Annotated in this window: 49 protein-coding genes and 1 tRNA gene (1 of these 50 running past the window's edge); 13 read left to right on the top strand and 37 right to left on the bottom strand. The window is 71.6% G+C overall.

Annotated features, from left to right (window positions below; translation table 11 throughout):
- The 3 genes from ACFVS6_RS22005 to ACFVS6_RS21995 all read left to right on the top strand — a co-directional run.
- Positions 1-852, top strand: the 3' portion of a protein-coding gene (locus ACFVS6_RS22005; protein ID WP_389706084.1) for a sensor histidine kinase. The gene continues 336 nt to the left of window position 1, outside the view; 852 of the gene's 1,188 nt are visible here — the last part of the coding sequence; its start codon lies beyond the left edge, outside the window; it ends in the stop codon at positions 850-852.
- A complete protein-coding gene (locus ACFVS6_RS22000) occupies positions 849-1,529 on the top strand; it encodes a response regulator (protein ID WP_389706082.1) in 681 nt (226 codons plus the stop codon). Before ACFVS6_RS22005 ends, ACFVS6_RS22000 begins: the two co-directional genes overlap by 4 nt.
- Positions 1,530-1,697: 168 nt before the next feature.
- Complete coding sequence (locus tag ACFVS6_RS21995) at positions 1,698-3,545, top strand: glycosyl hydrolase family 18 protein (protein WP_389706080.1); 1,848 nt, start codon at positions 1,698-1,700, stop codon at positions 3,543-3,545.
- A 176-nt stretch (positions 3,546-3,721) separates the two neighbouring features.
- Here the strand turns inward: ACFVS6_RS21995 and ACFVS6_RS21990 are convergent, their stop codons facing one another.
- From ACFVS6_RS21990 to ACFVS6_RS21870, 25 genes are all read right to left on the bottom strand, one after another.
- The gene (locus ACFVS6_RS21990; protein WP_281209076.1) at positions 3,722-4,168 is read right to left on the bottom strand and encodes a DUF2550 domain-containing protein; all 447 of its coding nucleotides are present in this window, start codon (positions 4,166-4,168) and stop codon (positions 3,722-3,724) included.
- Positions 4,169-4,356: 188 nt separating this feature from the next.
- A complete protein-coding gene (locus ACFVS6_RS21985) occupies positions 4,357-4,728 on the bottom strand; it encodes a F0F1 ATP synthase subunit epsilon (protein ID WP_281209075.1) in 372 nt (123 codons plus the stop codon).
- 138 nt (positions 4,729-4,866) lie between these two features.
- Entirely contained in the window at positions 4,867-6,309 is a 1,443-nt protein-coding gene (atpD, locus tag ACFVS6_RS21980) for a F0F1 ATP synthase subunit beta (RefSeq protein WP_385572381.1), read from the bottom strand.
- On the bottom strand, positions 6,309-7,226 hold the full coding sequence (locus tag ACFVS6_RS21975) for a F0F1 ATP synthase subunit gamma (protein ID WP_389706078.1): 918 nt from the start codon (positions 7,224-7,226) through the stop codon (positions 6,309-6,311). Before ACFVS6_RS21975 ends, atpD begins: the two co-directional genes overlap by 1 nt.
- Positions 7,227-7,246: 20 nt before the next feature.
- The gene (atpA, locus tag ACFVS6_RS21970; protein WP_389706076.1) at positions 7,247-8,842 is read right to left on the bottom strand and encodes a F0F1 ATP synthase subunit alpha; all 1,596 of its coding nucleotides are present in this window, start codon (positions 8,840-8,842) and stop codon (positions 7,247-7,249) included.
- 129 nt (positions 8,843-8,971) lie between these two features.
- Positions 8,972-9,787 (bottom strand): F0F1 ATP synthase subunit delta, encoded by an 816-nt coding sequence (locus tag ACFVS6_RS21965; protein ID WP_389706074.1) that lies wholly within the window; start codon positions 9,785-9,787, stop codon positions 8,972-8,974.
- The gene (locus ACFVS6_RS21960; protein ID WP_389706072.1) at positions 9,784-10,338 is read right to left on the bottom strand and encodes a F0F1 ATP synthase subunit B; all 555 of its coding nucleotides are present in this window, start codon (positions 10,336-10,338) and stop codon (positions 9,784-9,786) included. The genes ACFVS6_RS21965 and ACFVS6_RS21960 overlap by 4 nt, the downstream gene beginning before the upstream one ends.
- Positions 10,339-10,378: 40 nt before the next feature.
- The gene (locus tag ACFVS6_RS21955; protein WP_030008695.1) at positions 10,379-10,627 is read right to left on the bottom strand and encodes an ATP synthase subunit C; all 249 of its coding nucleotides are present in this window, start codon (positions 10,625-10,627) and stop codon (positions 10,379-10,381) included.
- Between the two features lie 74 nt (positions 10,628-10,701).
- On the bottom strand, positions 10,702-11,538 hold the full coding sequence (atpB, locus tag ACFVS6_RS21950; RefSeq protein WP_281209087.1) for a F0F1 ATP synthase subunit A: 837 nt from the start codon (positions 11,536-11,538) through the stop codon (positions 10,702-10,704).
- 210 nt (positions 11,539-11,748) lie between these two features.
- A complete protein-coding gene (locus ACFVS6_RS21945; protein WP_385572379.1) occupies positions 11,749-12,195 on the bottom strand; it encodes a hypothetical protein in 447 nt (148 codons plus the stop codon).
- Positions 12,196-12,470: 275 nt separating this feature from the next.
- Positions 12,471-13,817, bottom strand: coding sequence for an MraY family glycosyltransferase (locus ACFVS6_RS21940; protein ID WP_385572613.1), 1,347 nt, complete (start codon positions 13,815-13,817; stop codon positions 12,471-12,473).
- Positions 13,818-13,921: 104 nt separating this feature from the next.
- A complete protein-coding gene (gene glyA, locus ACFVS6_RS21935) occupies positions 13,922-15,151 on the bottom strand; it encodes a serine hydroxymethyltransferase (RefSeq protein ID WP_389706070.1) in 1,230 nt (409 codons plus the stop codon).
- 191 nt (positions 15,152-15,342) lie between these two features.
- Positions 15,343-15,999 carry a protein-tyrosine-phosphatase gene (locus ACFVS6_RS21930; protein ID WP_388901073.1) on the bottom strand — a complete coding sequence of 219 codons (657 nt, stop codon included), beginning with the start codon at positions 15,997-15,999 and terminating at the stop codon, positions 15,343-15,345.
- Entirely contained in the window at positions 15,996-16,643 is a 648-nt protein-coding gene (locus ACFVS6_RS21925; protein ID WP_079429782.1) for an L-threonylcarbamoyladenylate synthase, read from the bottom strand. Before ACFVS6_RS21925 ends, ACFVS6_RS21930 begins: the two co-directional genes overlap by 4 nt.
- Positions 16,644-16,695: 52 nt before the next feature.
- On the bottom strand, positions 16,696-17,541 hold the full coding sequence (prmC, locus tag ACFVS6_RS21920) for a peptide chain release factor N(5)-glutamine methyltransferase (protein ID WP_389706067.1): 846 nt from the start codon (positions 17,539-17,541) through the stop codon (positions 16,696-16,698).
- A 54-nt stretch (positions 17,542-17,595) separates the two neighbouring features.
- Positions 17,596-18,675 carry a peptide chain release factor 1 gene (gene prfA / locus ACFVS6_RS21915; protein WP_389706065.1) on the bottom strand — a complete coding sequence of 360 codons (1,080 nt, stop codon included), beginning with the start codon at positions 18,673-18,675 and terminating at the stop codon, positions 17,596-17,598.
- 118 nt (positions 18,676-18,793) lie between these two features.
- Positions 18,794-19,012: a 50S ribosomal protein L31 gene (rpmE, locus tag ACFVS6_RS21910; RefSeq protein ID WP_388901079.1), complete on the bottom strand. Its 219-nt coding sequence runs from the start codon at positions 19,010-19,012 to the stop codon at positions 18,794-18,796.
- 194 nt (positions 19,013-19,206) lie between these two features.
- Positions 19,207-20,301, bottom strand: a complete 1,095-nt coding sequence (locus ACFVS6_RS21905) for an LCP family protein (RefSeq protein WP_389706063.1) — start codon at positions 20,299-20,301, stop codon at positions 19,207-19,209.
- 358 nt (positions 20,302-20,659) lie between these two features.
- The gene (rho, locus tag ACFVS6_RS21900) at positions 20,660-22,777 is read right to left on the bottom strand and encodes a transcription termination factor Rho (protein ID WP_389706061.1); all 2,118 of its coding nucleotides are present in this window, start codon (positions 22,775-22,777) and stop codon (positions 20,660-20,662) included.
- A 427-nt stretch (positions 22,778-23,204) separates the two neighbouring features.
- Positions 23,205-24,152 (bottom strand): homoserine kinase, encoded by a 948-nt coding sequence (gene thrB / locus ACFVS6_RS21895; RefSeq protein WP_389706059.1) that lies wholly within the window; start codon positions 24,150-24,152, stop codon positions 23,205-23,207.
- A gap of 307 nt (positions 24,153-24,459) precedes the next feature.
- Positions 24,460-25,530, bottom strand: a complete 1,071-nt coding sequence (gene thrC, locus ACFVS6_RS21890) for a threonine synthase (RefSeq protein ID WP_389706057.1) — start codon at positions 25,528-25,530, stop codon at positions 24,460-24,462.
- A gap of 6 nt (positions 25,531-25,536) precedes the next feature.
- Complete coding sequence (locus ACFVS6_RS21885; RefSeq protein ID WP_389706055.1) at positions 25,537-26,841, bottom strand: homoserine dehydrogenase; 1,305 nt, start codon at positions 26,839-26,841, stop codon at positions 25,537-25,539.
- A gap of 156 nt (positions 26,842-26,997) precedes the next feature.
- The gene (lysA, locus tag ACFVS6_RS21880) at positions 26,998-28,389 is read right to left on the bottom strand and encodes a diaminopimelate decarboxylase (RefSeq protein WP_389706053.1); all 1,392 of its coding nucleotides are present in this window, start codon (positions 28,387-28,389) and stop codon (positions 26,998-27,000) included.
- Positions 28,390-28,408: 19 nt separating this feature from the next.
- Entirely contained in the window at positions 28,409-29,368 is a 960-nt protein-coding gene (nrtL, locus tag ACFVS6_RS21875; protein ID WP_389706051.1) for an ArgS-related anticodon-binding protein NrtL, read from the bottom strand.
- 357 nt (positions 29,369-29,725) lie between these two features.
- Positions 29,726-30,202, bottom strand: a complete 477-nt coding sequence (locus ACFVS6_RS21870; protein ID WP_389706186.1) for a response regulator — start codon at positions 30,200-30,202, stop codon at positions 29,726-29,728.
- 100 nt (positions 30,203-30,302) lie between these two features.
- On the opposite strand from ACFVS6_RS21870, the gene ACFVS6_RS21865 reads away from it, so the two are divergent.
- Positions 30,303-30,374 (top strand) — tRNA-Arg (locus ACFVS6_RS21865).
- A 439-nt stretch (positions 30,375-30,813) separates the two neighbouring features.
- Here ACFVS6_RS21865 and ACFVS6_RS21860 read toward each other — a convergent pair.
- From ACFVS6_RS21860 to ACFVS6_RS21845, 4 genes are all read right to left on the bottom strand, one after another.
- Positions 30,814-33,291: a helicase-associated domain-containing protein gene (locus tag ACFVS6_RS21860; RefSeq protein WP_389706049.1), complete on the bottom strand. Its 2,478-nt coding sequence runs from the start codon at positions 33,289-33,291 to the stop codon at positions 30,814-30,816.
- Positions 33,292-33,692: 401 nt separating this feature from the next.
- A complete protein-coding gene (locus ACFVS6_RS21855) occupies positions 33,693-35,474 on the bottom strand; it encodes an HNH endonuclease (protein WP_389706047.1) in 1,782 nt (593 codons plus the stop codon).
- A 135-nt stretch (positions 35,475-35,609) separates the two neighbouring features.
- Positions 35,610-37,349 (bottom strand): PP2C family protein-serine/threonine phosphatase, encoded by a 1,740-nt coding sequence (locus ACFVS6_RS21850; RefSeq protein WP_389706045.1) that lies wholly within the window; start codon positions 37,347-37,349, stop codon positions 35,610-35,612.
- A gap of 373 nt (positions 37,350-37,722) precedes the next feature.
- A complete protein-coding gene (locus tag ACFVS6_RS21845; RefSeq protein WP_389706043.1) occupies positions 37,723-38,775 on the bottom strand; it encodes a nuclease-related domain-containing protein in 1,053 nt (350 codons plus the stop codon).
- Positions 38,776-39,230: 455 nt separating this feature from the next.
- Here ACFVS6_RS21845 and ACFVS6_RS21840 point away from each other — a divergent pair, with 455 nt between their 5' ends.
- Together ACFVS6_RS21840 and ACFVS6_RS21835 are read left to right on the top strand one after the other, a co-directional pair.
- A complete protein-coding gene (locus ACFVS6_RS21840; RefSeq protein ID WP_389706041.1) occupies positions 39,231-40,211 on the top strand; it encodes an XdhC family protein in 981 nt (326 codons plus the stop codon).
- Positions 40,212-41,272: 1,061 nt separating this feature from the next.
- Positions 41,273-41,677, top strand: a complete 405-nt coding sequence (locus ACFVS6_RS21835; protein ID WP_389706039.1) for a DUF6479 family protein — start codon at positions 41,273-41,275, stop codon at positions 41,675-41,677.
- A gap of 92 nt (positions 41,678-41,769) precedes the next feature.
- Here ACFVS6_RS21835 and ACFVS6_RS21830 read toward each other — a convergent pair whose 3' ends face one another.
- Positions 41,770-42,681, bottom strand: coding sequence for an ATP-dependent DNA ligase (locus ACFVS6_RS21830; protein WP_389706037.1), 912 nt, complete (start codon positions 42,679-42,681; stop codon positions 41,770-41,772).
- The gene (gene ligD, locus ACFVS6_RS21825) at positions 42,678-43,562 is read right to left on the bottom strand and encodes a non-homologous end-joining DNA ligase (protein ID WP_389706036.1); all 885 of its coding nucleotides are present in this window, start codon (positions 43,560-43,562) and stop codon (positions 42,678-42,680) included. Before ligD ends, ACFVS6_RS21830 begins: the two co-directional genes overlap by 4 nt.
- A 31-nt stretch (positions 43,563-43,593) precedes the next feature.
- On the opposite strand from ligD, the gene ACFVS6_RS21820 reads away from it, so the two are divergent.
- Complete coding sequence (locus ACFVS6_RS21820; protein ID WP_389706034.1) at positions 43,594-44,841, top strand: Ku protein; 1,248 nt, start codon at positions 43,594-43,596, stop codon at positions 44,839-44,841.
- Between the two features lie 99 nt (positions 44,842-44,940).
- On the opposite strand, the gene ACFVS6_RS21815 is transcribed toward ACFVS6_RS21820, so the two are convergent.
- Positions 44,941-45,750, bottom strand: coding sequence for a nuclease-related domain-containing protein (locus tag ACFVS6_RS21815; RefSeq protein WP_389706032.1), 810 nt, complete (start codon positions 45,748-45,750; stop codon positions 44,941-44,943).
- A gap of 202 nt (positions 45,751-45,952) precedes the next feature.
- On the opposite strand from ACFVS6_RS21815, the gene ACFVS6_RS21810 reads away from it, so the two are divergent.
- From ACFVS6_RS21810 to ACFVS6_RS21800, 3 genes are all read left to right on the top strand, one after another.
- Entirely contained in the window at positions 45,953-46,594 is a 642-nt protein-coding gene (locus tag ACFVS6_RS21810) for a hypothetical protein (protein WP_389706030.1), read from the top strand.
- A gap of 184 nt (positions 46,595-46,778) precedes the next feature.
- Entirely contained in the window at positions 46,779-47,600 is an 822-nt protein-coding gene (locus ACFVS6_RS21805; protein ID WP_389706028.1) for a hypothetical protein, read from the top strand.
- A 62-nt stretch (positions 47,601-47,662) separates the two neighbouring features.
- On the top strand, positions 47,663-48,835 hold the full coding sequence (locus ACFVS6_RS21800; RefSeq protein ID WP_389706184.1) for an ATP-binding protein: 1,173 nt from the start codon (positions 47,663-47,665) through the stop codon (positions 48,833-48,835).
- Positions 48,836-49,220: 385 nt separating this feature from the next.
- On the opposite strand, the gene ACFVS6_RS21795 is transcribed toward ACFVS6_RS21800, so the two are convergent.
- The 3 genes from ACFVS6_RS21795 to ACFVS6_RS21785 are packed head-to-tail and all read right to left on the bottom strand — an operon-like array spanning position 49,221 to position 51,167.
- Entirely contained in the window at positions 49,221-49,490 is a 270-nt protein-coding gene (locus ACFVS6_RS21795; RefSeq protein WP_389706026.1) for a hypothetical protein, read from the bottom strand.
- A gap of 10 nt (positions 49,491-49,500) precedes the next feature.
- Complete coding sequence (locus ACFVS6_RS21790; RefSeq protein ID WP_389706024.1) at positions 49,501-50,214, bottom strand: TetR/AcrR family transcriptional regulator; 714 nt, start codon at positions 50,212-50,214, stop codon at positions 49,501-49,503.
- A gap of 23 nt (positions 50,215-50,237) precedes the next feature.
- The gene (locus ACFVS6_RS21785) at positions 50,238-51,167 is read right to left on the bottom strand and encodes a diiron oxygenase (protein ID WP_281207199.1); all 930 of its coding nucleotides are present in this window, start codon (positions 51,165-51,167) and stop codon (positions 50,238-50,240) included.
- Between the two features lie 170 nt (positions 51,168-51,337).
- On the opposite strand from ACFVS6_RS21785, the gene ACFVS6_RS21780 reads away from it, so the two are divergent.
- Positions 51,338-52,444, top strand: a complete 1,107-nt coding sequence (locus ACFVS6_RS21780; RefSeq protein WP_389706022.1) for a ferritin-like domain-containing protein — start codon at positions 51,338-51,340, stop codon at positions 52,442-52,444.
- Positions 52,445-52,492: 48 nt separating this feature from the next.
- Here ACFVS6_RS21780 and ACFVS6_RS21775 read toward each other — a convergent pair whose 3' ends face one another.
- Positions 52,493-53,962, bottom strand: coding sequence for a penicillin-binding transpeptidase domain-containing protein (locus tag ACFVS6_RS21775; RefSeq protein ID WP_389706020.1), 1,470 nt, complete (start codon positions 53,960-53,962; stop codon positions 52,493-52,495).
- Positions 53,959-55,326, bottom strand: a complete 1,368-nt coding sequence (locus ACFVS6_RS21770; RefSeq protein WP_389706018.1) for an FtsW/RodA/SpoVE family cell cycle protein — start codon at positions 55,324-55,326, stop codon at positions 53,959-53,961. The genes ACFVS6_RS21775 and ACFVS6_RS21770 overlap by 4 nt, the downstream gene beginning before the upstream one ends.
- Positions 55,327-55,438: 112 nt before the next feature.
- Between ACFVS6_RS21770 and ACFVS6_RS21765 the strand changes: the two genes are divergently transcribed.
- Entirely contained in the window at positions 55,439-55,864 is a 426-nt protein-coding gene (locus tag ACFVS6_RS21765) for a DUF6325 family protein (protein ID WP_389706016.1), read from the top strand.
- The gene (locus tag ACFVS6_RS21760) at positions 55,861-56,415 is read left to right on the top strand and encodes a hypothetical protein (protein ID WP_389706014.1); all 555 of its coding nucleotides are present in this window, start codon (positions 55,861-55,863) and stop codon (positions 56,413-56,415) included. Before ACFVS6_RS21765 ends, ACFVS6_RS21760 begins: the two co-directional genes overlap by 4 nt.
- Positions 56,416-57,671 lie beyond the last annotated feature (1,256 nt).

Raw genomic sequence — 57,671 nt, 5'->3', positions numbered from 1 at the left:
ACCGGCCTCGCCACCGTCGCCATCACCATCGGCTCCGTGGCCTGGCTGCGCACCCCGCAGGCCCTGCTGATCGGTGTGGTCGCGGGCATCATCACCTTCGGCCCGGCCATGACCGGCGCCACCCTGCGCAACCACCGCGACGCGGCGATCGCCGCCCGCCTGCGCGCCGAGCAGACGGCCCTGTTGGCCGAAATGGACCGTTCCCAGGCGGTCGCCGCCGAGCGGGCCCGGATGGCCCGCGAACTCCACGACATGGTGGCCAACCACCTCTCGGCGATCGCCATCCACTCGACGGCCGCGCTGTCCATCGACTCCCCCGCGACGAGCCGCGAGGCCCTCGGGGTGATCCGTGAGAACAGCGTGCAGGGCCTGGCCGAAATGCGTCGGCTCATCGGGCTGCTGCGGGACGCGGGCGCCGGGGGCGACGCCGTCGCGGTGCCCACCCTCGACGGGTTGGAGGCGCTGCTGGGTCGGGCCCGGGCCAACGGCGCCGCCAGCGGGCTGGACTTCGTCCTGCACGACGGCCGCCCGCAGGCCGGACCGGCGGTACCGACCCCGGTGGAGCTGGCGGCGTACCGGATCGTGCAGGAGTCGCTGACCAACGCCCTCAAACACGCCGGCCCGGGCACCGTCACCATCCGGGTGACCTGTGAGGACGGCCTGCTGTCGGTGGGGGTGGACTCCCCCTACGAGGTCCGGCACGGCCCTCGGGCACCCGGCTCCGGGGCGGGGCTGATCGGCATGCGCGAGCGGGCGGACCTGCTCGGCGGAACGTTCACCGCGGGCCCCGTCGGGTCCGTGTGGCAGGTGCGGGCGACACTGCCCGCCGAGGAAGGGGCCGTACGGGCATGAACCAGCGGAACATCAGGGTGCTGGTCGCCGAGGACCAGAGCGCGGTGCGCGCGGGCCTGGTGATGATCCTGCGCAGCGCGGGCGACGTCGAGGTGGTGGGCGAGGCCGCCGACGGGGAGGAGGCCGTGCGCCTCGCCCGGGATCTTCGGCCGGATCTGGTCCTCATGGACGTGCAGATGCCCCGACTGGACGGGGTCGCGGCCACCCGGCAGGTCGTCGCCGAGGGTTTGGCGGACGTCCTCGTGCTGACGACCTTCGACCTCGACGAGTACGTCTTCGGCGCGCTGCGCGCCGGAGCCTCCGGGTTCCTGCTGAAGGACGCCGACGCCGCGGAACTCATCGAGGCGGTCCGCACGGTGGCGCGCGGCGAGGGGCTGATCGCCCCCGCGGTCACCCGGCGCCTGATCGCCGAGTTCGCCGCGCCCCGCGCGCAGCGGCCCTCGGTGGCGCCGGAGACGGCTGCGGCCGTCGATTCGCTGACGCGGCGCGAACGGGAGGTGCTCGGCGCGCTGGGCGAGGGGTTGTCGAACGCGGAGATCGCCGTACGCCTGGACATGGCGGAGGCGACGGTGAAGACGCACGTCAGTCGCCTGCTCGGGAAGCTGGGGCTGCGCAGTCGGGTCCAAGCTGCGGTACTGGCACAGGAGTTGGGGGATCTGGACGAGCACTGGAGGTAAGGTCTGGACCTCTTGACGGTTGGTCCAGACCTTTCTAGTCTCACCGAAACACTGTGGTGAGCGTGCCATGACGAGCGTCATGACGAGGCGTGCTCACGGGCGGCGCAGGTCCCACCCCCATGTGCCCGGTCGGCCCCACGACCGGCACGGACCTACGGAGGAGCACCCTTGAGCACAGCACCCCCGCTACGTACCCGTCTGTTCAGAAGGTTGGCCGCCACGGTGGCCGTCTTCGCCCTGCCCATCGCCGGCCTCGTCGGCCTGGCCGGACCCGCACAGGCGGCCACCTCCGCGACGGCGACCTACACCAAGGCCTCCGACTGGGGCTCCGGCTTCGAGGGCAGGTGGACGGTCAAGAACACCGGCACCACCGCGCTGACCAGCTGGACCGTGGAGTGGGACTACCCCGCGGGCACCAGGGTCAGCTCCGCCTGGGACGCCACCGTCACCAGCTCGGGCAACCACTGGACCGCGAAGAACGTCGGCTGGAACGGCGCCCTCTCCCCCGGCCAGAGCGTCACCTTCGGGTTCAACGGCACCGGCACCGGAGCCCCCTCCGGCTGCAAGATCAACGGCGGCTCCTGTGACGGCGGCACCCAGCCCGGCGACGCCCCGCCCTCGGCCCCCGGCACCCCCACGGCCTCCGGCGTCACCGAGACGGCTCTGACCCTGTCCTGGTCCGCGGCCACCGACGACAAGGGCGTCAAGAACTACGACGTGTACCGCAACGGCGCCAAGGTCACCACGGTCACCGGCACCTCCTACGGCGACTCCGGCCTGACCAAGGGCACCTCGTACACGTACTCCGTCGTCGCCCGCGACACCGCGGACCAGACCGGCCCCTCCTCCGGCGAGCTCGCGCTCACCACCCCGGGCGGCGGCGGCACGGACCCGGGCGCCGGAACCAAGGTCAAGCTGGGCTACTTCACCAACTGGGGCGTCTACGGGCGCAACTACCACGTGAAGAACCTGGTCACCTCCGGCACGGCGTCGAAGATCACCCACATCAACTACGCCTTCGGCAACGTCCAGGGCGGCAAGTGCACCATCGGTGACGCCTACGCGGACTACGACAAGGCCTACACCGCCGACCAGAGCGTCGACGGCAAGGCCGACAACTGGGACCAGCCGCTGCGCGGCAACTTCAACCAGCTCCGCAAGCTGAAGGCCCAGTACCCCCACATCAAGATCCTGTGGTCCTTCGGCGGCTGGACCTGGTCCGGCGGCTTCGGCCAGGCCGTCGGCAACCCCGCCGCCTTCGCCCAGTCCTGCTACGACCTGGTCGAGGACCCGCGCTGGGCCGACGTCTTCGACGGCATCGACCTCGACTGGGAGTACCCGAACGCCTGCGGCCTCACCTGCGACACCAGTGGCGCCGCCTCCCTGAAGAACATGATGCAGGCCATGCGCGCCAAGTTCGGCACGAACAACCTGGTCACCGCGGCCATCTCCGCCGACGGCTCCAACGGCGGCAAGCTGGACGCGGCGGACTACGGCGGCGCGGCCCAGTACGTCGACTTCTACAACGTCATGACGTACGACTTCTTCGGCGCCTGGGCGGCGCAGGGCCCGACGGCCCCGCACTCCCCGCTCACCGCCTACCCGGGCATCCCGCAGGACGGCTTCAACTCCGAGGCCGCCATCACGAAGCTCAAGGGCAAGGGCGTCCCCGGCTCCAAGCTCACCCTGGGCATCGGCTTCTACGGCCGCGGCTGGACCGGCGTCACCCAGGCCACCCCCGGCGGCACCGCCACCGGCCCGGCCCAGGGCACCTACGAGCCGGGCATCGAGGACTACAAGGTCCTCAAGGCCACCTGCCCCTCCACCGGCACCATCGCCGGCACGGCCTACGCCAAGTGCGGCAGCAACTGGTGGAGCTACGACACCCCCGCCACGGTCACCTCGAAGATGACCTGGGCCAAGCAGCAGGGCCTCCGGGGCGCCTTCTACTGGGAGTTCAGCGGCGACACCGCCAACGGTGAACTCGCCAACGCGGTCCACACCGGGCTCCAGTAACCCCCGCTGAACGAACCCGGTGACAGACGAAGCCGGGGAGACGGGTCCGTCCCCCGTCTCCCCGGCTTCTCCACGTCCGATCGCGGCCACGGCCGCGCCCACGGCCGCGGCTCGGGCCACATTCGCCCTCCCCCGAACTCCGTCCGAGGGCGGACCTCCTGCCAACGGGCAGGGAACTAAGCCACGTTCACCCGCTGGCCGGGAGGCGCGGCCTCCAGCCAGGCCAGGAATCCGGTCAGCGCGTCGTCGCTCATCGCCAGCTCCAGGCGGGTTCCCCGGTGGGAACAGCCGAGCACGACGGCATCGGAGAGCAGGGCCAGCTCCTCCTCGCCCTCGGGCGCGCGCCGGGCGAGCACCTCGATGGAGGAGCGCTCCAGCAGCCGGCGCGGGCGCGGGGAGTACGAGAACACCCGGAACCACTCGATCCGGTCACCGCTGTAGCGGGCGACGCCGTACACCCAACCCTTGCCGGAGACGTCCGGCTCGTCGGCCACGTCCCAGCGCAGGCTGCAGTCGAAGGTACCGCCGGAACGCTGGATCAGTCTGCGACGCAGCCCGAACACAAACAGCCCGATCACCACCAGGGCTACGACCAGGCCGCTCACAAGCAGAGCGAGGAGCATCTTCACCGACCTCCTCGCTCATCGAAACACCGCACACGACCGTGCCCATCACCGGACAGGTCCGAGGACGGACGTACATCGCCTCAGCCGCGACCCGGTCTGGAAAATTCCAGAACGGACCGCGGCTGAGGTCTGCCGGCCCCGGAAGGTCACCCTCCGGGGCCGGCGGTTGGAACTCCGACGGGCTATCAGCCCGTTACGGCGCGCAGCCGGACATCGGCGCGACGTTCGGCGGCCGCGTCGGCCTCCGACTTCGCGCGCTCCAGTGCCCGCTCCGCCCGCTGGACGTCGATCTCGTCCGCGAGCTCGGCGATCTCGGCCAGCAGGGACAGCTTGTTGTCCGCGAACGAGATGAAACCGCCGTGCACCGCGGCGACGACAGTGCCGCCCTCGCTGGTACGGATGGTCACAGGGCCCGATTCCAGCACACCGAGAAGCGGCTGGTGACCGGGCATGACGCCGATGTCGCCGGACGTGGTGCGGGCGACAACAAGGGTGGCCTCGCCGGACCAGACATTGCGGTCCGCCGCGACCAGCTCGACGTGCAGCTCAGCAGCCAAGGTGGCTCCTCGGGTCACCACCCGGCGGGTCAGCCGGGTGTTGGGTCAAATTCTAATGGGCGTGGGGAGAGGGACGGGACGTACCCCGCCCCTCTCCTTCGTTCTTCGACGATTCGCGCTCCGGAGAACGCGGACCGACTAGGAGACGCCCAGCTCCTTGGCGTTGGCCTTCAGGTCCTCGATGCCACCGCACAGGAAGAACGCCTGCTCGGGGAAGTGGTCGTAGTCACCGTCGCAGATCGCGTTGAACGCGGTGATCGACTCCTCCAGCGGAACGTCCGAACCGTCGACACCGGTGAACTGCTTGGCGACGTGGGTGTTCTGCGACAGGAAGCGCTCGACGCGACGGGCACGGTGGACAACGAGCTTGTCCTCCTCGCCCAGCTCGTCGATACCGAGGATCGCGATGATGTCCTGGAGGTCCTTGTACTTCTGGAGGATCCCCTTGACGCGCATCGCCGTGGCGTAGTGGTCCGCCGCGATGTACCGCGGGTCGAGGATGCGGGACGTCGAGTCCAGCGGGTCCACGGCCGGGTAGATGCCCTTCTCGGAGATCGGACGGGAAAGAACCGTCGTCGCGTCGAGGTGGGCGAAGGTGGTCGCCGGCGCCGGGTCGGTCAGGTCGTCCGCGGGGACGTAGATCGCCTGCATCGAGGTGATCGAGTGACCACGGGTCGAGGTGATGCGCTCCTGGAGGAGACCCATCTCGTCGGCCAGGTTCGGCTGGTAACCCACCGCGGAGGGCATGCGGCCGAGCAGGGTCGACACCTCGGAACCCGCCTGGGTGTACCGGAAGATGTTGTCGATGAAGAACAGCACGTCCTGCTTCTGCACATCGCGGAAGTACTCCGCCATGGTCAGACCGGCAAGGGCGACGCGCAGACGGGTGCCCGGGGGCTCGTCCATCTGGCCGAAGACGAGCGCCGTCTTGTCGATGACGCCGGAGTCGGCCATCTCCTCGATGAGGTCGTTGCCCTCACGGGTACGCTCACCGACGCCCGCGAACACCGACACACCGTCGTGGTTGTTGGCGACGCGGTAGATCATTTCCTGGATCAGAACGGTCTTGCCGACACCGGCACCACCGAACAGACCGATCTTTCCACCCTTGACGTACGGGGTGAGAAGGTCGATGACCTTGACGCCGGTCTCGAACATCTCGGTCTTCGACTCGAGCTCGTCGAAGCGGGGGGCCTTGCGGTGGATCGGCCAGCGCTCGGTGACGTTGGCGTTCTCCTCCGGGTAGTTCAGCACCTCACCGAGGGTGTTGAACACCTTGCCCTTGGTGAAGTCACCGACGGGGACGGTGATGCCCTCGCCCGTGTCGGTCACCGGGGCCTGGCGGACCAGACCGTCGGTGGGCTGCATGGAGATGGTGCGGACCACGCCGTCACCCAGGTGCTGGGCGACTTCGAGGGTCAGCGTCTTGAGCTCGCCGTCCTGGGCCGGGTCGGCAACCTGGACCTTCAGCGCGTTGTAGATCTCGGGCATCGCGTCGACGGGGAACTCCACGTCGACGACCGGGCCGATGACCCGGGCGACGCGGCCCGTGGCGGCGGCCGTCTCAACAGAGGTCGTCATTACTTGTCACTCCCCGCGGTCGCGTCGGCCATGGCGCTGGCGCCACCGACGATCTCGCTGATTTCCTGGGTGATTTCGGCCTGGCGGGCCGCGTTGGCAAGCCGGGAGAGGCTCTTGATGAGATCCCCGGCGTTGTCGGTCGCCGACTTCATCGCGCGGCGGCGGGCGGCGTGCTCGGAAGCGGCCGACTGCAGCAGTGCGTTGTAGATGCGGCTCTCGACGTAGCGCGGCAGAAGGGCGTCGAGGACGTCCTCCGCCGACGGCTCGAAGTCGAACAGCGGAAGGATCTCGCCCTTCGCACCGGACTCTTCTTCGACCTTGTCGAGGCTGAGCGGCAGCATCCGGCCGTCGACCGCGTTCTGCGTCATCATCGACACGAATTCCGTGTAGACGATGTGCAGCTCGTCGACGCCGCCCTCGGCCGTGTCCTTCTGGATGGCCTCGATCAGCGGCCCCGCGACGCGCTTGGCGTCGGCGTAGGCCGGGCTGTCGGTGAAGCCGGTCCACGACTCCGCGACCTTGCGCTCGCGGAAGCCGAAGTAGGCCAGACCCTTACGGCCGACGATGTACGTGTCGACCTCCTTGCCCTCGCCGCGCAGCCGCTCGGTGAGCCGCTCCGCCTGCTTGATGGCGTTGGAGGAGTAGCCGCCGGCCAGACCGCGGTCGCTCGTGATGAGCAGGACCGCGGCACGGGCCGGCGCCTCGACCTCGGTGGTCAGGGCGTGCTTGGTGTTCGAGCCGGTGGCCACCGCGGTCACCGCACGGGTGAGCTCGGTCGCGTACGGCATCGATGCCGCCACCTTGCGCTGCGCCTTGACGATGCGCGAGGCGGCGATCATTTCCATCGCCTTGGTGATCTTCTTGGTCGCCGTGACGGCACGGATGCGACGCTTGTAGACCCGGAGCTGCGCTCCCATGAGTCAGGTCCCTTCCGTCGTCACTTGGAGACGTTGACGGCCGGCGCGTCCTCGCCCAGGAGCTTGCCGTCCGAGGTCTCGAACTGCTGCTTGAAGCCGGCGATGGCGTCGGCGATCGACGTCAGGGTGTCGTCCGACATCTTGCCGCCGTCGGCGATGGAGGTGAGGAGGTCCTTGCGCTCGCGGCGCAGGTGCTCCAGCAGCTCCGACTCGAAGCGACGGATGTCGTTGACCGGGACGTCGTCCATCTTGCCGGTGGTGCCGGCCCAGACGGAGACGACCTGCTCCTCGACGGGCATCGGCTGGTACTGGCCCTGCTTCAGCAGCTCGACCAGACGCTTGCCGCGCTCCAGCGAGGCCTTCGACGCGGCGTCCAGGTCGGAACCGAAGGCGGCGAACGCCTCCAGCTCGCGGTACTGGGCGAGGTCCAGGCGCAGACGGCCGGAAACCTGCTTCATGGCCTTGTGCTGGGCCGAGCCACCGACGCGGGAGACCGAGATACCGACGTTCAGCGCCGGGCGCTGGCCCGCGTTGAACAGGTCGGACTCAAGGAAGCACTGGCCGTCGGTGATGGAGATGACGTTGGTCGGGATGAACGCCGACACGTCGTTCGCCTTGGTCTCGACGATCGGAAGACCGGTCATCGAACCGGCACCCATGTCGTCGGAGAGCTTCGCGCAGCGCTCCAGCAGACGGGAGTGCAAGTAGAAGACGTCACCCGGGTAGGCCTCACGGCCCGGCGGGCGGCGCAGCAGCAGCGACACGGCGCGGTAGGCGTCGGCCTGCTTCGACAGGTCGTCGAAGATGATCAGGACGTGCTTGCCGGCGTACATCCAGTGCTGGCCGATGGCCGAACCGGTGTACGGCGCCAGGTACTTGAAGCCGGCCGGGTCGGACGCCGGGGCGGCGACGATCGTCGTGTACTCGAGCGCACCGGCGTCTTCCAGGGCGCCGCGAACGGACGCGATGGTCGAGCCCTTCTGGCCGATGGCGACGTAGATGCAGCGAACCTGCTTGTTCACGTCGCCCGAGCGCCAGTTGTCGCGCTGGTTGATGATCGTGTCGACGGCAAGAGCGGTCTTGCCGGTCTGACGGTCACCGATGATCAGCTGACGCTGACCACGGCCGACCGGCACCATGGCGTCGATCGCCTTGTAGCCGGTCTGCATCGGCTCGTGGACCGACTTACGGATCATGACGCCCGGGGCCTGCAGCTCCAGGGCGCGACGGCCTTCGGTCGCGATCTCGCCGAGACCGTCGATCGGGTTGCCGAGCGGGTCGACGACGCGGCCGAGGTAGCCCTCGCCGACGCCGACGGAGAGCACCTCACCGGTGCGCTGCACCGGCTGGCCCTCTTCGATACCGCTGAACTCGCCGAGGACGACGGCGCCGATCTCGCGCTCGTCGAGGTTGAGGGCGAGACCGAGGGTGCCGTCCTCGAACTTCAGCAGCTCGTTCGCCATGGCGGAGGGCAGGCCCTCCACCTTCGCGATGCCGTCGCCGGCAACGCTGACCGTTCCGACCTCCTCGCGCGAGGCCGCGTCCGGCTGGTACGACTGGACAAAGTTCTCCAGTGCGTCCCGGATCTCCTCCGGCCGGATCGTGAGCTCCGCCATCTGGGTTCCCTGCTCTCCTTGTTGGGCCTGAAGCTTCTTAGGGGTCTGGGGGCGACCCCCAGGAATCTTCTGCAAGTTCTGCACGGCCCAACCGGGCCGCTAGGAATGCGTTGTTCTATTGGTGGCTGATCAGCCGGCCATGCGGCGGGACGCCTCGGCGAGACGGTCCGCGATGGTTCCGTCGATCACCTCGTCGCCCACCCGCACCGTGATCCCGCCGAGGACCGTGGGGTCCACGTCGAGGTTCAGGTGCATCTGGCGGCCGTACAGCTTCGCCAGCACCGCGCCGAGACGCTGCTTCTGCGCGTCGCTGAGCGGAACCGCGCTGGTCACGGTGGCGACCATGCGGCTACGGCGCTCGGCGGCGAGCGTGGAAAGGGATTCGAGTCCCGCTTCCAGGCTACGTCCACGCGGGTGCGTGACAAGACGGGCGACCAGACGCTCGGTGACGGCGTTCGCCTTGCCGCCGAGCAGGCTGCGCAGCAGCTCGCCCTTGGCGGAGGCGGAGGCCGCACGGTCGGTCAGCGCCGCACGCAGCTCGGTGTTCGAGGAGACGATCCGGCCGAAGCGGAAGATCTCGTCCTCGACGTTGTCGAGCGCGCCGCCCTGCTGGGCCGCGGTGAGGTCGGCGGAAGCCGCCAGCCCCTCCAGCGCGTCCACCAGGTCACGGGACTGCGACCAGCGCGACCGCGCCATACCGGACACCAGGTCGAGGGTTTCCCCGCCCACCTGGCCGGCCAGCAGACGCCCGACCAGCTCGGCCTTGGCCTCGCCGGACTGCGCCGGGTCCGTGATGACCCGACGCAGCGAGACCTCACGGTCGAGCAGCGCGGTGACGGCAGCCAGCTCACCGGCGAGCTTCGTCGCGTCGACGGACGTGTTGTCCGTCAGCGCGTCGAGACGCTCGCGCGCGGAGGCCAGTGCCTCGCGGCTCGCTCCGTTCATCGGGCAGCCCCAGTCGACGCCGCCTTCTCCTCAAGCTCGCTGAGGAAACGGTCGATGGTGCGGCTCTGCCGGGCGTGGTCCTCAAGGGACTCGCCGACGAGCTTGCCGGCCAGGTCGGTGGCGAGCTTGCCCACGTCCTGACGCAGCGCCTGCGAAGCGGCCTTGCGGTCCGCCGCGATCTGGGCGTGACCGGCAGCGATGATCTCCTCACGCTGCCGCTGGCCCTCTGCGCGCAGTTCTTCCTTGAGCGCAGTGCCCTGCTCCAGCGCGTCCTGGCGCAGGCGCGCGGCCTCGTGCCGGGCTTCGGCGAGCTGGGCCTTGTACTGCTCCAGCGCGCTCTGAGCCTCGGCCTGAAGCGCTTCGGCCGTCTCGATGCCACCCTCGATGGCCTCGCGACGCTCGTCCAGAACCTTGTTGATGTTCGGGAGCAGCTTCTTCGCGAGGAAACCGAAGACGATGACAAAGGCGATCAGGCCGATGACAAGCTCGGGGATCGGCGGGATGAGGGGGTTTTCCGCCTCAGTGGCCGCGAGCTGAACCAGAGGGTTCACATCAGTGCCTTCCGTCTAAAGGGTCTGTTCGCTACCGGGATCAGGAGGTCGGGTAGACGAACGGCATGACCAGACCGATGAGGGCGAGCGCCTCACAGAAGGCGAAGCCGAGGATCTGGTTGGCGCGGATCAGGCCGGCGGCCTCGGGCTGGCGGGCCAGGGCCTGCGTGCCGTTACCGAAGATGATGCCGACGCCGACGCCGGGGCCGATGGCCGCGAGGCCGTAGCCGATGGAGCCGAGGTTGCCCTTGATTTCGACGCCAGCAGCGAGGGTCTGGAGAGCGGACATGCCGGTTCTTCCTTCTCTTTCATGGACCGGTGGGGGTTGGCCACCGGACGACTGGTGGTTTGGGGGTGGGGCGGTCAGTGGTGCTCGGCGACGGCGCCCTGGAGGAAGCTGCAGGCCAGCAGCACGAAGACGTAGGCCTGGACAGCCTGGATGAAGAGCTCGAACGCGGTCATCACGATGACCATCACGAAGGACACGCCGGCGTAGGCGATGCCGATGCCGTTCAGCAGGTACCAGCTGGCGATCGTGAAGAGCAGCAGCAGGGTGTGACCCGCGAACATGTTCGCGAAGAGACGGACCGCGTGCGTGAACGGCCGGACGATCACGTTCGAGAAGAACTCGATCAGCATGACCAGCGGCAGGATCCCGCCGAGCGACTTGTCGTAGCCCGTGAGGTTCTTCAGACCGCCGACGAAGCCGTGGCGCTTGAAGGTGACCGACATCCACATGACGTAGATGACCAGGGCCAGACCGGCCGGGTACGCGATGACCGAGGTCACCGGGAACTGGGCGAGCGGAATGATCGACCAGAGGTTCAGGATCCAGACGAAGAAGAACGTCGCGACCATGAAGGGGACGTACTTCTCGCCCTCCTTCTTGCCCATCGTTTCGTAGACGATGCCGCGGCGCACGAAGTCGTAGCCGGCTTCGGCGACCATCTGGAGCTTCCCGGGAACGACCTTCGGCTTGGCGAAGGCGGCCCAGAAGAAGCCGACGATGATGACGGTTCCGAGCAGGGCCAGGAGCATCGTCTTGTTGAAGTAGACGGCTCCGTCCATGTCGCCGAAGATCGGCTCGAACAGGAACGAGTGCAGGCCAGGAGCCGGGAAGCCACAGCCGTCGAAGATGTGGCAATCGGTCTCGAAGGCGAGCACCTGCGTCGGGTCAGCACTCACCGCGGGCTCCTTCAGCGTGGCGCATAGGTACGGCAACCTCGTTGTGTCGGCGCGGCGCACAGCCGCGGTTCGGCACGGGACTGGTCTTACGGATGTGGGGGCGGCTTGCAGGCAGTGAGCCTCGCGATTGAGCAGGCGTCAGCTCAGCTGCCTGCGCCCGCGATGCCGCAGTTGGCACCGGACGATAGCAGCATCTCGAACGCGCACTTATTCCGCCCCTACCGTTCACGACGAGGACCCCGTGTTCTTGGGCTTCTCACCCTTGTCACGCTTCGCGGACTCGGGCTCGACGTAAAGGATCTTGGCCTTCATGTGCGCGCGCGTCTGCGCGGCGATCCAAGCAAGGGTCGCCGCGACGATGGTGATCGCGAATGCCCTGGGATTGAACAGCGTCGTGTTCTGGAACACGGCGACGAAGACGAAGAGCAGCAGGATCTGGGTCGTGTAGAGCGCCAGACCCATCATCTGGAAGAGATGCGGCAGCGATCGTGCCGTCCGCTGCAGGATGACGAATCCGATACCCATGAACAAAATCACGACGATCGTGGCCGCGATCGCGCCGATCGCCCCCTTGCCGCCCGCGACCACGCCACTGACAACTGCGGCGATGACGCCGACGGCAGCGGTGGGCACAACGGTTTGCAGAAGGGATCGGGCGTCATCGGACAGCATGGCGCATGGCTCCGCGTGATGGTGGGGGTAACGGGACTCGTACGGGACGAGCGTAAGCCCGGGCCGAGTGAGAGCCTCGGGCCGATGGACCGTCGCACTACGGTCCTTCGGCTCTGTCGCCGGGTTTAGTGAACGGTATCACAAACTATTTGATGAGAGCTTTACCTGTCCGGTGTGCTGACTGTCACACATGAGAGTGACCCTGCGCGTGTGTGCAGGACAGGGTGACGGGTTGTCTGGTAAAGGGGTTCCATGTCGGACATGTGCCCGACCGGTCAGCGCGCGGATCCGGCCTTACGCCGGTCGGGAAGGCGCGAACGGGGGCCTACGGCAGTCGCCCCGTTGACGCCCGAGACCCCCACGGCGACGGGCCGCGGTGCCTGGGGCTCCGCTCCCTCGTCCTCCCGTACGGCGGCCTCCGCCGCGGCCTCGGCGGCCCGCGCCGCGTGCCGGTAGCGGGGCGGGACGAGGCCCTCCGCCCAACGCGGGGCCCGCGGCGTGAAGCGCGGCAGCAAAAGCAGTACGAGGCCCAGGGCGCTCAGCGCGGCGATGGCGAGGACGATCCACATCGAGGTCGAGTGCACCGAGTAGGCCACCGCCCCGAATGCGATCAGGCCCGACCAGAAGTACATGATGAGTACGGCGCGACTGTGGGAATGCCCGAGTTCCAGCAGCCGGTGGTGCAGGTGTCCGCGGTCGGCGGCGAACGGGGACTGGCCGTTCCAGGTGCGCCGGACGATGGCCAGGATCAGGTCCGCCATCGGGATCGCGATGATCGTGAGCGGCAGCAGCAGCGGCATGAAGACCGGGAGCATCGCGTGCGTCGCGTTGCGCTCGCCGCCCGCGAACAGGGCCATGGCGTCCGGGTCGACCTGACCCGTCATGGAGATGGCCGCGGCGGCCAGCACCAGGCCGATGAGCATCGAGCCGGAGTCGCCCATGAAGATCCGGGCCGGATGCATGTTGTGCGGCAGGAAGCCGATGCACATCCCCATCAGGATCGCCGCGAAGAGCGTCGCCGGGGCGGCCGCCTCGATGCCGTAGCCGAACCAGATGCGGTACCCGTAGAGGAAGAACGCCGTGGCGGCGATGCACACCATGCCGGCGGCCAGGCCGTCGAGGCCGTCCACGAAGTTCACCGCGTTGATGGTGATCACGACGAGGGCGACCGTCAGCAGGTTGCCCTGCCACTGGGTGAGCGCGACCGTGCCGATGCCGGGGACGGGGATCCACAGGATCGTCAGACCCTGGATGACCATCACGCCGGCGGCGATCATCTGCGCGCCGAGCTTGATCAGGGCGTCGATCTCGAACTTGTCGTCCAGTACGCCGACCAACCAAATCAACGCCGCTCCGGAGAGCAGTGCCCGTGGTTCGTTCGACAACTCGAAGACGCCGTTGAGGTTGCGCAGGTGGTCGGCGACCAGCAGTCCCGCGCAGAGGCCGCCGAACATGGCGATCCCGCCCAGGCGGGGCGTGGGTTCGCGGTGCACGTCGCGGGCGCGGATCTCCGGCATGGCCCCGGCCGCGATCGCGAACTTCCGCACGGGCCCGGTCAGCAGGTAGGTCACCGCGACCGTGACGCAAAGCGTCAGCAGATATTCACGCACGGGCTGCCCCAGATGTATCGCCGGCCATCTCAGCCCCACACATTAGCCTCGATGTCACCGCTGATGAGGACGCACCAGGACCGCCCCCCGGTTGCGGTACACCCTGCTTGTCCCGGTTACGCCCCGTACGGGGGAAATCCTCGGGTCAGGTCGGCGGCCTCCGCCCGGATCCCCGCGGCGTCCCCGCGCGACGCGGTGGCGAACAGGTCCGCGATCCGGGTCATCTCGGGCTCCCCCATGCCCAGTGTGGTGACCGCCGCGGTTCCGAGGCGGATGCCGCGCTGGTCCCCGTACGGCAGGGCGCAGGTGTCGAGGACGATCCCGGCGGCGGCGAGCCGGCCCCGCGCGGTCGGCCCGTCGATGCCGAGCGGCGCCGGGTCGACGGTGATCAGGTGGGTGTCGGTGCCCCCGGTCGTGACGGCGAAGCCGCGGTCCTCCAGGGCCCGGGCGAGGGTGCGCGCGTTGGCGACGACCCGGTGCGCGTAGCCGGCGAAGGCGGGCCCCGCCGCCTCCCCGAACGCCACCGCCTTCGCGGCGATGGTGTGCATCTGGGCGCCGCCCTGGGTGAAGGGGAACACCGCCCGGTCGACGCGCTCGGCGAACTCGGCACCGCACAGGATCATCCCGCCGCGCGGACCGCGGAGCACCTTGTGCGTGGTCGCGCAGACGATGTCGGCGTACGGGACGGGGCTGGGCGCCGCGCCTCCCGCGACGAGCCCGATCGGATGCGCGGCGTCGGCGATGAGGAACGCGCCCACCTCGTCGGCGATCTCGCGGAAGGCCGAGTACTCGGGGTGGCGGGGGTAGGAGATCGAGCCGCACACGATGGCCTTGGGCCGGTGGGTCCGGGCCAGCTCCTGCACCTGCTCGTAGTCGATCAGCCCGGTCTCCGGGTCCACCCCGTACCCGACGAAGTCGAACCAGCGGCCGGAGAAGTTGGCCGGCGAGCCGTGCGTCAGGTGCCCGCCGTACGCCAGCCCCATCGCCAGGACCGTGTCGCCGGGCCGCAGCAGCGCGGCGTAGGCGGCCAGGACGGCGGAGGAACCGGAATGCGGTTGGACGTTCGCGTGCTCGACGCCGAACAGTGCCTTGACCCGGTCCACCGCGATCCGTTCCGCCATGTCCGCGTACTCGCAGCCGCCGTGGTGGCGGGCGCCGGGGTAGCCCTCGGCGTACTTGTTGGCGAGCGCGGAGCCGAGGGCGGCGAGCACGGCGCCGGAGGTGTAGTTCTCGGCGGCGCTCAGCTGGAGCGTCTCGGCCTGGCGCCGGGCCTCCCCCGCGAGTACGTCGGCCATCTGCGGGTCCTGCTGCCGGAGCAGGTCCGTCGGCTGCGTGATGACGCTCATGGCAGAACTCCAGGGGTACCGGGGTACAGCCACTGTAGGCGCGCCCGGCCGACCTCGCCCCTCGCACGGTCACGCCCCCGGGCACCGCCCGTCCCGAGCCACGCGCACGCGCCGTCGGCGCGGGGTGGTGACGCCCGTCAGGGCCGTGACCGCGGGAGCCGGCGCCCGGTCGGGGCCCGCTCTCGACGCGCTCAGCGCGAGGCGGTGACGCCCGTCAGGGCCGTGACCACCGGGTCCAGCGCCTGGTTGATCTCGTCGCCGATCGAGCGGAAGAAGGTGATCGGGGCGCCGTACGGGTCGTAGACCTCGTCCGCGTCGGGGGAGGGCGCCAGCAGCCAGCCGCGCAGCGCGGCGGCCGCCCGTACCAGGGCGCGCGCACGCTCCGCCATGCCGTCGTCCAGCGGGGGCAGCGTCGCCGGGTCTATGGCGCGCACCAGCCGGGTGAACTCCTTCAGCGTGAAGGTCCGCAGCCCCGCGGAATGGCCCATGGAGATGACCTGGGCCCGGTGGTCCCGGGTGGCGGTCAGCACCAGGTCCGCGCGGATGACGTGCTCGTCCAGCAGTTCGCGCCCGGTGAAGCCGGAGGCGTCCGCGCCGAAGTCCGCGAGGACGGCGGCGGCGTTGGCCTCCATCGGCGCGCCCTCGTGGCCCCACGTACCGGCGCTCTCCACGATGAGGTCACCGGCCGGGATCCCCCCCAGTCGGTGCGACAGGGCGTGCCGCGTCAGCCGCTCGGTGATGGGCGAGCGACACACGTTGCCCGTGCTGACGTGGAGTATGCGGAAGGCCGAGCCCGAAGCCGCCGCCGGAAAGGGCCCGCTTGCTATGCCACGCCCCTGAGGGCTCACGGGGCCACCTCAAGATCGGGTACGACCTCCCGCAGCTGCTCGGCGGTCAGCGCCCCCTCGCGCAGCAGGACGGGAACCTTCCCGGTGACGTCGACGATCGACGACGGCAGCGTGCTCGGCGTCGGCCCGCCGTCCAGGTACACGGAAACGGAGTCACCGAGCATGGCGCGCGCCGCGTCGCAGTCCTCGGGCGCCGGGTGCCCGGACAGGTTCGCCGAGGACACGGCCATCGGGCCGACCTCGGTCAGCAGCTCGATCGCGACGGGGTGCAGCGGCATGCGCACGGCGACCGTCCCGCGGGTCTCGCCGAGGTCCCACGCCAGCGACGGCTGGTGCTTGGCGACCAGCGTCAGCCCGCCCGGCCAGAAGGCGTCGACGAGCTCCCACGCCTGCTCGGAGAAGTCGGTGACCAGACCGTGCAGGGTGTTCGGGGAGCCGATGAGCACGGGCGTGGGCATGTTGCGGCCCCGGCCCTTGGCGGCGAGCAGGTCACCGACGGCCTCGGCGCTGAAGGCGTCCGCACCGATCCCGTACAGGGTGTCGGTGGGCAGCACGACGAGCTCGCCGCGGCGCACGGCGGATGCGGCTTCGCGCAGGCCCGTCTTGCGGTCCGTCGCGTCGTTGCAGTCGTATCGCCGGGCCATCAGCGGGCCTCCTCGTGCAGCGGGGTGGTGTCGGGGGTGGGGGTCGTGCGGGTCACGGCAGGGCCTTGCGGGCGGTCGCGAAGCGCGGCCGGTTGTTCAGGTCGGGGTGGTCCGCCGAGTCCGCCCAGCCCCGCTCGTCGGCGAAGATCCACGGCACTTGGCCGCCCTGGGTGTCGGCGTGCTCGATCACCACGATCCCGCCCGGTCGCAGCAGCCGGTGGGCGGTGCGCTCGATGCCGCGGATGGTGTCGAGGCCGTCCTCCCCGGAGAACAGCGCCATCTCGGGATCGTGGTCCCGGGCCTCGGGGGCGACGTACTCCCACTCGGTGAGCGGGATGTAGGGCGGGTTGGAGATGACCAGGTCGACCTGCCCGTCCAGCTCGGGCAGCGCGCTGAGCGCGTCGCCCTGGTGGACGGTGACCCGGGAGCCCTCGGCGTTCTTGCGGGTCCACCGCAGGGCGTCCTCGGACAGCTCCACGGCGTGCACGCGCGAGCGCGGCACCTCCTGGGCCATGGCCAGGGCGATGGCCCCGGAGCCCGTGCACAGGTCCACGATCAGCGGCTCGACGACGTCCATCGCCCGGACGGCCTGTATGGCCCAGTCCACGACCGACTCGGTCTCGGGCCGGGGCACGAACACCCCGGGTCCGACCTGGAGCTCCAGGTAGCGGAAGAAGGCGCGGCCGGTGATGTGCTGGAGCGGCTCGCGCGCCTCGCGGCGGGCGACGGCCTCCCAGTAGCGGGCGTCGAAGTCCGCGTCCTTGACGTTGTGCAGTTCCCCCCGCTTGACGCCGTGCACGAAGGCCGCGAGCTCCTCCGCGTCGAAGCGCGGTGAGGGCACGCCGGCGGCGGCCAGCCGCTGGGTGGCCTGGGCCACCTCGGCAAGCAGCAAGTTCACGCTGGTCCTCCGGGCTGCTGTCGTACGGGGGGTGGTGCGGGAATCTGGCAGGACTCAGTGCGCGGCGGCGAGCTTGGCGGCGGAGTCCGTGTCGACGCAGGCCTGGATGACCGAGTCGAGGTCGCCGTCGAGCACCTGGTCCAAGTTGTACGCCTTGAAGCCGGTCCGGTGGTCCGAGATCCGGTTTTCGGGATAGTTGTACGTACGGATCTTCTCGGACCGGTCCACGCTGCGCACCTGGCTGCGGCGCACGTCGGAGGCTTCCTGCTCGGCGGCTTCCTGGGCGGCGGCCAGCAGGCGCGACCGCAGGATGCGCATGGCCTGCTCCTTGTTCTGGAGCTGGCTCTTCTCGTTCTGGCAGGAGGCGACCACACCGGTCGGCAGGTGCGTGATGCGCACGGCCGAGTCGGTGGTGTTGACGGACTGGCCGCCGGGGCCCGAGGAGCGGTAGACGTCGATGCGGAGGTCGTTCATGTTGATCTCGACCTCGACCTCCTCGGCTTCCGGGGTGACGAGCACGCCGGCGGCGGAGGTGTGGATGCGGCCCTGGGACTCGGTGGCCGGGACGCGCTGGACGCGGTGCACGCCGCCCTCGTACTTCAGGCGGGCCCACACGCCCTGGCCGGGCTCGGTCGCCCCGTTGCCGCCCTTGGTGCGGACGGAGACCTGGACGTCCTTGTAGCCGCCGAGCTCGGACTCGGTGGCGTCGATGATCTCGGTCTTCCAGCCCACGCGCTCGGCGTACCGCAGGTACATGCGCAGCAGGTCACCGGCGAAGAGGGCGGACTCGTCGCCGCCGGCTCCGGCCTTGACCTCCAGGAGCACGTCCTTGTCGTCGCTGGGGTCGCGGGGAACGAGCAGCAGGCGGAGCTTCTCGGTGAGCTCTTCGCGCTGGGCGCTCAGTTCCTTGACCTCGGCGTGGAAGTCGGGGTCGTCGGCCGCGAGCTCCTTGGCCGTCTCGATGTCCTCGGTCGACTGCTTCCAGGCGCGGAAGGTCGCGACGATCGGGGTCAGCTCCGCGTAGCGCTTGTTCAGCTTGCGCGCGTTGGCCTGATCGGAGTGGACCGACGGGTCGGCGAGCTTCTTCTCAAGATCGGCGTGCTCGCCGACCAGTTCCTCGACCGCCTCGAACATCGGGGTCTCCTGTGGTGAAGGTCAAAAAGGGGCTGGCGTGGCTGGGCGACGACAAAGGCGCCGGTCCGGCCGCCCCCGCATGGTCAGGGGGCGGCCGGTGACCGGCGCCTGGGTCGCGCTACTTCTGGGCCGAGCCCTTGCCGAAGCGGGCCTCGAAGCGGGCCACGCGGCCACCGGTGTCGAGGATCTTCTGCTTGCCCGTGTAGAACGGGTGGCACTCGGAGCAGACCTCGGCACGGATGGTGCCTTCGGTCAGGGTGCTACGAGTGGTGAACGACGCGCCACAGGTGCAGCTGACCTGGGTCTCGACGTACTCGGGGTGAACTTCGCGCTTCAAGGTGTCTCCTAGTTTCGGGAGGGCGCCGGGTCGCAGGAGCCGAATTGCGCACTGCGTGAACCGGGGCCGACAGACCAGTCTGCCAGGACCGGGCCGCCTGTCAAAATTCTGAGGACGCTCTCCTCAACGGCACGGGTCCGGCATCTATTCCGGCCGGCTCCCCGCCGCTTCCCGGCCCCCGGCCGGCCCTCCCGCTAGCGGACGATCCCGGCGGCGGCGCCCTTGTCGCCGGCGGAGGCGGCGGTGGCCTCGGCGGGGATGGGCCGGTCCGCGAGCAGGGCGTCCCAGACCATCTTGGACTCCTTGGTGAGCGGGACGACCCGGTTCGGGTCCCGCGAGTCCGCGGTCACCGGCAGGGTGATCATGTGCATGTCCTCGGAGTCGATGCCCTGGAGTCCCTGGGCGAAGCCCATGAGGGACTTCACGTCGCCGAGCGCCTTGTCGGTGGTGATCGCCTTGGTCGCGGAGTCCGCGAGGCCGAGGAGCCGCTTGGGGTTGTCGAACACCCCGATGCCCTTGACCTGCTTGATCAGCGCCTTCATGAAGGCCTGCTGGAGCTGTATTCGACCCAGGTCGCCGCCGTCGCCGACGCTCTTGCGGGTGCGTACGAGGCCGAGGGCCTGCTCCCCGTTGAGCTTGTTGGTGCCGGGCGGGAGGTCGAGGTGGCTGTAGTCGTCCTTGATGGGCTTGGTCGTCGTCACCTCGACGCCGCCGAGGTTGTCGATGATCTTCTTGAAGCCCGTGAAGTCGACCTCGATGTAGTGGTCCATGCGGATCCCCGACATCTTCTCGACGGTCTTGACCGCGCAGGCGGCCCCGCCGATGGTGAACGCCTCGTTGAACTGGGAGCGCGAGCTACCCGGATCCGTCTTCCCGTTGGGGGTCGCGCAGCTGGGGCGCGGGGCCATGGTGTCGCGCGGGATGGATATGACGCTCGCCTTCTGGTGGCCCTCGTAGAGGTGGACGATCATCGCGGTGTCGGAGCGGGCGGATCCGCCGTCGTCCTTGCCGTACTCGCCGTTGGCGCCGCCGCGGGAGTCGGAGCCGAGCACGAGGATGTCCATCGAGCCGTTGTCGACGTTCGCCGGGCGGTCCTTGCCGAGTGCCTGGTCGATGTCGACGCTCTTCAGGTTGCCGTTGAACTTGAAGTAGACGTACCCGAGGCCGGTGCCGCCCAGGAGGACCACGCCGGCGGCGGTCCACGCGGCCACGGTGAGGCCCTTGCGCCGCGGCGGTTTGCGCCGCCGGGTCCCGGCACGACGGCCGCGACCCCTGCTGTCCTCGCTCATGCTCTCCTCAGTCCCTGACTCCGGTACGTGGTCCTACGACACACCTTCCCGCTGTCCCTTCACTCAGACGGCGGAGCGGCCCCCAGGGTTCCACGGCCGGCGCGGGGGGCCGACCGGCGCGGTCGACCGGGGCCCGCAGGGACATCTCGGGACGAACGGGGTGTAGCGAAGTTCTTACCTGCGGTTTCCCAAGGGTTCGCGGGGTCGGTCCGATCGCCCCGCGGACGGTACGAATGTGGCGAAGGTCGCACGGGGTCACGTAGGGGGCACCGCGCGGGCACGCACCACGAACGCGGGACCGCCCCCACCGCGGCTGCGGTGGGGGCGGTCCCGTCTGCGCTGAGCCCGAAGGCGGCGGTCAGTCGTCGTTCTTGCCCGCCGGCGTGGTCTTCGCGATCTGCATCAGGAACTCGGCGTTCGACTTCGTCTGCTTCATCTTGTCGAGCAGCAGCTCGATCGCCTGCTGGGAGTCGAGCGCGTGCAGCACCCGGCGCAGCTTCCAGACGATGGCGAGCTCCTCCGCGTTGAGGAGGATCTCCTCCTTGCGGGTGCCCGACGGGTCGACGTCGACGGCCGGGAAGATGCGCTTGTCGGCGAGCTTGCGGTCGAGCTTGAGCTCCATGTTGCCGGTGCCCTTGAACTCCTCGAAGATCACCTCGTCCATGCGCGAGCCGGTGTCGACCAGCGCGGTGGCCAGGATGGTCAGCGAGCCGCCGTCCTCGATGTTGCGCGCGGCACCGAAGAAGCGCTTCGGCGGGTACAGCGCGGTCGAGTCGACACCACCGGACAGGATGCGGCCGGAGGCGGGCGCCGCGAGGTTGTACGCGCGGCCCAGACGGGTGATGGAGTCCAGCAGGACGACCACGTCGTGACCCAGCTCGACGAGGCGCTTGGCGCGCTCGATGGCCAGCTCGGCGACGGTGGTGTGGTCCTCGGCCGGGCGGTCGAAGGTCGAGGAGATGACCTCGCCCTTGACCGACCGCTGCATGTCGGTGACCTCTTCCGGACGCTCGTCGACCAGGACGACCATCAGGTGGCACTCGGGGTTGTTGACGGTGATCGCGTTGGCGATCGCCTGCATGATCATGGTCTTGCCGGTCTTCGGCGGGGCCACGATCAGGCCTCGCTGACCCTTGCCGATCGGCGACACGAGGTCGATGATGCGGGTGGTCAGCACGCCCGGGTCGGTCTCCAGACGGAGCCTGTCCTGCGGGTACAGCGGGGTCAGCTTCTGGAACTCCGGGCGGCCACGGCCGGATTCGGGCGCCATGCCGTTGACGGAGTCCAGGCGGACCAGCGCGTTGAACTTCTCGCGGCGCTCGCCGTCCTTGGGCTGGCGGACGGCACCGGTGGTGTGGTCGCCCTTGCGCAGACCGGCCTTGCGGACCTGTGCGAGGGAGACGTACACGTCGTTCGGGCCGGGCAGGTAGCCCGAGGTCCGGATGAACGCGTAGTTGTCGAGGATGTCGAGGATGCCCGCGACGGGGATCAGCACGTCGTCGTCGGCGACCTGCGGCTCGCTCGGCGCGAACTCGTCGCGGCCACGACGGCCCCGGCGGTCGCGGTAGCGGCCACGACGGCCGCGGCGGCCGTCCTCACCGTCGAAGTCGTCCTGCGGGCCGTTGTCCTGACGGTCCTGCCGACCCTGCTGCTGGCCCTGCTGACCCTGGCCCTGACCGCGGCCGCCCTGCTGCTGACGGTCCGCACGGTCCTGGCGGTCGGCACGGTCCTGACGACCGCCGGCCTGACCCTGGTTCTGGCCCTGACCCTGGGGCTGGCCCTGGTCGTCACCCTTGGCACCGCGCTCGCGACGCCCCTGCTGGCGGTCGCCGCGCTCGGCACGCTCGCCCCGCTCGCCGCGGTCACGGCGGTCACGACGGGTACGGCCCTCGCCGGCCTCCGGGGACTGGCCCTGGGCGGCGACGGTGGTGGCCTCGGCCTTGGCCTCCGGCTGCGCGGCCGGAGCGGTCTCGGTCTTCTGCTCGACCTGCACGACGGCGGGGGCCGTCACCTCCGGGCTGCCGGAGGGCGCGGTGGCGCGGCGCCGGCGGCGCTCGCCGACGGGCGCGTCCTCGCTGGCGGGCTGTCCGGGGATGTCGATCTGCGCCTGGACGGCGGGCTTGTCGGCCGCCTTCTCGGCGGGCGCCTGGACGGCGGTCTCACCCGTGCGGGCCTTGCTGGTGGCGCGGCGCTTCGGCTTGGCCTCGGCGGCGTCGGCGGCGGGGGCCGCGGCCTTGGGGGCGCTGCCGCCGCCCTGGGCCTCCTTGATGACCTCGATCAGCTGGCTCTTGCGCATCCGCGCGGTGCCCCTGATTCCGAGGCCGGACGCGACCTGCTGCAGCTCGGCCAGGACCATGCCGTCGAGGCCGGTGCCGGAGCGGCGTCGCCGTCCCGGGGCAGCCGCGGCGCCCGCGGCGGGGGCACTGGTGTCGACGTTGGTGTCGGCAGCGCCCATCAGATCGGTGGTGTCGCTCACGAAGGGTCCTTCCCTGGAGCGGACGTCGGCCTGTCTGGCTCGGCGACCGGTTGTGCTGTCCGACGACGGTCCATGACCTGATGTGTCATGACCGCAGCCGGGGCGGTGGTCCGCCGATAGAGATACGGCGGAGAGAAACGTGCATGGGTGGTTCCGGCGAGAAGCCCCCGAGCTGGAAGCGTGGGAATGTCACGCCGATTCCGGAGCGTGCTCGAAACTGCTGGCAGCGATCAAAGCAGTCGGGGAGGCTCCCGGAAGAAAGGTGGTCCCGGATGGGGACACTGAGCACCGAGCCATGGCGGCTTCGGATGCGCACTTGAGACTAACACTACAGGATCCAACAGATATTCCCCCTCTCAATCACCGGCAATCGCCCCGTCCGGGGCGGGCGGCCTGCCCTGGCCGCCCGCCCCGGAGAGCCGTGTCGCTAGTACACGGACTGGGCTCCCTGGGCTCCCTGGGTACCCAGCGGAAGGACGCTCGCGCCCGCGGCGTCGAGTGCGAGGCGGTTGGCCGCCCACCCCTCGCCGGCGAGCCGCGCGACCTTGTCGGCCGCGTCGTTGTCGACCAGCGCGAGGACCGTGGGGCCCGCGCCGGAGATGACCGCGGGGATGCCGTCCGCCCGCAGCCGGTTCACGAGTGCCACGCTCTCGGGCATCGCCGGGGACCGGTACTCCTGGTGCAGTCGGTCCTCGGTGGCGGGCAGCAGGAACTCGGGACGCCTGGTCAGGGCCTCCACGAGCAGGCCGGCCCGGCCCGCGTTCGCCGCGGCGTCCACGTGCGGGACGCTGCGCGGCAACAGTCCGCGCGCGGTCTCGGTCAAGACCGGCTTGGACGGTACGAAGACCACCGGAACGATGGAATCCGCCGGGTCCATACGGATCGCCTTGGCGCTTCCCCCGTCCATCCAGGCCAGGGTGAAACCGCCGAGCAGACAGGCGGCGACGTTGTCGGGGTGTCCCTCGATCTCCGTGGCGAGCTCCAGCAGCGCCGCGTCGTCGAGCCGGGCCTCGCCGCCTATGGTCACGGCGCGGGCGGCGACGATGCCGGCGCAGATCGCGGCGGAGGAGGAACCGAGACCACGACCGTGCGGGATGCGGTTGGCGCAGACGACCTCGAGGCCGCGCGGCTGGCCGCCCAGCAGGTCGAAGGCGGTGCGCATGGAGCGTACGAGGAGGTGGCTCTCGTCCCTCGGAAGGGTGTCGGCGCCCTCACCCGCGATGTCGATGTTCAGGCCGGAGTCGGCGACGCGGACGATCACGTCGTCGTAGAGCCCCAGGGCCAGGCCGAGGGCATCGAAGCCGGGGCCGAGGTTGGCACTGCTGGCGGGGACGCGCACTCGTACGGCGGCGGCGCGGAACGCTGGACCTGCCATCGGTCGATGACACTCCTTGTGACTGTGCGAGATCTGGTGACGGTGCGGGATCTTCGCTGCGAATGTACTGGAGAACGTACGACACCCGAAGGCCCTTGGGGCAGCACCGCGGTCATATGCGCGGTGGCGGATGTAAGTACAGCGTATCGAAGGAAGGTTCTCCCGCGACATAGGGCGCACAGGAGGCGCACGATGCGTGTCGCGTTCTTCCGCTGAATTCCGTTGACTTTTGGTGCCGTACGGGCCGAGTTGCCGGATTCCGGAAGCTTCCGGAATCCGGCAACGGGGCGTCGAGCCGGAGCTCGGGTCAGATCAGGCCGAGACGGGCGGCCGCGGCCTCCGCGTCCACCGGAATGGTGATCGGCTGCGGGGCGCCGGCAACCGCCCAGTCGGGGTCCTTCAGACCGTTGCCGGTGACGGTGCACACGATCTTCTGGCCCGGGTCGACCAGCCCCGCCTCGGCGGCCTTGAGCAGGCCCGCCACGGACGCGGCCGACGCGGGCTCCACGAAGACGCCCTCCTGCGCGGCCAACAGCCGGTAGGCGGCCAGGATCTGGCGGTCCGTCACCTCGTCGATGAAGCCGCCGGACTCGTCCCGCGCGGCGAGCGCGTAGTCCCAGGAGGCCGGGTTGCCGATCCGGATCGCGGTGGCGATGGTGTGCGGCTCCTTGACGACCTCGCCGCGCACGATCGGCGCGGAGCCGGAAGCCTGGAAACCCCACACGCGGGGCGTACGGGAGGCCAGGCCATCGGCCTTGTACTCCTTGAAGCCCTTCCAGTACGCGGTGATGTTGCCGGCGTTGCCGACGGGCAGTACGTGGATGTCGGGGGCGTCGCCGAGCGCGTCCACGATCTCGAACGCGGCCGTCTTCTGACCCTCGATGCGCACCGGGTTGACGGAATTGACCAGCGCGACCGGGTAGTTGTCGGACAGCGCGCGGGCCAGGTCCAGGCAGTCGTCGAAGTTGCCGTCGACCTGCAGGATCTTCGCGCCGTGCACGAGGGCCTGACCCATCTTGCCCAGCGCGATCTTGCCGCGGGGGACGAGCACCGCGCACACCATGCCGGCACGCACCGCGTAGGCGGCGGCCGAGGCGGAGGTGTTGCCGGTGGAGGCGCAGATGACGGCCTTGGCGCCCTCCTCCTTCGCCCTGGTGATCGCCATGGTCATGCCGCGGTCCTTGAAGGACCCGGTGGGGTTCGCACCCTCCACCTTGAGGTGGACCTCACAACCCGTGCGCTCGGAGAGCAGCTGGGCGGGAACGAGGGGCGTCCCGCCCTCGCGGAGGGAGACCACCGGGGTCGTGTCCGTGACCGGCAGGCGGTCCCGGTACTCCTCGATGATGCCCCGCCACTGGTGGGTTCGGTTGCTGCTCATGGGTCCTTACTCCCCTTCAACGCGCATGATGCTGGCGACACCTCGTACGGTGTCCAGCTTCCGCAGCGCCTCGACGGTCCCCGAGAGGGCGGCATCGGGCGCGCGGTGAGTGACGACGACGAGGGAGGCCTCATTGCCGACCCCGTCCGGACGTCCTTGCTGTCGTACCGTGTCGATCGACACGCCGTGCTCCGAGAAGGTCGTCGCCACCTGGGCGAGGACACCCGGCTTGTCCGCCACGTCGAGGCTGATGTGGTAGCGGGTGACGACATCGCCCATCGTGCTGACCGGCAGCTGGGTGTACGCCGACTCGCCGGGCCCCGTTGCCTCCGCGAGCTTGTTGCGGCAGACCGCCACGAGGTCGCCGAGGACCGCGGACGCGGTCGGCGCGCCACCCGCGCCGGGACCGTAGAACATCAGCCGACCGGCGGCCTCCGCCTCGACGAAGACGGCGTTGTACGCCTCGCGGACGGAAGCCAGCGGGTGGGTCAGCGGGATCATCGCCGGGTGCACGCGGGCCGTCACGGACCGGCCGTCGGCGGCGCGCTCCAGGATCGCGAGGAGCTTGATGGTGCAGCCCATGCGCTTGGCGGAGGCGAAGTCCGCGGCGCTGACCTCGGTCATGCCCTCGCGGTACACGTCGTCGAGGCGGACCCGGGTGTGGAAGGCGATGCCGGCCAGGATCGCGGCCTTGGCGGCGGCGTCGAAGCCCTCGACGTCCGCGGTGGGGTCGGCCTCCGCGTACCCGAGGGCGGTGGCCTCGTCCAGCGCTTCCTGGTAGCCGGCGCCGGTCGAGTCCATCTTGTCGAGGATGAAGTTCGTCGTGCCGTTGACGATGCCCATCACCCGGTTGATCTTGTCGCCGGCGAGGGACTCGCGCATCGGGCGGACCAGCGGGATGGCGCCGGCCACGGCGGCCTCGTAGTAGAGGTCGAGCCCGGCGGCCTCGGCGGCGGCGTGCAGTGCGGCGCCGTCCTGGGCGAGCAGCGCCTTGTTCGCGGACACGACGGACGCGCCGTTCTCGAAGGCGGTGGTGATCAGGGTGCGGGCGGGCTCGATGCCACCGATGACCTCGATAACCACGTCGATGTCGCCCCGTTTGAGGAGGGCGGTCGCGTCGGTGGTGACGAGAGCGGGGTCGATCCCCTCACGAACCTTGGAGGGGCGGCGCACGGCGACACCGGCGAGCTCGACCGGCGCACCGATCCGGGCCGTCAGGTCGTCGGCGTGCGTCGTCATGATGCGCGCCACCTCTGAGCCGACCACTCCACAGCCCAGCAGCGCCACCTTCAGCGGACGCGTACGCATCATTCGACCTACGCCTTTCGATCTTTCTGCATTCCCCGGCGCGCGGTTACGCGTCAGGTATGAACCAGTCTCACTCAATGGACATCAGTTTCCATCCTCGGTCCATTGAGTGAGACACCCATTTTCAGGATTTGGGGGCTTCTCCCGGAAACATGAGGGTCATCCGAGGTCGAGACGCAGGAGATCTTCCTCCGTCTCGCGGCGGACGATCACCCGTGCCCGCCCGTCCCGCACCGCGACGACCGGCGGTCGGAGCGCGTGGTTGTAGTTGCTGGCCATGGACCTGCAGTAGGCGCCGGTGGCGGGCACGGCGAGCAGGTCGCCGGGGGCCAGGTCGGCCGGCAGGAACGCGTCCTTGACCACGATGTCACCGCTCTCGCAGTGCTTGCCGACGACACGGACGAGCATGGGCTCGGCGTCCGAGACGCGGGACACGAGGTTGACGGAGTACTCCGCGTCGTAGAGCGCCGTGCGGATGTTGTCGGACATGCCGCCGTCGACGCTGACGTACGTCCGCAGCCCTTCGAGGGGCTTGATGGTGCCGACCTCGTAGAGGGTGAAGGCGGTGGGGCCGACGATGGCCCGACCCGGCTCGACGGAGATCCTCGGCGCCCGCAGGCCGGCGCTCTCGCATTCGCGGGCGACGATCTCCGTCAGCGCCTTGGCGATCTCCTGGGGCTCGCGCGGGTCGTCGGCGGAGGTGTAGGCGATGCCCAGGCCGCCACCGAGGTCGATCTCGGGGAGCTCGACGCCGTGCTCGTCGCGGACGGCGGCCAGCAGCCGGATCACCCGCTTGGCGGACACCTCGAAGCCCGCCATGTCGAAGATCTGCGAGCCGATGTGCGAGTGCACGCCGAGCAGGTCGAGGCTGTCGTGGCCCAGCGCCCGGCGCACGGCCTCGGCGGCGCTGCCGTCGGCGACGGCGATGCCGAACTTCTGGTCCTCGTGGGCGGTCGCGATGAACTCGTGGGTGTGCGCCTCGACGCCGACGGTGACGCGGATCTGCACGGGCTGGCGCACACCCAGCTCACGGGCGACGTGCGCGACGCGGGCGATCTCCTGGAAGGAGTCGAGGACGATGCGCCCGACGCCGACCTCGATGGCCCGCCGGACCTCCGCCTCGGACTTGTTGTTGCCGTGGTAGGCGATCCGCTCGGCGGGCATCCCGGCGGCCAGCGCCGTGGACAGCTCGCCGCCCGAGCACACGTCGAGGTTCAGGCCCTCCTCGCGCAGCCACTTCACGACGGCCTTGGAGAGGAACGCCTTCCCCGCGTAGAAGACGTCCGCCTCCTTGCCGAAGGCGTTCGCCCAGGCGCGGCAGCGGGCGCGGAAGTCCTCCTCGTCGAGGAAGTAGGCGGGGGTACCGAACTCCTCGGCGAGCTTGGTCACTTCGATGCCGCCGACGCAGGCGACGCCGTCGTCGTTGCGCGTGACGGTGCGGGCCCAGACCTTCTCGTCCAGCTTGTTCAGGTCGGCGGGCGGCGGCGCGTAGTGCCCCTCGGGCAGGACGTCGGCGTGGCGGGGCCCGGCGGGGTGCGCGGAACGGCTCATCGGAATCTCTCTTCGCGGGTCACAGGAAGTCGGGGGCGTCCAGGCCGAGCAGGGCGAGGCCACCGGCCAGCACCGTCCCGGCGGCTTCGGCGAGTGCCAGCCGGGCACGGTGGGCGGCCGAGGGTTTCTCGTCTCCCCGGGGCAGGACGTCGTGCTGGAAGTCGAGCAGCGCGTCGGCGACGGTGACGAGGTGCCGCACGAGCCGCTCGGGCGCCCGGTGGTGCGCGGCGGCTTCGAGGACGAGGGGGTACTCGGCGAGGGCCGCGAGCAGGGCGGGCGCCTCGACGTCGCCCGGCTCGCCCCGGAACCCGAGGTGTTCGGCGTTGCGGTGGAGCGCGCGGGCGCGGGCGTGGGCGTACCGCACCCGGAACAGCTCGCTGGACTCGTCCTGCACCAGGAGTCCGGCGGTGAACGAGGGGGTCTCGCGCGCGGGGACGCCGAGCATGGCCCAGGCGGCGGCGTCCGTTCCGTAGCCGGCGACGACGTCCCCGTCGCGCCGGGCGACGGGGGCGACGGGGGCGACGGCGGGCGGGGTGTCGCTGTCGCCGCCGGTCGCGATGTCGGCGTCGGCCGCCTGGCTCCGGCGGATACGGGCGATGGCGTCGCCCACGACGCGCGCGCGCAGCTCGCCGTCGGGGGCGTACCCGTACCGGGGGCCGCGCGCGTGGACGTCCCGCACGAGGGCGGCGGCGGACCGGGACGCGAGGGTGAAGTTGAGGAACCCGGCGCCGGTGACCTCGACGTTCTCGATGCCGGGCTCGGCGGCGAGCCGACCGGCGAGGACGCGGGCGACGTGGGCCGGCGCGGCCCCGGCACCCTTGGCGACCTGGAAGGCGACGGGCGAGGCGTAGTCCCCGACTCCCCCGGGCCGCGTCCGCTCGACGACGACACGCCCGGGCACGGGCCCACCCAGCTCCCCGTCCTCGACGGCACGGCGCACGGCACGTACGACGGCACGAGAGAGGTCGGCGGGGATCACGACACCCAGCCTAGGGGAGAAGCCCGAGGGGCATGCATCGGGTTTCGGCATGTGAACAGGGGGAGGGACGTACGGGGCGGAATCACGTGAAGTGCGGGGTGCACGGAACCCTGCGGAGACCGCAGCGGAACGGGGCGGAACACGGAGGGGCCGGGACAGGAGGAGGGCGAAGACGGGCGAAGAAGGGCTCACGGGCCACGGCCGCTGGGGAAAGAAAAGAATGGGGACTCAGGACTCGGCGAACCCAGGGAGTTCGGGGAACTCCAGGAGCTCAGGAAACTCCGGGAGGTCAGAGAGCCCAGGGAACTCAGGGAGCCCAGGGAACTCAGAGGGGCGACTCAAGAAGGTTATGGGGACTCAGCCCCTCCCTCTCCCGGCCGGGGTCCCTTTCCGCTCGCGCCGGTCCCTGCGCTCGACGAGCCGCCGCACGACACGGACCAACTCGGCCGGCTCGAAGGGCTTCGCCACGAACGCGTCGACCCCGGCGGCGATCCCGGCCTCGACCTCGTGCTGCGTACAGGCGCTCACGATCGCGACGGGCAGGTGCCGCGTCCGCGGATCGGCCCGCAACTGCGCGGCCGCACCGAACCCGTCCAGCCGGGGCATGACCACATCAAGGGTGATCGCGTCGGGGTTCACGCGGTGGACGATGTCCAGGCACTCGACACCATCGTTCGCGGTCACGACCTCGAAGCCCTCCAGCTCGAGATTGACCTTGATCAGCTGCCGGATGACCTTGTTGTCGTCGACAACAAGCACCCGGCCCGAGGCGCCTGGCACAACTCGAGAGTAGGTCCGCCGCCGCCCCCGCGTCCGGGTTTTCGCCACTTCCACCCCCTCCGGGCGACCGACCTCCCCCTCCCACCCAAAACGGTTCCTGATCACCCCGGGGATGCTGGTAGTGTTCAACCCGTCGCCGCAAAGCGAACGACACGCCCCCGTAGCTCAGGGGATAGAGCAACGGCCTCCGGAGCCGTGTGCGCAGGTTCGAATCCTGCCGGGGGCACTTCGCAGGAAGTGCCCAAGACCCCGCCATCAGCGGCAACGCTGAGACGGGGTCTTCGTGTATGTGCAGCCAACTGCCGCCGTGTGCACCCGTATGTCAGCGGCTGTGGACTATTCGCGGCCTGGCTCCCGCCGGAACTTCGCAGGCCGGCCCGAACAGCGGGAAGGCCCCGGGATCTCGCCCAGGGGCCTCGGGCCGCGCCCACTCGTCTCCTACTCGTGGTCACGGAGAAGTACCTCGACGCGGTGGTTGCCGCAGAGCCCGTCTCGGAGAGTTCGACTGCGGTCGCTCGACTCACTCCGCAAAAGGTGTCCGAGCGATGCCCGAGGTCTTCGCGATCCGCCTCCTCGATGTCGTGCCGCCCGACATCTCCGAGGCGGTCAGCGCCCGGCGCCACCCTGCGGGGCGTTCCGCCTACTCGGCCGTGGCCGTGGACCGTCTAGCCGGCCGAGGTGAGGGTGGCGGCCAGTGTGCGGGCGCTCGCCGGGGCGGCGCGGGCCGGGTCGCCGTGGGCGGCGTGGGCCTGGTCCAGGGTTGGCATGAGGCTCGGTGCTCGGTCGGTGGGGGCGCGGTCGAGGAGTGTGGTGCCGGTCTCGGCTTCCTGGGTGGGGGCGTAGCCGGCCGTGCGGAGGGCCGACAGTGTCTCCTCCGGCGGGGCCGTGGAGATCAGGACCGTGGGGGCGATCCGGCGCAGGCGGAGTTTGGTCAGGCCGCGGGCCTGGGCCACCTCGGTGATCAGGGTGGTGTCGTCCGAGCGGATGCAGCAGGCCGAGCGGACGACCTTGAGTTGTCCGTGGGTGCGGGCGGAGTCCTTGATCGTGTAGGCCAGTGGTTGAGGGAGGGGGGTGTCGCGCTCGCTCGCCGCCGTGAGGCGGTCGAGGAGTTCGTCCGCGCTCCAGCCGGCGTCCAGGGCCCGGCGGATGGAGGTCGCCGTGATGCGCCAGACCACCGCGTGTCCCTCGGACTCGATGTCGCCGACGGCGGAGAGCAGGTCGGCGAGGGCGGGCGCGGGCGCGCCGGTGACCGTGGCGGTCAGGTCGCTCTGGAACCGGGCCTTGTCGCTGGGCTCGGGCAGCGCGGCGTACAACTCCTCGCGGAGGGTGGTGACCGCCTTCGCCAGGGTGGGGCGGAGGGCGAGGTCTTCGCCCAGGCCCTCCGCACGGCGGGCGGACGGATCGGCGCCCGCGCCGGGCACTGCCGGGTAGTGGTGGGCGGCTCCCGCTTCCAGCAGTCGGCACAGGGCCCGCCCGGCGGGGGTGAGCGCGCCGTGGGCGACCACGCCGAGCAGGGCCGCCTCCGTCAGGGTGGCCGCCATGCGGTCGAGGACTCCGTCCAGGCCGGTCGGCTCCCCCGTACCGTCCGCGGCCAGATGGGCACGCAGGCCGGGCTGGAACCACGCGGCCAGGGACAGCAGTTCGGTGTATCCGCGCGCGCTCGCGGTCAGCCCGTGCCCGTCGGGGAGGACGGCGAGCGCTCGTAGGACCCCTGTGCGGAGGGTCACGGCGCCCTCGTCCTGCGGGCTGATGAGCGCGACCGGGGTTTCGTCGGGGTCCGGCCAGTGGCTGAGTACTGCGGGGACCACGGCCCAGGCGGCCAGGAGCGGCAGCAGTTTGCCCGCCGCGGGTGCGGCGGCCCAGGCGTCGTAGCGGTCGCTCGGCAACAGTCGGGCGGAGGGCTTGGGGGCCTTGGGGTTCCGGCGGCCGCGGGAAGCGGGGGCGGGTTCGTCGTCCCGGGGCGCGGCCAGGCCGGCGTTCACCGCGAGGTCCAGCCACAGTCGGGTGTCGGCCTCGCCGGCCCCGGCCGCCTTGGCCAGACGCCGGGTGTCCCGTACGGCGATCCCGCCCGCCTTGCGGATCGCGACCGGCTGGGCGGCCAGCGCCCGCAGGACCAGTTCGGCCCGCCAGGCGGCCGCCGCCGCGGCCGTGCCACCCGCGCCTTCCCACCCGGACGACAGCGGTGCGGTGGCGGTGAACGGCTCCGGTTCAAGCCGGGGGGTGGGCGCCGTGGCCACATCGCGGAGCGCACGGGCGACCTCGTACGGGAGTTCCACCAGGTCGTGGCCGGAGGGGATCAGTAGGCCGCGCACGGCCAGCCAGTCGGTGCCCTCGTCGCCGCTGCCGCCCTCCCGGAAGACGTACTTGGCGTCCGCGCCCGCGTACTGCGCCCCGTACCGGCCGGCGAAGCAGCGGGTCCGCAGCAGCGGCGGGCCGGGTACCAGCTGGTCCAGCAGCTCCAGCGCCCGCACCGGGGCGTCCGCCACCAGTGCCCGCACCCGGGCGGGATCGGCGAGCAGGGCGGTGATCAGCTCTTGGGCCTGGTCGCGGTTACGGGCCGCCCCCTCGCCGAAGAGGTGTGCGGCGATCCGCTTGACCTCGGGGGCGTTGTAGGCGGTGGTCAGCAGCCGGTCGGCCGTACGCCCGTATCCGTCGAACCCGGCGGCGCGGACGTGCAGCAGTGGTGGGAGCGCCAGTCGGCCCTTGGGCGCGGGGAGCAGCAGCGCGCGCTCCCGCAGCCGGGTGAGCGTGTCTTCCGCCCGCTGCCGCTCCTCCCCCGGCTCGAACCAGGACAGTACGTCCCGCTCGGGCACCAATCGGTCCGCGGGTTCCACCGGGGGAACGGGCTTCTGCTGCTGCCAGGGATATCGGGGCCCGTCCTCGGCCTCGCCACCGGCTGCGGGGCCGTGCCGCTCCAGAGCAAGGGTGGCGATGGAAGCCAGCAATTCCATTTCGCCGGCGGTGCCCGCCAGCAGGCCCTGAGCCACCGACTCGTCGGTGAGCAGGTGTTCGGCGAGCTCACGGAGGGTGGCGATCCCTCGGTACCCGGCGGCGAGCGGTAGATCCCGCTCCTCCAGCAGTGTGGTCAGCCGCCCGGAATCCAGGGTGCCCAGCCATTTCACGAGGGCGGTACGCGCGTTCACCCGACCAGGCTAGCGCCGTCCGGTCACCCGGTGGGGGTGAACCGGGCCCGTCACCGCCAGGCCCGGACAGGTCCACCGGCCCCCGATGCGCAGCAGGAGGGAGATCGTCCTCGACACCGCAACGGGACGCCGCATGTGCGGCCGTCGCTGCCGCCGGCCCCTCGCGTCAGCGGTCGTGGATGGTGGGTGAACAGGGACATGAACCATCCGTGCAGGTCAGCCCAGGGTGGCCCGAAGGTTCCCGGGCAGGTCCGGGAACCCGCAGCGTTTCGTCGCTGGCTTGCGATGACGCGTGCTCTCGCTCTTCAACCCGCGGTCGTCGTGGCTCTCCCCCGGTTCGGTCCGTCGCTTGCCCACGCCTCCTGGAGAGCGGTCGGGTGCGCGGCGTGGCCGGCCCGGGCTCAGACCGACCGGGCTTCGTCCTGGATCTCGCGGTCGGTCGAGTCCCTGCGGCAGCACTCACGGTGGTAGCGGACGTGCGCTTCGTTGATGCGGTGGGCGGGGTGTCGGCGGAGCTCACCGATGGAGCTGTCGTCCGCGGTCGTACGTACGGTTCCGTCGGCATCGATGTAGATCGCGAACGTGTCGAACTGAACATGGTGGTTGGGGCACAGCACCAGCAGGTTGGAGAGTTCGTCCGGGCCGTTGTGAGGACGACCCAGACCGCGGATGTGGGCGGCCTCGCTGTAGGTGCCGAAGCGCGTGGGCAGTTGCAGGCCGCAGACCTGGCAACCGTCTCCGTGCAGTCCCTTCGCCTTGGCCGTCATCGCGGTGTTCCGGACGATCCGGGAGTAGGAGCCTGCGCGCCGTCCGGCGGGGCCCGTTTCCCCGTCCTGGTCCTCTGCGGGATGCGTCGTGCCGGGTGCAGCTCCGTAGCCGTCCATGCCCAGTCGCGCCATCAGGGCCTGCTGGTCGACATCGGCGAGGTGCATTTCGCACAGGACCGCGATCGCCTGAGACCGCACGAGGGGATCGCTCAGTATCTGCGCGGCTTCAACGGTCAATCCCCCTTCGGGGTTGACCCGGTCGAACAGCGCTGCATGGGGCCCACCGGATTCCTCGGCCGGGAGGCCATGGACGTCCCACAGTCGGCTTGTCCGAAGGTGCCAGAAGGGATATTCAGGGGTCACGGAAGACTCGGGCAGACCAAACTCGGCGAGCAGGCCGCTCGCCTCGTCCCGGAACTCGTGCCACTCTGCCAGGTGATGTTTTCCCGCAGCCACCCTGGAGATTCCCCACAGGAGAGCCAAAGGTTTGTGCCTGCTTCGTCGGCCGTTTCTCCGGTGAACCTTGAGGCTGCGGAGCTTGGCCATGAGCATGTCCGCGGTCAGCTGTTCCAGGGGCCCTGCTGCCGCCAGGGAGGCTGCGGCAGCCTCGTCCGCCCTACGGGGTGTGGGAAGGAGCGCCGCCGACTTGTGGGCGTTCTCGGACGTGGCACGCTCCGGGCCCCGGGGGTTGGCGCGCGGGACGACCTGGCGCCGAATTTCGGGCAGCACTGCATGTCCGTGTTCCACCCACCTGCGCCAGGCGCGGGGAGCCGTCGCCAGCGCATCTTCGGTGGAGACCTGCGCGCTTCCCCGGGCTTCGATCCAGGACCAGTCGACCCGGTCGTTCTCCGCACTCAGATCCAGGACGGAAAGGTCATAACGATAGTTCGGGAAGGCTATGCCATTTGCCTCTTGCTCGATCTGTTCGGCGTGCTCGATGACGGCCGCGCCGCAGAACTCCACGTACCCCTTGCGTGACCCGTTTCGCGAGACGGCCTTGAATATCAGCAGTGGCACGGCCGACGCACGCTGTTCCGGAGTCACTGCCCGGTGTTCCTCCAGCGCCTCCAGCAGAACGGTATTGCCCGGAGTGCTTCCCACCGGATCCGTGTGGTCGACCCTGTGGTCCCCGAAGTAGCGCACTCGACCGTCGTCGAGGTCGAACACGTCGTGCCAGGGAGTCTCGTCGGTTCCCGCCTTCCACGGACTGGAACGGATGAGAACTGCGGGACGTCGCTGCACGCCCAGTGCTCTGACCTTGGCCAGCGGGTTGATGCCCTTGCTCAGCTGGATCTGGGCGAGAACCTGGGAGGCGGTGACGTGATGAATGTTCGGGTAGCCGTCGATGAGCGGTACGGAGGGTTCTCGGTTCCTGCCGGACCGCAACACCTCACCGAGACGCAACTGGCTTCCCATTGGCCCTCCCCCGATCCAAGTCGCCCTGCATCTCCGATCTTGCCAGGTTCGCGTTGGAGGAGCCTTGCGTGCTCGCGGATCACTCCGGCCGCGCTCCAGCAAGGGCAGTTGCAGGCCGGTGCCGGGTCGGCTCGCTCATCGCCGGCCCGAGGCCGGGGTCAGGACCTTCACCGCTACCAGGCAGGTGTCGTCCGCGAGTTGGTCCTTTTCGTACGAGGTCATCAGGGAGTCCAGGGTTTCCTGGGCGCCGAGGCCGGAGCAGGTGGACAGGCGGCGGCGGAGTTCCGCGATGCTGTCCGTGATGTCCTCGTTCCTGCGCTCGACGAGGCCGTCGGTGTAGAGGAGTACGAGGTCACCGGCGTGCAGGGTCAGGGTGGCGGTGGCGTAGGGGTTTCCCGGGAGCATGCCCAGCAGTGGGCCGCGGTGCGAGGTGTCCAGGACGGTGGCTTCGTCGCCGCGGAGCAGGAGGGGCGGGGGGTGGCCGGCGCACGCCCAGGTGAGGCGTTGTTCGCCGTCGATGTGTCCGATGACGGTGGTCGCCGTCTCCGCCGACGGGTCGGCGCACAGCAGCTCGTTGAGCCAGGTGGTCAGGTCGCCGGCGTCGGTTCCCGGTGCGTGGGCGAGGCCGGCGAGGGCGTGGCGTTGCTGCGCCATCCGGGCGACGGCTCCCAGGCCGTGGCCGCAGGCGTCGCCGACGGCGAGCAGGATCCGGCCGTCCGGCAGGGCCCGGCACTTGTACCAGTCCCCGCCGATGGCGGCGTGCGGTTCCGCGGGCAGGTAGGCCGCGGCCACCGCGTATCCCAGGCCGGCGATCTCCGTGGAGTGGGTGGGCAGGAGCGCCTCGCGCAGGACCGATGCCACGCGTCGTTCGGCGGCGACCTGCTCGCGGAGCCGTTCGCGTTCGCGGCGGGTCTCCGCGAGCCGGTTGCGGGAGCGGACCTGCGCGGTGAGGTCGCGCGCGATGAGGTGGAGCGCCCAGGGGACGGCGTCGTCGTCGGTGACCGGGCGGCCGAGGACGTGCAGCGTGCGGATGTCGCCGTGGACCTTGAAGCGGATGTCCTGGCCCGGTGGTTCCTCACCGTCGAACAGGGACCGCAGCAGTCGTCCGAACGCGGGGACGTCCTCGGTCGGCACGGTGTCGCACAGGTCCGTGAGCGTCATCGGACGTCCGGGTTCGGTACGGAAGATCACGGCGAGGCCGTCGGACCAGGTCGCGGTCCCGGAGAGCAGGTCGAAGTGGGCCCAGCCCATGCCGGCGATGTGCTGTGCCTCCAGGGACATCAGCTCCGTCGGCTGTTGCGCGGGGCGCCACGTGGCGAGGACGTGGCCGTTGCAGGAGGCGGCGTCGTAGAGCAGCTTGGTGCGGTGCAGGCCGTCGGAGCGCCATTCGGTGTAGTCGACCGGGTGGGCCTTGAGGGCGCGGCCCGTGCGCAGGACCTCCCGGAGGGCGTCGAGGAGGCCCGCGCCGTCGGCGCCGGGGCGCACGTCGAGGAGGCGTTCGCCCACGTGTCGGTCGGGGGCGTCGAGCCACGTGGAGGAACGGACGTGGTTGCCGGCGCGGATGCGGAAGTCGACGGTGCGGCCGCGGTCGTCGGTCACGGGCGCGAGCAGGGCCGCCGACACGGGGATCGCGGGCAGGGTGGCGCACACGCAGGCCCAGGGGTCGTGGCCCTGCGCGGCGTCGCCGCAGCCGTGGCCGCGGTCGCCGCTGCCGCCGCATGGGCACGCCCCGTCGGCGGCCGGCGCCCGCGGGTCCGGCGCGGGGGCCTCGCGGCGCACTCCCGCCCGGCGGGCCGCCGCGGCCCGGAGGGCTACCACCTCGCCGGCGATGAGCTGCTTGAGTCCCTCAGGGTCCTGGGGAACGGCCGGGCCCATAGGTCGCCTGCTTTCTCGGTGCGAAGCGGCTCCCCGCCATCGGCCGGCGCGGGAGGCGTACGCCCATGCTGCGTACGCCCATGCTGCGCACGCCTGCCGCGCCGGCGCACGTCGGGGCGCGGCGGTGTAGCGGCCGGCGTCGTTGTGGGTGGCGTGGGGCGGTGTGCGGCGGCGACCGGCGGTGGCGTGCGTCGGTGGGGGCGGCGTGCGGCGGCTTGGGGTCCGGTTCCGATGCCGTCGACGGACGGGGGGCGGGGGGTGGGGCGTGGGTACGGGTGTCGGGGCGTGGGTGCGAGTACGGGTGCGGGTACGGGGTTCCGTGTGGCGGCGGGGGCGGACTGCGCCCGTGGGGGCGCCGGGTCGTTTCGGCGTGTCAGGGGGCCAGCCAGGCCCTTCGGTGGCGGGCGACGGCGTACACGATGTCGACCTGTTCCGGGGCGAGACGTCCGGTGAGGGGGCCGAGGGCGGCGACTTCCCGTTCCCGGTAGACCCGGACCCGGAGTTGGGGGTGGGCGGGGGTGCGGCTGGTCGTCCTGGGGATCTCCTGGGCGCCCACGAACACGAGGACCGGCTCCACCTCCACGGGGAACGGGCAGTGCCGCTCCAGGACGCCGCGGGCGAGTGCCGCTTCGGCGCGACTCCGGGCCGGGTAGGGGTGGGGCGGCCCGTGGTCGACCTTGACCACGTCGTCGCCCACCCAGATCGACTTCCCGCGGAAGTTCTTGGTGTTGACGGTGAAGACCCCTCCCGGTCCGACGAGCAGGTGGTCGATGTCGCCGCCCCGGGTGAGGGGGATGGAGTGCAGGACCTTCCAGCCCTGCGTCCGGAGTCGGTCGAGTTCGGCACCGGCGATGCGCTCGCCCGCCAGTCCCTTGAACCAGGGGTCCCACTCGGTCTCGCGCCGCAGGAGCCGGTCCAGCGTGCGGCGGAACCTGCTCGGCCCCTTCGAGCGGAGCATCTCCTGGATCCCGGAGCCGGGCCGGTTGAGCGCGAGGTCGTCGGGCGCCTTCAGGGGCGGCAGGTTCCGTGTTCCGGTGCGGCCGCCGTGCGCGCGGGCCCCGGGGCGGCCCGGGGGTGAGGGCGGCGCGACGGTGGGGGATGCGGGTATGCGTGGTGCGGGCCGGGGTGGTGCGGGCTCGGGTGCCACGGGCTCGGGGTACTCGGGTGCCACGGGCTCCGCGCTGCCGAGGTCGACCGCGGGATCGGGTGTGGGCGCGGGCTGTGCGTGCGTGGTGTTCGGGGTGTGCGGGAGCTCCGCCAAGTGCCGCCTGAGCAGGGCGAGTGCTTCCGGACGGTGCTCCTCGACGAGGACCGTCACCCTGCCCGTACGGCAGTCGGCCCAGGCGACGGCGGCGCCGTCCGGCAGGTTCACGTACAGCCGGTCGTGACCGGACTTCTGCCAACGAGACACCTTCAGCCGCCCCACGCCGCCCCCTGACCCCGTCACGCCCCGAAGTCCATGGGAACAGCCGGATCGCGCCCCCACAAGATGCCCTGCCCACGCCCGACGAGCCCGAGCCCGGCGCCCGGCGGCTGTTCGGCGCGAGCGCGCCCGGCTCCACGGGACGGTGCGGAGGGAAGCGGCTCCCCTCGGGCAACGACTCGCGGTCGGGGCCGGGTTCGGGGTCGGGCGTCGCTCGGCGGTCGTGGGAACGGCCGGGGCGGCGTGGGCGTGGTACTGCACGGGCCGGCGGCGGTCCGGGAAGCGTTCGGGTGGGGTGGTGGGTTCCGGTGGTCCGTACGAGGGGTGGGGGCGGGGTCTGTGGGATTTGGGGGGTGGGGCGGCGGTGGGGGCGTGCGTAGGGTGGTTGTGGAGGCCGCCTTGTGTTGTTGACCAGGCACTTTGCGGGTACGTAGCGCGTAGAGGATGGGGCGACGAGCATGCGTGAGCTGGCGGAGACGGCGCGGCAGTGGGTGTCCGAGGGGCGGGCCGGGTTCCTGGCCCGGCCGGTGACCGAGCAGGGGTTCGGGCCTCGGGACCCTTCCGGGGCGGTGCTCGTGGATGCGCGCGGGGAGTGTGTCGGGGCGCTCTACCGGGGGGTGTTCGACGCCGAACTCGTCGCCGAGGCCGGGGCCATGGAGCCGGGGCGCACAGCCCGGGTCTGCGAGGTGTCGGTCGGTGCGGGAGAGGCCGTGGAGGCCCGGCTGACGTGTGGCGGGCAGGCCGAGGTGCTGCTCCAGCCGCTGACGGAGATCCCGGCCGAGTGGTGGGAGCTGCTCGGGACGGGGGCCGGGGTGGCTCTCGTGACCCGGTTGGACGAGAGCGCCGAGAACGCCGTGAGCCGGGTCGTGCGGGTGGGCGGAACTCCGGCCGACGATGCCGAGCGCCGGGCCGGGGAGCTGCTGGGGACCCGTCGGCCCGGTCGTGACGCGCTGTACGGGGGGTCCGGGCTGGTGCTCGTCGAGGCGTACCCGTCCGCGCCGCACGTGGTGATCGGCGGTGGCGGGGAACTCGCCGAGGTCATCGGGAAGCAGGCCGCGCTGCTGGGCTGGGAGTCGGTCACCGTGCACACCGCCGCCGAGGCGGGGAAGGTGCTCCGCGAACACCGGGACGCCGCCTGCCTGGTGCTGCTCAGCCACGAGCCGGACTTCGACGTGCCGACGCTGAGGACGGCCCTCGCGCTCGGGATCCCGTACGTCGGGGCCCTCGGCTCGCGGCGGACGACCGCGCGGCGCCGGGAGGGGCTGATCGCGGCGGGGGTCGGTGCGGACGGGCTGTCCCGGGTGCACGGCCCGATCGGCCTGGACCTCGGCGCCAAGACCCCGCCCGAGACGGCCCTGGCCATCTGCGCGGAGATCCTCGGGGTGCTGGGCGGGCGGGGCGCGCAGGGGCTGCGGGATTCCGACGGACCGCTGAGGTGACGAGCCGCCGGGGGCGGCGGGGCGGTAGGTGATGGCGGGACGCCGAGGGCGCCGAGGCGGCTGGGTGGTAGGTGGTGGCGGGCCCCTGATGGATGGCAGCCCGTCGAGGTGAGGGGATGGGTCCGCCGGGGAGTGGCGGTCCCCCGGGTCGTGATGAGGCATCGAGGGGTGCCGGCCCCCGGGTAGTGGCGGATCCGGGTAGTGGCGTGCCCCTGAGCAGCGGCGGGCCCCTGAAAGGGCGCAGCCCGCCGAGCCGAGGGGACCAGTCACCGGAGGGTGGTGGGCCCCGGGTGGTGACGAGTCCCGTGAGTGGGGCGGGGGCTCTGAGGAGTGACGAGCCCCCGGGTCGTGGCAAGTCGCTCGCCGAGGGGGTGGGGCCCTGAGGGGTCGCAGCCCGCCGACGTGACGAGCCCCTTGGGGAGCGGCGGGCCGCCGGCCGGGTGACGGCCCTTGGGGTGTCGGCCCCACGCGGGGCGGCTTGCCGCGGTGATGGAGCCCGGGGTCGCGTCCCGCCGCAGGGGCAGCCCGCCGCAGTGACGGCGCCCGGGGTAACGGCCCGCTCAGGTCGCGGCCCCCAGAGGCGGCGGAACCCAGCGGTGACCGGCCATGCGGGGGTGGCCCGCCGAGGTGACCGGCCACGTGGTGGCGTCCCCCAGGGTCGCTGCCCCGCCGTCGCGGCCCGCCGCAGGGCAGCCCGCCGCTGTGACGGCCCACGCGGTCGCGGCCCGTCGCGGTCGCGGCCCCGCCGCAGTCGGTGTGCCCCGACTCAGTGGCGGATCGGTGATGCGGGGTTTGGGGGCGTTGCCGTCGTTCGGCTGGGTGAGCTGTCGGGTGGTCGGGGTGGGGTGGGGTGGGGATCCGTGTGCGTCGGTGTGCGGGGTGCGTTCGTTCACCCGTCCGGAGTACGCGGCCCGGGCGATCCGCCGGGGGGCGGCGGGGGGCGTCCGTGGGTGGTCGGGGGCGTTTCGGGTGGTGTTCCCGGGCCTCGGTCCGGTGGGGGCGTCGGCGGATTCCTCGCACCACCCGCGTGAATTCGGAGCAAATACGGGAAAATAGGACGTATGAACACGACCCTGAACACCCTCGCGCTGGACACGGCGGTGAGCGACATCGCGTGGTTCCTGGTCATCGGGATCATCGTGGTCGGCTTCCTGCTCGGCGGTTTCATCCTGGGCAAGCGGGTCCGGAACCAGGAACCGGCACCGCCCACCGCCGAAAGCCAGCCCCACCTGCCGGAGGGCGGGGCGGTCTACGAGGTCCGTGAGGAACGCGAGTCCGTGGAGATCCCGGAGGGCGGCCTGCGGCCCCACGAAATGCAGGGCTACGGCAACTTCGGCTCCACCACCCACAGCCACCAGGACGAGGCCCGCGCCGAGCGGGAGTCCGCGCACCGGCACGTCGAGGGGCCCGAGCCGCACTCCCAGCCCGGATCCCCGCCCGACGCCGGACGCGGCGCCCACGCCTGACGTCCCCGACCCGCCGGCCCCACCGACCCAGGCCGCCCCGACGCCCTACTCCCGACGCCCCGCCGCCCTCTGACCCGCGCCTCCCGCGCGGGTCAGAGGTCCGTTCGCAGCCGCAGCACCTCGGGCGGCGGGTGGCGGGCCGAGCTGTGGCGGACCTCGGCGGCCAGGGGCGGGTCGAGCGGGCGGTACGGCACCTCGCCGAGCCCGATGGCGGTGACCGTGGCCCCGGCCGGGGCGGTCCGCGCACGGGCGGCCACCGCGGCCGCCAGCTCCGTACGCAGTCCGGCCGCCAGCGGGCTCGACACCAGCGGCGCCCCGTCCTCCTCCCCCGGCAGGACCAGGACCAGGGCCACCGGGCGGGCCGGGGTGCCGGTGTAGCCGATGCCCGCCGCGTCCCGTACGTCGGTGTGGCGCAGCTTGCGCCAGGCGCGCCGGCCGGCCGGGTAGGGCTGGTCCAGCCGTTTGACGACCAGGCCCTCGATGCCGCTGGCCGGCAGGGTCTCGTACCAGGTCTCGGCCAGCTCCGGGTCCGTGGTCATCGGGACCGGCTGGAGCGGCGGCCCGAGCGGGAGCAGCAGGTCGACGAGGAGGGCCCGGCGGCGTTCGTAGGGGCGTCCGCGCACGTCCAGCCCGGCCAGCTCCAGTACGTCGAAGGCCGCGTACGAGGCGGGCAGGCTCTGCGCGAGCACCGCGGCGCGGGCGGCGGTGGGGGCGGCCGCACGCCGTTGGACGAGTGCGAAGTCGGTGCGGCCGGCGTGCCAGACGACGACCTCCCCGTCCAGGACGGTCCCGGCGGGCAGCAAGCGGGCGGCGGCCGCCAGGTCGGGGAAGGCCGCGGTCACGTTCCGACCGGAGCGGGCCCGGAGCAGTACGTCCGTCGCCGTGCGCACGACGACCATGCGGTGTCCGTCGAACTTCGGCTCGTACGCGAGACCCGCCCCGCGCGGCAGGGTCCGTACGGCGGCGGCCAGTGCGACCCGTACGGGCCCGGTGGCCGCGGTCACGGCAGCCTCCCCGCCAGGGCCGGATCGAGGAGCGGCGCGAGGAGATCGCCGTCGCGGGCGAGCCGGGGCAAAATGTCGTCGGCGAGGAACACCAGGTCGGAGGCGGTCCGGCAGGCTCCGACCTCCTCCCAGGAGACGGGCGCCGAGACGGTCGGCAGCTCGCGGGCGCGCAGCGTGTAAGGGGCGGCCGTGGTCTTGGCGGCGGCGTTCTGGCTGTGGTCGACGAAGACCTTGCCGGGGCGCAGCGCCTTGGCCATCCGGTGCACGACCAGCTCGGGGAGCGCGCGTTCGGCCTCCTGGGCGAGGGCCTTCGCGTACGCGGACACCAGCTCGGAGGGGGTGGGTTCCAGGGCGACGGCCAGGTGGAGGCCCTTGGAGCCGGAGGTCTTGGCGTAGGAGTGCAGGCCGTCGGCGGCGAGGCGGTCGCGCAGCCAGAGGGCCGCGGCGCAGCATTCGACGACGCCGGCGGGCGGCCCGGGGTCCAGGTCGAGGACCATCCGGTCGGCGACGGCGGGCCGGCCGGCCGTCCACTGGGGGGTGTGGAACTCGACGACCAGGTTGGCCGCCCACATGAGGGTGGGCAGGTCGTCGACGATCACCTGTTCGGCCGATTCGTCCTCGGAGCGCGGGACGCGGGCGGTGCGCACCCAGTCGGGCGTGCCGGGCGGCGGGTTCTTGGTGAAGAACAGCTGGCCGTCGGGTCCGTCCGGATAGCGCAGGAAGGAGACGGGCCGGTCGCGGACGTGCGGGAGGAGGGAGTCCGCGACGGTGGCGTAGTAGTGCAGCACCTCGCCCTTGGTGAAGCCGGTCCGCGGGTACAGGACCTTGTCCAGGTTGCTGAGCGCGATGCGACGCCCCTCCACCATGGTGATCGGCGTCATACGATGAGATTGCCACGAATCAGGAGGAACCGTGCGATCCATTTGGAACGGGGCCATCTCCTTCGGCCTGGTCAGCATTCCGATCAAGCTCGTGAACGCCACCGAGAGCCACTCGATCTCCTTCCGCCAGATCCACCTCGCCGACGGCGGGCGGATCCGCTACCGCAAGGTGTGCGAGCTGGACGGCGAGGAGGTGTCGGGCGCCGACATCGGCAAGGGGTACGAGGAGGCCGACGGGGCCATCATCCCGATCACCGACGAGGACCTGGCACAACTGCCGATCGCGACCGCGAGGACGATCGAGATCATGTCGTTCGTCCCGTCGGAGGAGATCGATCCGTTGCAGATGGACGCCGCGTACTACCTCGCGGCGAACGGGCCGACGGCCGCGAAGCCGTACACGCTGCTGCGGGAGGCGCTGAAGCGGAGCCGGAAGGTGGCCATCGCCAAGTACGCGCTGCGGGGGCGGGAGCGGCTCGGCATGCTGCGGGTCGTCGATGACGTGATCGCGATGCACGGGCTGCTGTGGCCGGACGAGATCCGGGTTCCGGAGGGGGTTGCCCCGGAGGCGGACGTCTCGGTGCGGGAGGCCGAACTCGACCTGGCCGACGCGCTGATGGCGACGCTCGGGGAGGTGGAGATGGCCTCGCTGCACGACGACTACCGGGAGGCCGTCGAGGCGATGATCACGGCGAAGGCGGGCGGGGCGTTCGAGCCGTCGGAGACGGTGGTGGAGCCCGCCGGGGGCCAGGTGATCGACCTGATGGCGGCGCTGGAGAAGAGCGTACGGGCGGCCAAGGCCTCGCGCGGCGGGGCCGACGCGGAGGCGGGCACGGAGGCGGAGGCGGGCGCGGAGCCGGCGGCGGTGACGCCGATCCGGCGGCGGGCGGCGGCCGCGACCGCGCCGAAGGCGGTCGGCGGGAAGAAGTCGACGGCGTCGACGGCGGCCAAGAAGGCGACGGCGGGTACGGGTACGGGTACGAGCGCGGGTGCGGCTACGGGCCGGAGTACGAAGACGGCCAGGTCGGTGAAGACGACCTCGGGTACCGCCAAGGCCGCCGGGTCCGCGAAGGCCACGGGAGCGGGCGGCGGCGCGACCAAGTCGACGGCGAGGAAGTCCACTTCGACGGCGGGCAAGAAGGCGGCGGCCGGGAAGGCCACCGCCACCACCGCGAAGGCCGCTTCCAAGACCTCCGCCAAGGCCACCGCGAAGAGCGGCGGGGCGGCGAAGGCCGGTACGCAGCAGGCCTCCCCCACCCGCAAGAAGGCCTCGGCCTGACGGGCCCGGCTCCACCCGGCCCGCTTCCACCCGGCCCGCTTCCACCCGGCCCGCTTCCACCCCGGTCGGGGTGGAGGCGGTGCGCGGGGTCGAGGTACGTCATCCGCGGCGGGCGCCGCGCCAGGTGCCGAGGTCTCGGCCGAGGGTGAACAGGGCTTCGACGTCCGGGAGTTTGAGGGTGGCGGGCGCCTCCACGAGGGCGGTGACGGCGGTCGGCTGCTGGAGGACGCGTACGTCTCTCAACGTCGGGGCGACCTCCAGCCGGGAGGCGTCCGCCACGACGAGGACCGGGACGACCGGCGTGGACAGGGCCTTGGACGCACGGGCGGCCGCGCCGCGTATCCGGCGGGGATCCGGGCGGGGTTCGGAGCGGCCCACCGCGAGCAGGAGGTCACCGATGTGCACGCGCTGGCGGCGCCCCGGGACCGACAGGATCGCGAACACCCCCGGCGGGCCGATCAGCAGGTGGTCCAGCAGGCCGAACCCCGGGATCGGGACGTCGTGCACGGCCCGCCAGTCCGCCGCCTCCAGGGCCTCCAGCTCCGCGCCCGTCCGTTGCCTCGCCTGGAGGTCCTGACGCATCCGGTGCCGGGCCCGGCTGCCGGGTGAGCCGTGGGTCAGCTCGCCGATCAGGGTCTCCCCCGCACGGTTCGGGGCCAGGTCCTCGTCCGGAGCGAGCACCAGGCGGCGCAGCTCGGCGGCGGTGGGAACCGGGGGCGGCCCCAGTGTCCAATCGCCGGTCAGGTACGGGCGCAGGGCGGCCAGTACCGCCTCGCGCTGGTCGGCGGCCAGCAGGCTGACCCGGTTGGGTTGCCGGTCGTACCAGGCCACCGCCCGGCCGTCCGGTCCGTTGACGTACAGCCGGCCGCGGCCGGGCCGGCCGCTCGGCAGCACTCGCAGTCCCCGCATCGTCCTCACCCCCGCCCTCCATGTGAGCAGGCGGCGGGCCGCGGGGCAATCCCTCGACTGTGTAACGACTCCGTCGGGTCCCTGCCGCCCCGCTGTTACAAGAACACCGCCGTACCGCAACGGCCGCCGCCTACTTTGGGCTTCCCCGGACCTCACCGGACCCCCGGGACCCACCGGACCCGATCTGCCCCGAAGGACTTCCGTGAACTCCGCCCGCCGCCGCACCCTCGTCCGCGTCGCCGTCGTGACCGCGTGCGCCGCCGGCTTGCCGGCACTGGCCTGCGCCGCCGCGTCCGCGGATCCGTTGGCCGACGCGGCGCCCGCCGCGCCCTCGACGCAGCGGACGCTGGTCAAGAGCCTCGCCCTGGCGGACGGCCGGTCGACCGCCAGGGTGTACCGGCTCGCGCAGGACGCGTACCAGGCCGACATCCTGCGGGCCGGGGTCACCGTGGCCACCCTGACCAGCCGCGCCGGATCCACCGACTTCGGCAGCAGCGGCGAGCTGCGCGCCGCCCTGCTGCCCGACGGCCGCCTCACCTCCTGGGTCGGCGACACCCGCCCCGGGGACGCCGCCCACGCGGTGGGCGCGGGCGGGCACAAGACCGGTACGCGCAGCGGGCACACCGTCCCCGCGTCGGCGCAGCACGCGGACGGGGACGGTACCCGGGTGGGCGGATCCGGGTCGGGCGGGGCCACCGGTACCGCCGAGACGCTGCGGCTGCACACCCTGGCCGACGGGCCCGGTGAGGGCGTGCTGCTGCTCGCCGCGGGCGGCGGGATCGCGGCCGTCGGCGCGGCCGGACTGGGTTTCGCGATGCTGCGGCGCGGGCGCTCGGGGGGCTGAGCCCGGGGGCGGCGGCGCCGGGGTGGCTCGGGCGGGACCACCCCGGTGCGCGGGCTACGCCGGTGCGCGGGGTGGGGCCCGCGTGAAGGGTGGACCGATCGACAAATGGGGCGTACCTCTGCATAAGGTTGGCGGGATACCGACCGTCGACACCTTCGTAGTGCGGAGAGGAGCCCCTGCCGCCGTGGCCGTACCCGTGATCCCGCGCCGCTCGCGCACGCCGCGTCGTGCGGGCCGTCCGCTGCTCGTGGCGCCGCTCCTGCTGCTGTTGGTGGCGGGGTGCGGCAACACCGGCGGGCTGGTGCCGGCCGGGCCGACCCCTACGGCGAGCGGACCCGTACACCTGTGGCCGGAGCGCAAGGGGGCCGACGTGCCGCCCGCCGATCCCGGGGGCGCGCCGCCGCAGTACGTACCGGGTTTCCCGCCGGTCGCCGACCAGGACGTCCACGCGGTCGACCCCGTGGCCCTGGTCCAGGCGGAACTGCGGGCGTACCCGGACACCTCCGTGGGGCCCGACGGCATGTACCCCGAGACCGCCGCCGCGGTGCTGGCCTGCGGGAAGGAGGGGTCGGACCCGGCGAAGTGCCCGGTGCTGGCTCCGTACTACCGGGACCTCACCGGCAACGGCAAGGACGAGCTCGTGATCGGCATCGAGTTCCCCGACAGGATGATGTCCGTACGGGTCTACACGGCCGATCCGGACGGCCGGCTCAACCGGATCATGGCGACCACGGAGACCGTCGTCGCGGTGGAACTGGCCGGTCGGGACGTGATCCTGCGGGTGCCCAGCGGGAACCCCGGGTACGAACTGATCACCGCGTGGTCGTGGGACGCGAAGCAGCGGTCGATGCTGCCGACGCGGGAGCAGATCGTGCGGGTCCCGGTGAAGCAGCCGGGGTCGTCGGGCTCGCAGGGCCCGTCCGCGTCGCTGTCCGCGTCCCCGTCGTCCTCCGCGTCGGCGTCCCCGTCCGCGTCCCCGTCGTCGTCGGGGGCGGGCGGTCGGTGAAGGTGCGGCTGCCTGCGTGGACGGCGACGCTGACGTGGAAGTCGGCGTGCTTCATCGTGGTGATGTGCTGCTCGCTGGCGGCGGTGCTGGGCGTGCTGGTGCACGTCGAGGTGACCCGGCAGACCGTGGCGACGGCGCGGGACAAGGCCCTCGGTCGGCTCCACGACGCCTCACGGGCGTACGAGGCCGGCGAGGTGCTGCCGCCCGACTCCGGGCTGGACCCGGCCGGCCTGCCGCCGGAGCTGCGGGACCTCGCGGTGAGCGGCAGGCGGGGCACGGTGGTGGCCGACTACGAGGGGCGGGCCGTGATGTGGGCCGCCGCACCGGCCGACGGGCGGGCCCTGGCCGCCGCGGTCGACTACAGCCAGAGCGCCCGGACCATCAGCGGGCTGGACAACGCGATCATCGGCTCGTCGGCGCTGGCCCTCGGGGGAACCCTGCTGGTGGGGGCGTTCGCGGTGACGCGGGTGACGCGTCGGCTGCACCAGACGGCGACGGTCGCGCGCCGGATCAGCAACGGCGACCTCGACGCGCGGGTCGATGACCCGCGTACGAAGGATCCTCGGCGGCGCCAGGACGAGGTGTCGACGGTGGCCGGGGCGTTGGACACGATGGCCGGCACGCTGCAGGACAAGCTGCTGCGGGAGCAGCGGTTCACTGCGGACGTCGCGCACGAGCTGCGGACGCCGTTGACGGGGTTGCAGGCGGCGTCCGAGCTCCTGCCCGAGGGGCGGCCCACGGAGCTGGTGCGGGAGCGGGTCCGCACGATGCGTCAGCTGACGGAGGACCTGCTGGAGATCTCGCGGTTGGACTCGCGCAGCGAGGTCGTCGAGACGGATCTGCACCAGTTGGAGCGGTTGGTGCGGAGGGTTGTCCGGGGGGCGGCGGGGGTGGGGGTCACGGAGGTCGTCGTACGGCGTGACGTGCACGTCGAGACGGATCGGCGACGGTTGGAGCGGGTGCTCGGGAATCTGGTCGTGAACGCGCACAAGCACGGGCGGGGGCCGGTGGTGGTGACGGTGGACGGGCCCGTGGTGACGGTGCGGGACCACGGGGACGGGTACCCGGACTACCTGCTGGAACGGGGGCCGCAGCGGTTCCGGAGCGGGGGGAAGGGGCACGGGCTGGGGCTGACGATCGCGGTGGGGCAGGCGGAGGCGATCGGGGCGCGGCTGGAGTTCCGGGGGGCGGAGGGGGGTGGGGCGGAGGCGGTGCTGACCCTGCCGTTGCCCTGACCGGGCGGGGGTGGGGGTGGGGTCGGGGGTGGGGTCGGGGGTGGGGGTGCGGGGGCTGCGGGTGGGGCGGGGCCGGTGCCGGGGTGGGGTGTCGTCCGGGACGGGCATGATTTATGGCGCCCTGTCCGGGTCTCCTGTTGCGGGGCGGCACCGCGCGCCAACAAATCACGTTTTAGTCCCGGCCGACACCCCACCCCGTCCCCGACCCCGCCCCGCGGCATCACAGTGCGTTCGGGCCTGCCGATCCGACCCCACCCGATCCGGCCCGGCCACCCGATCCAGTCCCGCCATCCGATCCAGCATCGCCGCACCCGCCGGCCCAGCCGGCGTTTGAGGCGCGGGGGTCCGGGGCGGAGCCCCGGGAGGCGTCGGGAGGTCGGTCGGGTCAGTGGCGGGGGGGTTTGGTCCAGGGCCAGCGGGGTTTGGGTTTTACGCCCGTCGGGGTGAAGGCGTACTTCCAGCCCTTCTGGAGGCCCAGGCGCTTCGAGTAGCCCGCCGGGACGCGTTCGTAGAGGAGGACCGTCGGGGGGCCGCCGTCGGCGTCGGGGACGGGGATCTCGTACCACTTCGGGGGGTGGCCGGTCGGGCCGACGAGGATCGGGAGGACCCGGCCGTCCATGGGGCCGCCCTCGAACGGGGTGGGTTCGCTTCTCACCCCTCCAGTGTCACAGCAGGTGGGCGGCCTCGGAGACCACGGGGATCACACGGCGCGCGAGGACGCCGACGGGGCCGTCCGCCGATTCCAGGGCGAGCGCGGCCCGCGCGGCGGCGGCGGTTTCCGGGTCGGTGGCGGCGGTGGCGGTGAGCAGGGCGATGAACTGGTCGACGAGCCAGTCGCGGAGGGTGTCGACCTCGGGCTGCTTGCCCTCGTCGATCCAGATCAGGGATGCGGCCTCGACGGCGGTGATCCAGGTGCGGACCATCATGCGCAGGCGCGGGCCGGGGGTCGGGACCGCGAGGTGGAGCAGGATCTGTTCGGCGGCGGCGCGCCTGATGCCGTCCACGGTGGCGGTGGTGCGGGACGTTTCGACGACGCTGCCGCCCTGGAGGAGGGCGGCGAAGCCGGCGTCGTGTTCGTCGACGAAGGCGAGGTAGCGGTCCAGGGCCCGGGACAGGCGTTGGGTCAGCGGGCCGGCCTGGGGTTCGGCGAAGCAGAGTTGGAGGAGGTCGGCCGCCGAGCGCAGGGCGGCTTCGTACAGCTGTTGCTTGCCGCCGGGGAAGTAGCGGTAGACGAGCGGGCGGGAGACCCCGGCGGCCTCGGCGACGTCGTCGAGGGAGATCTCCTCCGGTGCCCGGTGCGCGAACAACGACAGGGCGGCGTCGAGGAGCTGGGCACGCCGCTCCTCGACGCTCAGTCTGCGGTAGGCGCGTACGGTCATGCACGCAGCGTAGACGACGCCCCTCAGGCCAGGAGGCCGGAGCTCTTCCACAGTTTCCGGCCGACTCCGCGCATCATGCCGATGTCGTCGAGGAAGTCGGTGAGGCGTTTGGCGCCGGTCTGCATGACTTCCCGGCGGTGGCCGCTGGCCTTGACCTGGGCGACGGCTTCGCGGCGGTCGAGGCCGATGTTGTCGTAGACGGCCGGGTTGACGAACGCGAGGGAGAAGACGCGGGCGGCCTCGCCGCAGCTGATGCGGGTGAGTTCCTGTTCCCAGCGGGGGGCCGTGAGCATCTGGCGGCGCAGTTCCTCACGGGCGTAACGGACGTGGCGGGCCTCCTCGATGACGTGGATGCGGGTCACGCCGCGCACGAGGGGCTGGATGCGCTCGTCCGGGAAGGTGAGGCGCTGCATCCAGTCGAGGATCTCCTCGCCGAGGAGGGTGCAGGCGAAGGAACCGGGAGTGGTGGAGACCGTCTTGAGGATCCGGGCGAGGTTGTGGTTGGTGCGGGAGACCGGGTAGGCGGGGGCTCCGCCCTTTTGGATCATGCGGGCGAACATCATCGAGTGCCGGCATTCGTCGGCGATCTCGGTGAGGGCGTAGCGGACGTGGTTGCTGGTCAGCGACTTGTCGTAGATGTGTCGGACCAGGAGTTGCATGAGGATGATCTCGAACCAGATGCCGAGGGAGCCGAGGGCGGCGGCTTCGTGGCGGGAGAGTTCGATGCGCTGTTCCTCGCCCATCCGCTTCCACAGCGGGGTGTCGTAGAGGGAGAGCAGCTCGGGCGGCCAGTAGTACTTGCCGTCGACCGTCGGGGCGTCCCAGTCGAGTTCCTTGTCGGGGTCGAAGGAGTGCTTGGCCGAGGATTCGAGCAGGCGCTCGGCTATCTGCTCACGGTCCTTCAGCTCGCCGAGGGCGTCCCTCAGCACGGCTCGCTGCGTCACGGTGGTCATGGCTTCGGGCACCTCGTGGTCGGGGGTTACCGGCGGTCTCCCCTTATGAGACTGCCTGTCAGCAAGGTCGTCAATCCCTCGCGCGCGACTTGTTGACCCCGCGTCTACCAACGTGTGACGCTGCCAACTGTCCGGTCCGGTACGGAAGTACGCGAGACGAGGAGGCGTCGGTGTCGACGCATGAGCTCTACACGAACGACCCGGGCGAGGGCGTCCGACAGATCCCCGCCTCCGGTTCGGCCCGCTTCAGCTGGGAGTACGACGGCGGCCGGGAGCGGCTGCTCGCGCTCTACCAGAAGGGCAAGGACAAGCAGTGGGACGGCGCCAAGCGCATCGACTGGGACATCGAGGTGGACCCGTACGATCCGCTCGGCACCCCCGACGAGGTCCTCACCCTGTACGGAACCCGCCACTGGGCGAAGATGACCGACCGGGACAAGGGCGAACTGCGCCGGCACTACAGCGCCTGGAACTTCAGCCAGTTCCTGCACGGCGAGCAGGGCGCGATGGTGTGCGCGGCGCGCATCGTGGAATCGGCTCCGGACCTGGACGCCAAGTTCTACTCCGCCACCCAGACCATGGACGAGGCCCGCCACGCGGAGATCTTCGGGCGCTTCCTCCACGAGAAGGTCGGGATGCTCTACCCGATCAACGACAGCCTCGGCGGGCTGCTCGGCGACACCCTGCGCGACTCCCGCTGGGACATGCCCTACCTGGGCATGCAGGTGCTCATCGAGGGGCTGGCGCTGGCCGCCTTCGGGATGATCCGCGACACGACGGACAAGCCCCTGCCCAAGCAGATCCTCGCGTACGTGATGCAGGACGAGGCCCGCCACGTCGCCTTCGGACGGATGGCCCTGCGCGACTACTACAAGCAGCTGACCGACGCCGAACTGCGCGAACGCGAGGAGTTCGTCATCGAGGGCTGCCACCTGATGCGGGACCGGCTGCGCGGGGTGGAGGTGCTGGAGAACTTCGGCATCCCGAGGCGCGAGGCGGAGGAGTTCAGCGAGCAGTCCGAATTCCTGCACCTGTTCCGAAAGCTGCTGTTCAGCCGGATAGTGCCCTGCGTCAAGGACATCGGGCTGTGGGGCGAACGCCTCCAGAAGGCCTACCTCGACATGGGCGTCTTCGACATGGGCAACTCCAACCTGGACCTGCTCATGCACCAGGACGAGGAGATCGCCGAAGCCCTCGACCGCGAGCGCTTCGCCACCGAGGAACGCGACCGGGCACAGGAGGTCGCGGCGACCGTCCGGGAGGGCGAGGCGGAGTAGGGCCCGTTCGTACCGGCCCGGCGCGCCCCGCCCGCGAGGGCCGGAACCTCAGTCCGTCGGCGGCGCCGACAGGGCCGCCTCCATCACGGCCCGCGCGATCGGCGCCGCCGCGCCGTTGCCGCTGATGCCCCCGCGGTCCGCCGCCGCGTCCTCGACGACCACCGCGACCGCCACCGCCGGCTGCGGCGCCCCCTCGGCGCGGGCCCAGGAGATGAACCAGGCGTACGGGGTACCGGCGTTGCCGACGCCGTGCTGCGCCGTGCCCGTCTTCCCGCCCACCCGCGCGCCGCGGATCGCCGCGTTGCGGCCGGTGCCGTCCTCGACCACCGCGACCATCAGCTCCTGCATCCGCAGCGCCGTGGCCGGGCTCATCGCCCGGCCCAGCGAGCGCGGATCACCGCGCCGGACCTGCGAACCGTCGTCCTGGGTCGTCCGGTCCACCAGGTACGGGGACCTGAGCTCGCCCCCGTTGGCCACGGCCGCCGCCACCATCGCCATCTGCAACGGCGTCGCCCTCGTGTTGAACTGGCCGATCGAGGAGAGCGCCAGCTGGTCCTGACTCATGTCCGTGTCGAAGTTCGACCGCGACACCCACGACGGCACCCGCAGCCCCGCGTCGTTGAACCCGAACCGGTCCGCCGCCTCGGCCATCCGCCGCAGCCCCACCTGGACCCCGATCTTGGCCATCACCGTGTTGCAGGACCACCGCACCGCCTCCGCCATCGACGCGTCCTCGCACCCCGTGCCCGCGTTCGGCAGCAGGGTGTGCGTCCCGGGCAACGGGTACGGGTCCGGCGTCCGGGTCGGCGCGTCCACGTCGGTCACCACGCCCGCGTCCAGCGCGGCGGCCGCCGTCACGATCTTGAAGGTGGAGCCCGGCGGGTACGTCTCGCGCAGCGCCCGGTTGAGCATCGGCCGGGACGGGTCGGCGTTCAGCCGCGCCCAGGCCGCCTCCACGCCCCCGCCGGTGCCGGAGAGCACCCCGGGATCGTACGAGGGGCTGCTGACCAGGGCGAGGATCTTCCCGGTCGCCGGTTCGAGGGCGGCCACCGCGCCCCGCTTGCCCGCCAGGCCCCGGTACGCCGCGCGCTGGAGGGCGGCCCGGATCGTGGTGACGGCGTTGCCGCCGCCGGGGCGCCCGCGCGAGAGGTCGTACCAGAGCGGGAAGGCGGAGAGCCCCGGGTCGGTGCCCGACAGGACCGCGTCCTCGGCGCGTTCGACGAAGCTCGTCCCGTACGTCTGGGAGGAGAAGCCCGTGACGGGCGCGAAGAGCGGGCCCTCGGTGTACGTCCGCTCGTGGCGCAGCACCTGGCCGCTGTCCCGGGAGCCGGTGACGGGCCGGCCGTCGACGAGGATGTCCCCGCGCGGTTCGGCGTAGCGGTCGATGGCGGGGCGCTTGTTGGCCGGGTTGGCGCCGTAGGCGGCGGCCTCCCAGACCTGGACCCGGCCGACGTTCACCAGCAGGGCGACCAGCAGCAGCGCGCAGAAGTACGCGCACCAGCGGATGTAGCGGATCACGCGGGGTCCTCCTGCGGCTCGGGCCTGCGGGCGCTGTCGCTGAGCCGGACCAGCAGGGCGACGATGATCCAGTTGGTGACGACGGAGGAGCCGCCCTGCGCGAGGAACGGCATGGCCATGCCGGTGAGCGGGATCAGCCCGGTGACCCCGCCCGCGATGACGAACACCTGGAGGGCGACGATCGAGGCGAGCCCGGTGGCGAGCAGCCGGCCGAAGGGGTCGCGCAGCGCCAGCCCGGCCCGGAAGCCCCGGGAGACGAGGAGCCCGTACAGGAGCAGAATCGCGGTCAGGCCGACGAACCCGAGCTCCTCCCCCGCGGTGGCGAGGACGAAGTCCGACTTGGCGGCGAAGCCGATGAGGAAGGACTGGCCGTGCCCGAGGCCCGCGCCGAGCAGGCCGCCGGCCCCGAAGGCGAAGAGGGACTGGGCCAGCTGGCCGGGGCCCTCGCCGCGCTCGATGGAGGCGAAAGGATTCAGCCAGTCCTCCACGCGACTGTGCACGTGCGGTTCGAACGCACCGACGGCGTATGCGCCGAGCGCGGCCAGGAGCAGCCCGATGGCGATCCAGCCGATCCGCCCGGTCGCGGTGAACAGCATGATCACGAAGAGGCCGAAGAAGAGCAGGGACGTACCGAGGTCCCGCTCCAGCACCAGCAGGCCCACGCTCAGCAGCCAGATCGCCAGGATCGGCCCCAGGACCCGCCCGGGCAGCAGGCGCAGCTTCCAGAACAGGAGCCGGCCGGTCAGGGCGAGGGCGGTGCGGTTGGCGGCGAGGTAGGCCGCGAAGAACACGGCGAGCAGGATCTTCGCGAACTCCCCGGGCTGGAAGGACAGCCCCGCGAAGCGGATCCAGATGTGCGCGCCGTTGACGGCCGGGAAGAACACCGGGACGAGCATCAGCGCGAGGGCGGCCGTCACGGACAGGTAGGCGTACCGCTGGAGCACCCGGTGGTCCCGCAGCACGAAGACGACCAGGACGAAGAGCACCACCCCGAGCGCGGACCAGCGCAACTGGTCGCCGGCGGCGGGCGCGCCGGGGGTGCTGAGGTCCAGCCGCTGGATCAGGACCAGGCCGAGGCCGTTGAGCAGCGCCGCGATCGGGAGCAGCAGCGGATCCGCGTACGGGGCCCTGAGCCGGACGGCGAGGTGCGCGAGCAGCGCGGCCCCGGCGAGGCCCGCCGCGTGGTGGGCGGCGGGCCGTGGGATCCGCCCGGTGGCCGCGAGCCCGACGGACAGGTAGCCCAGCACCGAGATCAGGACCGCGCCGACGAGGAGGGTGAGCTCGATCCCCCGGCGCTTGGGGGCTCGGGCATCGGGGGGCGGGGGCGGAACGGGTTCCGTCACCTTCGCCGTCAGGGCGGTCATATCAGGAAACGTAGCAAGGGAGCGGAGGGTATGTCCGCTTATGTCATAGTGTGCCGAAGAGTCGTCAGAAACGGTCAGGACGGCGTCAGTCAGGGAAGAGGGCAGCGGCGCAATGGGACCAGTCGAATTCATCGTCCTCGCCTTCCCGGAGGAACAGCTCCGGGTGTCCGCCGTCGAGGCCGTGATGGGCCTGCGCAAGACCGGGGTGGTCCGACTGATCGACGGCCTCGTCGCCACGAGGACGGCCGCGGGAAAGGTCCTGGCCGCCGAGTTCGACGAGTACGTCGAACTCCGCGGCCTCCTGGCCGGCCGCGACGTCGCCCGGCTGATCGGCCCCGAGGACGTACGGGAGGCCGCGGAGCTCCTGGACCGGGGCAGCTGCGCGCTGCTCCTGGTGGTCGAGCACGTGTGGGCCCAGGACGCCGCCGTGGCCGTACGGGCCGCGGGCGGACGGATCGTGGGCTCGGTCCGCATCCCGGCGGAGCGTGTCGAGGAACGGGTGCAGGAACAGGTGCAGGAACGGGTGGAGAGCGCGTGATGTTCATCCGCCCGGTGGGCCCCACCGTCACGGCCGCCACCCGCTCACCGGGCCACCCCCTCCTCCAGGGCCTGCTCCGCCGAGCATCGGGCGCGGCGGAATGGACGCAGGGCGAGGAGCGGGAGCGCGAGCGGGAACGCGAGGAGTGGGAGCGGACGGGGTGGGGTGAGGGGGCTGCGGGCACCGAGGGAGCTGCGGGGGCTGCGGGGGCCGGGGACATTGAGGGGGCTGCGGACGCGATTGCGGACCTGGAGGGTGACGCGGCGGCCTGGGGGATGGGGGCGCGGGAGGCCGGGACGGGCCGGACGGACGCGGCGGACGCGGCTGCGGGGGCGGGGGCGGGGGCGGCTGGGGGGGCGGCTGGGGAGCCGCAGGCGACGCGGGCTGCGGCAGCGGCGGGCGGGCCGCCGGGGGCTACCGCCCAGGAACGCACACCGACCGCGCAGCCGGGCCTGGCGGCGGAACTCACCCAACTGGCGGCCCTGGCCAGGGAGGGCCTGCTGACCCCGCAGGAGTTCACGACGGCGAAGTCGAAGCTGCTGAGGGGGTAGGGGCTGGGGGTCGGGGGTCGGGGGTCGGGTGCCCTGGGCGGGATCATCGAGGAGCGGCGGGGTCCGGGGGCGGGGCCCGGCTGGTCCGCATCAGGGAGGGTTTGGTGGTTTCCCGCCGGTCTCATCGTCTCCCCGTGGCGAGCCGGTCCCTCAAGGGCGCTCCTCCTTCGTCGTCGCGTCGCTTCGCGATGGCCTACGGCCACCCTTGACCGACCGACCCGCCACGGAAAGCCGAAGACCGACGGGAACCCCCCAAAAGAACGGTCACGGGTCAGAGATGAACAGGGACGGGTCCCTCAGTGACGAGACGAGGGACCGGGTGCCGCCCGACAGGGCATGCGGGCACGCCGGAGGGCCTGCGGCCGGGCCACGGGCGCGACCACGGGCCCCTACCCGCCCGTCAGGACGAAGAAGTCGCCCTGACGGGCAGGTAGAGGCGAAGACGCACCGGATCGTCACGCACTTCGCTCGGTTCGGCGGCCGACGGCCGCCCGTGGCTGGACATAAGCCGCCCATACCGTCCGTGGCGGACCAAGGCCTGCGCCTGCAGCCCGTATGTGGGATGAGAGAACACAACCCACGGCCCGAGGGGCTCGAAGGCCCCCACGAACACCAGCACGTCCGCCAGGTCCGCGCACCAACCCACCCGCGCGCGCATTCGTGACCTCACATGCCCATCGGCCGGTGCATGCCCACCGGCCCGCGCATGGCCACTGGCTCGCGCACGCTCACCGGCTCGCACGTCCTCGCACATGCTCACCGGCCCGAGTGCGCCCATGTGCCTGCACTGTTCACCAGCTCGCGCGTGCCCACGGGCTCGCGAACGGCCGGGTCCGTGGGCGGGTGGGCATGCGTGCGGGGGTGCGGGTCATGTGTCTTGGGTTTTACGTCTGTTCCCGGCCCACGGCCGGTCGTCGGTCGCTGAGACGACCTCGGCCACGATCCGGGGCTGGTGCAGGCTTATGTCCGGCCACGGGCAGCTCGCGGACGCCGAACCGGGCGAAATGCGTGACGATCCGGTGCGTGTGAGCCGTCTGCCGTGCCCTGAGGTCGATTTCCTCGTCCTGACGGGCGGGTAGGGGCCCGTGACCGCGCTCGTGGCCCGGCCGCAGGCCCTCCGACCTCCCCGTATGCCCTGTCGGGCAGCGCCCGGCCCGTCGCCTCGTCACTGAGGGACCCGTCCCTCCCCTTGTTCCCTGTGACCGTTCTTTTGGGGGGTTCCCGTCGGTCTTCGGCTTTCCGTGGCGGGTCGGTCG

This window comes from Streptomyces sp. NPDC057939 (assembly GCF_042887545.1).
GTDB lineage: Bacteria > Actinomycetota > Actinomycetes > Streptomycetales > Streptomycetaceae > Streptomyces.
The sequence above is the reverse complement of the archived record's forward strand: the minus strand, read 5'-3'. Positions and strand labels throughout refer to the sequence as shown.

What these genes read in the sequence shown, in the direction of transcription:
- ACFVS6_RS22000 (WP_389706082.1), top strand. Translation starts at nt 849, where the DNA reads ATGAACCAGCGGAACATCAGGGTGCTGGTCGCCGAGGACCAGAGCGCG.
- ACFVS6_RS21790 (WP_389706024.1), bottom strand. Translation starts at nt 50,214, where the DNA reads ATGACCGTACGCGCCTACCGCAGACTGAGCGTCGAGGAGCGGCGTGCC.
- ACFVS6_RS21885 (WP_389706055.1), bottom strand. Translation starts at nt 26,841, where the DNA reads ATGATGCGTACGCGTCCGCTGAAGGTGGCGCTGCTGGGCTGTGGAGTG.
- thrB (WP_389706059.1), bottom strand. Translation starts at nt 24,152, where the DNA reads ATGGCAGGTCCAGCGTTCCGCGCCGCCGCCGTACGAGTGCGCGTCCCC.
- thrC (WP_389706057.1), bottom strand. Translation starts at nt 25,530, where the DNA reads ATGAGCAGCAACCGAACCCACCAGTGGCGGGGCATCATCGAGGAGTAC.
- ACFVS6_RS21840 (WP_389706041.1), top strand. Translation starts at nt 39,231, where the DNA reads ATGCGTGAGCTGGCGGAGACGGCGCGGCAGTGGGTGTCCGAGGGGCGG.
- ACFVS6_RS21765 (WP_389706016.1), top strand. Translation starts at nt 55,439, where the DNA reads ATGGGACCAGTCGAATTCATCGTCCTCGCCTTCCCGGAGGAACAGCTC.
- ACFVS6_RS21800 (WP_389706184.1), top strand. Translation starts at nt 47,663, where the DNA reads ATGTGCTGCTCGCTGGCGGCGGTGCTGGGCGTGCTGGTGCACGTCGAG.
- ACFVS6_RS21770 (WP_389706018.1), bottom strand. Translation starts at nt 55,326, where the DNA reads ATGACCGCCCTGACGGCGAAGGTGACGGAACCCGTTCCGCCCCCGCCC.
- ACFVS6_RS21925 (WP_079429782.1), bottom strand. Translation starts at nt 16,643, where the DNA reads ATGGCCCGGCGATACGACTGCAACGACGCGACGGACCGCAAGACGGGC.
- prfA (WP_389706065.1), bottom strand. Translation starts at nt 18,675, where the DNA reads ATGTTCGAGGCGGTCGAGGAACTGGTCGGCGAGCACGCCGATCTTGAG.
- ACFVS6_RS21855 (WP_389706047.1), bottom strand. Translation starts at nt 35,474, where the DNA reads ATGGGAAGCCAGTTGCGTCTCGGTGAGGTGTTGCGGTCCGGCAGGAAC.
- glyA (WP_389706070.1), bottom strand. Translation starts at nt 15,151, where the DNA reads ATGAGCGTCATCACGCAGCCGACGGACCTGCTCCGGCAGCAGGACCCG.
- ACFVS6_RS21905 (WP_389706063.1), bottom strand. Translation starts at nt 20,301, where the DNA reads ATGAGCGAGGACAGCAGGGGTCGCGGCCGTCGTGCCGGGACCCGGCGG.
- ACFVS6_RS21785 (WP_281207199.1), bottom strand. Translation starts at nt 51,167, where the DNA reads ATGACCACCGTGACGCAGCGAGCCGTGCTGAGGGACGCCCTCGGCGAG.
- ACFVS6_RS21850 (WP_389706045.1), bottom strand. Translation starts at nt 37,349, where the DNA reads ATGGGCCCGGCCGTTCCCCAGGACCCTGAGGGACTCAAGCAGCTCATC.
- ACFVS6_RS21945 (WP_385572379.1), bottom strand. Translation starts at nt 12,195, where the DNA reads ATGCTGTCCGATGACGCCCGATCCCTTCTGCAAACCGTTGTGCCCACC.
- atpA (WP_389706076.1), bottom strand. Translation starts at nt 8,842, where the DNA reads ATGGCGGAGCTCACGATCCGGCCGGAGGAGATCCGGGACGCACTGGAG.
- atpD (WP_385572381.1), bottom strand. Translation starts at nt 6,309, where the DNA reads ATGACGACCTCTGTTGAGACGGCCGCCGCCACGGGCCGCGTCGCCCGG.
- lysA (WP_389706053.1), bottom strand. Translation starts at nt 28,389, where the DNA reads ATGAGCCGTTCCGCGCACCCCGCCGGGCCCCGCCACGCCGACGTCCTG.
- ACFVS6_RS21965 (WP_389706074.1), bottom strand. Translation starts at nt 9,787, where the DNA reads ATGAACGGAGCGAGCCGCGAGGCACTGGCCTCCGCGCGCGAGCGTCTC.
- ACFVS6_RS21990 (WP_281209076.1), bottom strand. Translation starts at nt 4,168, where the DNA reads ATGCTCCTCGCTCTGCTTGTGAGCGGCCTGGTCGTAGCCCTGGTGGTG.
- ligD (WP_389706036.1), bottom strand. Translation starts at nt 43,562, where the DNA reads ATGACGCCGATCACCATGGTGGAGGGGCGTCGCATCGCGCTCAGCAAC.
- ACFVS6_RS21815 (WP_389706032.1), bottom strand. Translation starts at nt 45,750, where the DNA reads ATGCGGGGACTGCGAGTGCTGCCGAGCGGCCGGCCCGGCCGCGGCCGG.
- ACFVS6_RS21975 (WP_389706078.1), bottom strand. Translation starts at nt 7,226, where the DNA reads ATGGGAGCGCAGCTCCGGGTCTACAAGCGTCGCATCCGTGCCGTCACG.
- ACFVS6_RS21835 (WP_389706039.1), top strand. Translation starts at nt 41,273, where the DNA reads ATGAACACGACCCTGAACACCCTCGCGCTGGACACGGCGGTGAGCGAC.
- ACFVS6_RS21955 (WP_030008695.1), bottom strand. Translation starts at nt 10,627, where the DNA reads ATGTCCGCTCTCCAGACCCTCGCTGCTGGCGTCGAAATCAAGGGCAAC.